The sequence below is a fragment of the Paraburkholderia sp. J11-2 genome (assembly GCF_905220185.1).
Lineage (GTDB): Bacteria > Pseudomonadota > Gammaproteobacteria > Burkholderiales > Burkholderiaceae > Paraburkholderia.
Map to the genome: position 1 here is coordinate 56280 of NZ_CAJMYY010000021.1, position 57419 is coordinate 113698.

48 protein-coding genes (2 of these 48 cut by a window edge) are annotated in these 57419 nt (G+C 66.6%); 22 read left to right on the forward strand and 26 right to left on the reverse strand.

The genetic code is table 11. The features are described 5' to 3' along the window. The 3 genes in view from U5A57_RS26970 to U5A57_RS26980 are tightly spaced (at most 59 nt apart) and all read left to right on the forward strand, a layout consistent with a single transcriptional unit that may run on beyond the window. On the forward strand, window positions 1–445 hold the 3' portion of the coding sequence (locus U5A57_RS26970) for a TetR/AcrR family transcriptional regulator (RefSeq protein ID WP_158757374.1). It extends 278 nt beyond the left edge of the window; the window shows 445 of its 723 coding nt (coding positions 279–723); its start codon lies off the left edge, out of view; its stop codon occupies window positions 443–445. Window positions 446–458: 13 nt separating this feature from the next. Then, window positions 459–1043, forward strand: coding sequence for a TIGR00730 family Rossman fold protein (locus tag U5A57_RS26975; RefSeq protein WP_321914684.1), 585 nt, complete (start codon window positions 459–461; stop codon window positions 1041–1043). Between the two features lie 59 nt (window positions 1044–1102). Then, window positions 1103–1849: an SDR family oxidoreductase gene (locus U5A57_RS26980; protein ID WP_321914685.1), complete on the forward strand. Its 747-nt coding sequence runs from the start codon at window positions 1103–1105 to the stop codon at window positions 1847–1849. A gap of 19 nt (window positions 1850–1868) precedes the next feature. Here the strand turns inward: U5A57_RS26980 and U5A57_RS26985 are convergent, their stop codons facing one another. The 16 genes from U5A57_RS26985 to U5A57_RS27060 form a co-directional block, all read right to left on the reverse strand. Next, window positions 1869–2456, reverse strand: coding sequence for a DUF924 family protein (locus U5A57_RS26985; RefSeq protein ID WP_321914686.1), 588 nt, complete (start codon window positions 2454–2456; stop codon window positions 1869–1871). Further along, window positions 2456–3190 (reverse strand): alanyl-tRNA editing protein, encoded by a 735-nt coding sequence (locus U5A57_RS26990; RefSeq protein WP_321914687.1) that lies wholly within the window; start codon window positions 3188–3190, stop codon window positions 2456–2458. Before U5A57_RS26990 ends, U5A57_RS26985 begins: the two co-directional genes overlap by 1 nt. Before the next feature lie 159 nt (window positions 3191–3349). Next, complete coding sequence (locus U5A57_RS26995; protein WP_158757369.1) at window positions 3350–3760, reverse strand: group II truncated hemoglobin; 411 nt, start codon at window positions 3758–3760, stop codon at window positions 3350–3352. A 97-nt stretch (window positions 3761–3857) separates the two neighbouring features. After that, window positions 3858–6386, reverse strand: coding sequence for an ABC transporter permease (locus U5A57_RS27000; protein ID WP_321914774.1), 2529 nt, complete (start codon window positions 6384–6386; stop codon window positions 3858–3860). Window positions 6387–6556: 170 nt separating this feature from the next. Beyond that, window positions 6557–7171: a DUF4126 domain-containing protein gene (locus tag U5A57_RS27005; RefSeq protein ID WP_042272294.1), complete on the reverse strand. Its 615-nt coding sequence runs from the start codon at window positions 7169–7171 to the stop codon at window positions 6557–6559. Window positions 7172–7383: 212 nt separating this feature from the next. Further along, entirely contained in the window at window positions 7384–7704 is a 321-nt protein-coding gene (sugE, locus tag U5A57_RS27010) for a quaternary ammonium compound efflux SMR transporter SugE (protein ID WP_254319094.1), read from the reverse strand. Window positions 7705–7803: 99 nt separating this feature from the next. Further along, entirely contained in the window at window positions 7804–8502 is a 699-nt protein-coding gene (gene kdpE, locus U5A57_RS27015; protein WP_321914688.1) for a two-component system response regulator KdpE, read from the reverse strand. Next, on the reverse strand, window positions 8495–11464 hold the full coding sequence (locus U5A57_RS27020) for a sensor histidine kinase KdpD (protein ID WP_321914689.1): 2970 nt from the start codon (window positions 11462–11464) through the stop codon (window positions 8495–8497). The genes kdpE and U5A57_RS27020 overlap by 8 nt, the downstream gene beginning before the upstream one ends. Window positions 11465–11597: 133 nt before the next feature. Next, on the reverse strand, window positions 11598–12176 hold the full coding sequence (gene kdpC / locus U5A57_RS27025; RefSeq protein ID WP_321914690.1) for a potassium-transporting ATPase subunit KdpC: 579 nt from the start codon (window positions 12174–12176) through the stop codon (window positions 11598–11600). Window positions 12177–12216: 40 nt separating this feature from the next. Then, on the reverse strand, window positions 12217–14301 hold the full coding sequence (gene kdpB / locus U5A57_RS27030; protein WP_321914691.1) for a potassium-transporting ATPase subunit KdpB: 2085 nt from the start codon (window positions 14299–14301) through the stop codon (window positions 12217–12219). A 32-nt stretch (window positions 14302–14333) separates the two neighbouring features. Further along, entirely contained in the window at window positions 14334–16139 is a 1806-nt protein-coding gene (kdpA, locus tag U5A57_RS27035; protein ID WP_321914692.1) for a potassium-transporting ATPase subunit KdpA, read from the reverse strand. Then, window positions 16136–16228, reverse strand: a complete 93-nt coding sequence (gene kdpF, locus U5A57_RS27040; protein ID WP_027819619.1) for a K(+)-transporting ATPase subunit F — start codon at window positions 16226–16228, stop codon at window positions 16136–16138. The genes kdpA and kdpF overlap by 4 nt, the downstream gene beginning before the upstream one ends. After that, the gene (locus U5A57_RS27045; RefSeq protein WP_069265305.1) at window positions 16225–16347 is read right to left on the reverse strand and encodes a potassium ABC transporter ATPase; all 123 of its coding nucleotides are present in this window, start codon (window positions 16345–16347) and stop codon (window positions 16225–16227) included. Before U5A57_RS27045 ends, kdpF begins: the two co-directional genes overlap by 4 nt. A gap of 263 nt (window positions 16348–16610) precedes the next feature. Further along, entirely contained in the window at window positions 16611–17585 is a 975-nt protein-coding gene (locus U5A57_RS27050) for a quinone oxidoreductase (RefSeq protein ID WP_321914693.1), read from the reverse strand. Window positions 17586–17675: 90 nt separating this feature from the next. Beyond that, window positions 17676–18065, reverse strand: a complete 390-nt coding sequence (locus U5A57_RS27055) for a methylglyoxal synthase (protein ID WP_321914694.1) — start codon at window positions 18063–18065, stop codon at window positions 17676–17678. 95 nt (window positions 18066–18160) lie between these two features. Then, entirely contained in the window at window positions 18161–18940 is a 780-nt protein-coding gene (locus U5A57_RS27060) for an SDR family oxidoreductase (protein WP_321914695.1), read from the reverse strand. Window positions 18941–19314: 374 nt separating this feature from the next. Here U5A57_RS27060 and upp point away from each other — a divergent pair, with 374 nt between their 5' ends. The 10 genes from upp (at window position 19315) to mnmH (ending at window position 28845) form a co-directional block, all read left to right on the forward strand. Then, window positions 19315–19965: a uracil phosphoribosyltransferase gene (upp, locus tag U5A57_RS27065; RefSeq protein ID WP_158757360.1), complete on the forward strand. Its 651-nt coding sequence runs from the start codon at window positions 19315–19317 to the stop codon at window positions 19963–19965. A 387-nt stretch (window positions 19966–20352) separates the two neighbouring features. Further along, entirely contained in the window at window positions 20353–21081 is a 729-nt protein-coding gene (locus U5A57_RS27070; RefSeq protein WP_112174299.1) for a YebC/PmpR family DNA-binding transcriptional regulator, read from the forward strand. A 135-nt stretch (window positions 21082–21216) separates the two neighbouring features. Beyond that, the gene (gene purD, locus U5A57_RS27075) at window positions 21217–22491 is read left to right on the forward strand and encodes a phosphoribosylamine--glycine ligase (protein ID WP_321914696.1); all 1275 of its coding nucleotides are present in this window, start codon (window positions 21217–21219) and stop codon (window positions 22489–22491) included. Between the two features lie 339 nt (window positions 22492–22830). Then, entirely contained in the window at window positions 22831–23766 is a 936-nt protein-coding gene (gene hemF / locus U5A57_RS27080; RefSeq protein ID WP_321914697.1) for an oxygen-dependent coproporphyrinogen oxidase, read from the forward strand. 4 nt (window positions 23767–23770) lie between these two features. Next, entirely contained in the window at window positions 23771–24487 is a 717-nt protein-coding gene (locus U5A57_RS27085; protein ID WP_321914698.1) for a nicotinate-nucleotide adenylyltransferase, read from the forward strand. Between the two features lie 2 nt (window positions 24488–24489). Next, entirely contained in the window at window positions 24490–24957 is a 468-nt protein-coding gene (rsfS, locus tag U5A57_RS27090; protein WP_321914699.1) for a ribosome silencing factor, read from the forward strand. Between the two features lie 36 nt (window positions 24958–24993). Next, entirely contained in the window at window positions 24994–25464 is a 471-nt protein-coding gene (gene rlmH / locus U5A57_RS27095; RefSeq protein ID WP_321914700.1) for a 23S rRNA (pseudouridine(1915)-N(3))-methyltransferase RlmH, read from the forward strand. Between the two features lie 145 nt (window positions 25465–25609). Beyond that, window positions 25610–26233, forward strand: coding sequence for a Maf family protein (locus tag U5A57_RS27100; RefSeq protein ID WP_321914701.1), 624 nt, complete (start codon window positions 25610–25612; stop codon window positions 26231–26233). Between the two features lie 8 nt (window positions 26234–26241). Further along, window positions 26242–27711 carry a ribonuclease G gene (gene rng / locus U5A57_RS27105; protein ID WP_321914703.1) on the forward strand — a complete coding sequence of 490 codons (1470 nt, stop codon included), beginning with the start codon at window positions 26242–26244 and terminating at the stop codon, window positions 27709–27711. A gap of 33 nt (window positions 27712–27744) precedes the next feature. After that, on the forward strand, window positions 27745–28845 hold the full coding sequence (mnmH, locus tag U5A57_RS27110) for a tRNA 2-selenouridine(34) synthase MnmH (RefSeq protein ID WP_321914704.1): 1101 nt from the start codon (window positions 27745–27747) through the stop codon (window positions 28843–28845). Between the two features lie 52 nt (window positions 28846–28897). Here the strand turns inward: mnmH and U5A57_RS27115 are convergent, their stop codons facing one another. Both U5A57_RS27115 and U5A57_RS27120 read right to left on the reverse strand, forming a co-directional pair. Then, window positions 28898–29215, reverse strand: a complete 318-nt coding sequence (locus tag U5A57_RS27115) for a DUF4148 domain-containing protein (RefSeq protein WP_321914705.1) — start codon at window positions 29213–29215, stop codon at window positions 28898–28900. 207 nt (window positions 29216–29422) lie between these two features. Continuing rightward, window positions 29423–30358 (reverse strand): glycosyltransferase family 2 protein, encoded by a 936-nt coding sequence (locus tag U5A57_RS27120; RefSeq protein WP_321914706.1) that lies wholly within the window; start codon window positions 30356–30358, stop codon window positions 29423–29425. A 187-nt stretch (window positions 30359–30545) separates the two neighbouring features. Between U5A57_RS27120 and U5A57_RS27125 the strand changes: the two genes are divergently transcribed. Beyond that, on the forward strand, window positions 30546–31706 hold the full coding sequence (locus U5A57_RS27125) for a glycosyltransferase family 9 protein (protein ID WP_321914707.1): 1161 nt from the start codon (window positions 30546–30548) through the stop codon (window positions 31704–31706). Between the two features lie 100 nt (window positions 31707–31806). Here the strand turns inward: U5A57_RS27125 and msbA are convergent, their stop codons facing one another. Then, entirely contained in the window at window positions 31807–33591 is a 1785-nt protein-coding gene (gene msbA / locus U5A57_RS27130) for a lipid A export permease/ATP-binding protein MsbA (RefSeq protein ID WP_321914708.1), read from the reverse strand. Window positions 33592–33872: 281 nt separating this feature from the next. On the opposite strand from msbA, the gene U5A57_RS27135 reads away from it, so the two are divergent. Together U5A57_RS27135 and U5A57_RS27140 are read left to right on the forward strand one after the other, a co-directional pair. Further along, a complete protein-coding gene (locus U5A57_RS27135; RefSeq protein ID WP_321914709.1) occupies window positions 33873–34688 on the forward strand; it encodes a glycosyltransferase family 2 protein in 816 nt (271 codons plus the stop codon). Next, the gene (locus U5A57_RS27140) at window positions 34685–35518 is read left to right on the forward strand and encodes a glycosyltransferase family 2 protein (RefSeq protein ID WP_321914710.1); all 834 of its coding nucleotides are present in this window, start codon (window positions 34685–34687) and stop codon (window positions 35516–35518) included. Before U5A57_RS27135 ends, U5A57_RS27140 begins: the two co-directional genes overlap by 4 nt. Window positions 35519–35591: 73 nt before the next feature. On the opposite strand, the gene dnaE is transcribed toward U5A57_RS27140, so the two are convergent. Next, a complete protein-coding gene (gene dnaE, locus U5A57_RS27145) occupies window positions 35592–39149 on the reverse strand; it encodes a DNA polymerase III subunit alpha (RefSeq protein ID WP_321914711.1) in 3558 nt (1185 codons plus the stop codon). Between the two features lie 307 nt (window positions 39150–39456). Here dnaE and U5A57_RS27150 point away from each other — a divergent pair, with 307 nt between their 5' ends. Both U5A57_RS27150 and gluQRS read left to right on the forward strand, forming a co-directional pair. Then, a complete protein-coding gene (locus tag U5A57_RS27150; protein ID WP_321914712.1) occupies window positions 39457–40338 on the forward strand; it encodes a sulfurtransferase in 882 nt (293 codons plus the stop codon). A gap of 9 nt (window positions 40339–40347) precedes the next feature. Then, window positions 40348–41271 (forward strand): tRNA glutamyl-Q(34) synthetase GluQRS, encoded by a 924-nt coding sequence (gene gluQRS / locus U5A57_RS27155; protein WP_321914713.1) that lies wholly within the window; start codon window positions 40348–40350, stop codon window positions 41269–41271. Between the two features lie 73 nt (window positions 41272–41344). Here the strand turns inward: gluQRS and U5A57_RS27160 are convergent, their stop codons facing one another. From U5A57_RS27160 to purT, 5 genes are all read right to left on the reverse strand, one after another. Next, window positions 41345–42832, reverse strand: a complete 1488-nt coding sequence (locus tag U5A57_RS27160) for a DEAD/DEAH box helicase (protein WP_321914714.1) — start codon at window positions 42830–42832, stop codon at window positions 41345–41347. Window positions 42833–43435: 603 nt separating this feature from the next. Beyond that, complete coding sequence (locus U5A57_RS27165) at window positions 43436–44872, reverse strand: aldehyde dehydrogenase family protein (protein WP_321914715.1); 1437 nt, start codon at window positions 44870–44872, stop codon at window positions 43436–43438. Window positions 44873–44908: 36 nt separating this feature from the next. Beyond that, window positions 44909–46555 carry an acetolactate synthase large subunit gene (locus tag U5A57_RS27170; RefSeq protein WP_321914716.1) on the reverse strand — a complete coding sequence of 549 codons (1647 nt, stop codon included), beginning with the start codon at window positions 46553–46555 and terminating at the stop codon, window positions 44909–44911. Between the two features lie 115 nt (window positions 46556–46670). Then, on the reverse strand, window positions 46671–47078 hold the full coding sequence (locus tag U5A57_RS27175) for an MliC family protein (protein WP_321914717.1): 408 nt from the start codon (window positions 47076–47078) through the stop codon (window positions 46671–46673). Window positions 47079–47213: 135 nt separating this feature from the next. Further along, complete coding sequence (gene purT, locus U5A57_RS27180; protein ID WP_069265349.1) at window positions 47214–48437, reverse strand: formate-dependent phosphoribosylglycinamide formyltransferase; 1224 nt, start codon at window positions 48435–48437, stop codon at window positions 47214–47216. Between the two features lie 190 nt (window positions 48438–48627). Between purT and U5A57_RS27185 the strand changes: the two genes are divergently transcribed. Together U5A57_RS27185 and U5A57_RS27190 are read left to right on the forward strand one after the other, a co-directional pair. After that, entirely contained in the window at window positions 48628–49299 is a 672-nt protein-coding gene (locus U5A57_RS27185) for an META domain-containing protein (RefSeq protein ID WP_415774321.1), read from the forward strand. Window positions 49300–49510: 211 nt separating this feature from the next. After that, window positions 49511–53974: a DNA translocase FtsK gene (locus tag U5A57_RS27190; RefSeq protein ID WP_321914718.1), complete on the forward strand. Its 4464-nt coding sequence runs from the start codon at window positions 49511–49513 to the stop codon at window positions 53972–53974. 49 nt (window positions 53975–54023) lie between these two features. Here U5A57_RS27190 and U5A57_RS27195 read toward each other — a convergent pair whose 3' ends face one another. Next, window positions 54024–55316: a lactonase family protein gene (locus U5A57_RS27195; protein WP_415774667.1), complete on the reverse strand. Its 1293-nt coding sequence runs from the start codon at window positions 55314–55316 to the stop codon at window positions 54024–54026. A gap of 233 nt (window positions 55317–55549) precedes the next feature. Between U5A57_RS27195 and U5A57_RS27200 the strand changes: the two genes are divergently transcribed. Beyond that, entirely contained in the window at window positions 55550–55699 is a 150-nt protein-coding gene (locus U5A57_RS27200; protein WP_158757331.1) for a DUF3096 domain-containing protein, read from the forward strand. A 185-nt stretch (window positions 55700–55884) separates the two neighbouring features. Further along, window positions 55885–57419: the 5' portion of a glycoside hydrolase family 15 protein gene (locus U5A57_RS27205; protein ID WP_321914721.1), read on the forward strand. Its footprint extends 328 nt past the window's final position; only the first 1535 of its 1863 coding nucleotides appear in the window; the start codon lies at window positions 55885–55887; the stop codon falls past the right edge of the window.

Genomic DNA, 57419 nt, shown 5'->3' on the forward strand with positions numbered 1-57419 from the left:
CTTCACGTGGCGCTACCGCTTTCTCTATCGCGACCTGAACGACCTGCTCGCGCGCAACCGCACGCTGGAGATGCATTTCAAGCAGATCATCAGCCACAAGGTGCACTTCGCGAAGCAGTTCTGCGAGCAGCTCGTGGAAGACGGCGACATGGTCGCCACGCCCGCCGAGATCGACGTGATCTCGACCAACATTGGTGTGATCGCCACCTACTGGCTGTCGTACCAGTTCGTGATGAACCCGCGCAAGTACAACGACCAGGAAGCGATTCGCGACGAGCTGCACCAGGTGAGCGTGCAGATCGTCTCGCTGATGGCGCCGTATCTGCGCGGCCGCGCGCGCGAGCTGTTCGACGATCTCGTCTCGGGCAAGCTCCCGAAGCGCGAGTTCTACGACTACCTGCCGCCGCGCGAAGGCGCGGGCGCCGCCAAGGACAACCGCGAATAAAGGCCAAAGCCGAATGAAAGCAGTCTGCGTGTATTGCGGCTCCTCACCCGGAGCCAACCCGATTTATACCGAAGCCGCCCAGGCCTTTGGCCGCGCGCTCGTCGCCGCGAACCTCGCGCTCGTCTATGGCGGCGGCAAGGTCGGACTGATGGGCGTGATCGCCGACACCGTGATGGCGGGCGGCGGCCGCGCCATTGGCGTGATTCCCGAGCTGCTGGTGGACAAGGAAGTGGGCCATGCGGGCCTCACCGAGCTGCACGTCGTGCCCGACATGCACCATCGCAAGAAAATGATGGCCGACCTCTCGGACGCGTTCGTCGCGATGCCGGGCGGCGCGGGCACGCTCGAAGAGCTGTTCGAGGTCTACACGTGGGCGCAGCTCGGCTATCACCGCAAGCCGGTGGGCGTGCTGAACATCGGAGGCTTTTACGATCCGCTGATGTCGCTGCTCGACCACACGGTGCGCGAAGGCTTCATGCGCCAGACCTACCGCGACATGCTGCAAACCGATAGCGACCCCGCGGCGCTGATCGCCAAGCTTCAGCGCTACCACGCGCCCGAGAAGGACAAGTGGGCGGACTTGCGCGAGAACGTTTGATCTAGCCGCACGCTTCTGTTCCCTCGACAAACCGCAGTCACTACGATGAGTCCGTCGCAATGAGCAAGGTTGTCCTGATCACTGGCGCAAGCCGCGGCATTGGCCGCGCGACGGCGCGTCTGCTTGGCGCGCACGGCTGGACCGTGGGCGTCAACTATCTGCACAACGAACCGGCCGCCGACGAAACCGCCGCCGAAGTGGGCCGCGCGGGCGGCCACGCGCGCGTGCTGCGCGGCGACGTGGCGAACGAGGCGGACGTCATCGCGATGTTCGACGCGCTCGAATCGGCCTACGGCCGTATCGATGCGCTCGTGAACAACGCAGGCATCGTGGCGCCGGGCAGCCAGGTCGCCGACATGAGCGCCGAGCGCCTGAAGCGCATGTTCGACGTGAACGTGTATGGCGCGTTTCTGTGCGCACGTGAAGCGGCGCGGCGCATGTCGAAGGATCGCGGCGGCGACGGCGGCGCGATCGTCAACGTTTCTTCTGCTGCCGCGCGGCTGGGCTCGCCCAATGAATATGTCGACTATGCGTCGTCGAAGGGCGCGGTCGACACGATGACAATTGGACTGGCCAAGGAACTCGGCCCGCAAGGCGTGCGCGTGAACGCCGTGCGCCCGGGCCTCATCGACACCGAGATCCACGCGAGCGGCGGTCGCCCGGATCGCGCCGCCGTGCTCGGCGCGCAAACGCCGCTCGGCCGGCCCGGAAGCGCCGACGAAGTCGCGCAAACGATCGTGTGGTTGCTGAGCGACGCTGCGTCCTACGTCACGGGCGCCCTGCTCGACGTGAGCGGCGGGCGCTGAAGCCGAGCGCCGGACTCAGCTAGAACGACGAACCGCGCTCGCGCAGGAACGCGGTCTCTTCGTCGGTGGACACGCGGCCCAGTTGCGCATTGCGATGGGGAAAGCGCCCAAAGCGCTCGAAGACGTTCGCGTGGCGCACTGCGTAATCGTAGTAGCCCTGCCCTTCAGGCTCTTTCGCCAGCTCGCCGAAAAGCCGCAGCGATTCGCGCTGCGCTTCGGCGCTTTCGGCATGCTCGAACGGCAGATAGGCGAACGAGCGGTGCTGCAGCGTGGGCAGGCGCAGATCCGCGCCGCTCTCCACCATCGCACGCGCAATGCCGAGCGCCTTGTCGTCCGCGGAGAACGCGTGCGGCGTGCCGCGATGGCAGTTGCGCGAAAACTGGTCGAGCACGATCACGAGCGCGAGCGCGCCTTCGGGTGTTTCGCACCATGCGTCGAGTTCGCCCGCGCAGGCGGCGTCGAGCAGCGCGCCGAAGCGTTCGCGCAGCTTCGCGTCGAACGCCGCATTCTTGCGGAACCACATCTTCCGCTCGCGGCCGAACGCCTCCGAACCCGGGGCGCCGAACCAGAAGTCGAGCACCTCGTGCGCTCGCGCGTCGAGATGCATTACGCCAGTTCCAGCACGAGACGCCGCGTACGCGCGCTCTTCTTTTCGAGCTTCGCCACACGCAGCGCGCCGATCTCCTGCGTGTTGCGCACGTGCGTGCCGCCGCAAGGCTGCAAATCGACGCTCTCGATGCGCAAGAGCCGCACACGGCCCAAGCCCATGGGCGGCTTCACGCTCATCGTGCGCACGAGTTCGGGGCGTTGCGCCATCTCTTCGTCGGTGATCCATTCGGTCGCCACCGCATGCGCGCCCGACACGAGTTCGGCAAGCCGCGCCTCCACCATGTCGCGCTCGATCGGCTCGACCGTGGCGAAATCGAGGCGCGCATAGTCGGTCGTGATGCTGCAGCCGTCCACGGGGTACGGCAGCACCGCGCACATCAGATGGCTCGCCGTATGCAGGCGCATGTGCCGGTGGCGGCGCGCCCAGTCGATCTCGGCGCGCACGCGCTCTCCGGCGGCGAGGCGCGCGAGCAGCGCTTCCTGGCCGGGCGCGGGAACGTGCAGCGCGTCGTCGGGCGTCGCGCCTTCGAACTTCGCCTTGCGGGTGTCGGCAATCTCGATGCGCGTGCCGTCGGCGAGCACCAGCGCGCCGGCGTCGCCGGCCTGGCCGCCGCCGAGCGGATAGAACACGGTCTGGTCGAGCCGCACGCCGTCCTCGCCAACGGCAAGCACGGTCGCTTCGCACTGCGTGAGATAGGCGTCTTCGCGAAAGAGCGCGCGGGTGGTCGTCATCGTGGGTGTCTCCTTGTTTTGCTGACGGCTGGCCGCGCAACGGCGGCCGCGAGCCAAAGGGGCATTATGGCCGCCTCGTGAAACACCCCGCTGGACGGCCGCGACGCGCCAGCGCCTGACTGTACCGGCCCACGGACCGGCACAATCGGGCGCGGCGAATCAACCCGGGTGATTGCGCATCCAGTCGGCGGTATCGAAGAACGAGTGCAGCAGGCGCTCGCGCAGCGGCTCCGGCAGGCCCACGTCTTCCATCGCCCACGCCATGCAGCGCAGCCACTGGTCGCGCTCGGACGAGGCGATCGCGAACGGCAAATGGCGCGCGCGCAAACGCGGATGACCGAAGCGCTCGATGTAATGGTCCGGGCCGCCAAGCCAGCCGCAGAGGAACCAGAACAGCTTGTCGCGCGAACCGTCGAGCGTTTGCGGGTGCATCGCGCGAATGCCCGCAAAGTCGGCCTCGAGGTCCATCAGGTCATAAAAACGGTCGACGAGCTCGCGCACGCGCGCCTCGCCGCCGACGAGTTCGAAGGCCGTGGGTTTCTGCGGCGCTTCGTCGGCTGGATCGGTCATACGGTTGAATCAGAACAAAAAGAGGGACGGCAACACATTGCCGGAAACCAACAATTCTCGCATAGCGGCGCGTGGCGGCGGGTTGTCGCCTCGCGCCTCAGGCGTCGCGCAGCGACTGCAGCGCCGGCCGCGCGAGCACGTGCCGCAGGCTGATCCACCCGCCCACGCCTGCGCACACCACGCCAGCGGCGATGCCGGCCGGGAAGAGCCACGGATCGAACGGGAGATAGAACAGAAACACGTGCGTGGCGAGCACCGAGCCGATCGCCTGCGCGCCGATCGCCGCCAAGAGCCCCGCGAGCGCCCCCACCGAGATGAATTCGGCCACTTGCACCGCGCGCACCTGCTGGTGCGATGCCCCGAGCGCGCGCAGCAGCGCCGACTCGCGCATGCGCTCGTCGCGCGTGCCCGCGAGCGCCGCGTAGAGCACCAGCACGCCGGCGGCGAGCGTAAAGAGAAAGAGGAACTGCACCGCGCCGATCACCTGCTCGAGCACGCGCTCGATCTGCGCGAGAATCGGCGCGATGTCGATCGCGGTGACGTTGGGATAGCGCGCGACGAGACCGTCCACGACCTCGCGCTGCCCAGGCGGCAGGTGAAAGCTCGTGATGTAGGTCGCCGGAAAATCGCGCAACAGCCCGGGCGGCATCAGCACGAAGAAGTTGACCTTGAACGAGCCCCAGTCGAGCTTGCGCACGCTCGTCACGGGCGCCGTGACTTCGAGGCCGGTCACATCGAACTTGAGCACGTCGCCGGGCTTCACGTTGATGAGCTTCGCGAGACCCTGCTCGATCGAAAGCTGCGGTGTGCCCGAATCGCCATACCAGGTGCCCGCCTCGATGCGGTTGTCGTCGGGCAGCTTCGTCGTGTACGAGAGATTGAACTCGCGATCCACCAGGCGGCGCGCATCCTCGCTCTTGTACGAGTCGGGATTCACCGGCTTGCCGTTGATCGAGATGAGACGCCCGCGCACCATCGGCTGGAGATCGCTGTCGTTGGCCCCGGCAATGCCATGCGCGCGCAGCCAGGCCGCCACGGCGTCGCGCTGGTCGGGCTGGATGTCGATGAGGAACTCGTTGGGTGCGTCCGGCGGCGTGGACTTGCGCCAGCCATCTACAAGGTCGTTGCGCGTCATCGCGATCAGCAACAGGCACATGAGGCCGATGGCGAGCGCCGTGATCTGCAGCGCGCTTGCGCCCGGCCGCCGTTCGAGCGACGCCAGCGCATAGCGCCAGCCCACACCCGCGCGCGCCTGGCCGGACAGTCGCCCGCTGCGCGCCACGCGCGCCGCACACCAAAGCGCCGCGCGCGCCACGCAGGCAAACACGAGCAGTCCGAGCGCGAAGCCGCCCGCAACGATGCCGCCCAGCTTCAACTCCCCCGCCGCGATCACGAGCAGCCCCGCAAAGAGCGCAATGCCGACGCCATACGCCGCCCACGCGGCGCGCCCTTCGTCGCCCCACTCGCGGCGCAGCACGCGCACCGGCGGCACGCGCGTGAGCGGCAAGAGCGGCGGCAGCGCGAAGCCGAGCAGCAACACGAGGCCCGCGGCGATGCCTTCGAGCACGGGCAGCGGCCCGGGCTGCGGCAGCACGACGTCGATGAGATTGCCGAGCCACGCCAGCAGCGCGAGGTGGCCCGCGTAGCCGAGCGCGACGCCTGCCGCACCGCCCGCGAGCCCGAGCCCCGCGAACTCCAGCACGAAGAGCGTGCGCAGCGTGCGTTGACTCGCGCCGAGGCAGCGCATCGCGGCGCACGCGTCGAGATGGCGGCGCGTGTAGCGATGCGCGGCCATCGCGATCGCCACGGCCGCGAGCAGCGCCGTGAGCAACGAAACGAGCGTGAGGAAGTGGCGCGCGCGGTCGAGCGTCTCGCGCACCTGCGGCTGGCCGTCCTGGAGCGATTCGAGCGCGACGCCGCGCATCTTGCCGCCATCCACACGCTCGCGCGACCAGGCCGCGAACTGCGCGACGGCCGGATCGGCGCCCGCCACGAGCAGCCGGTAGGTCACGCGGCTGCCATAGCCGATCAGCCCCGTCGACGCGACTTCGTCCGCGCGCATCATGAGGCGCGGCGAGAAGTTCACGAAGGAAAAGCCACGGTCGAGTTCTTTGGTGATGAGCGCGTTCACGGTGAAGGTGCGCGTGCCGACCTTCACCGTGTCGCCAATATGCAGCTTGAGCGCTTCGAGCAGTTCGTCGTCCACCCAGACGGTGCCGGGTGGCGGAATGCCCTGCGCCGCATGATCGGGCGCGCCCGGCGCCGCGGCGATGCGCAGCGCACCGCGCAGCGGATAGTCCGCCGACACGGCTTTGATGGCGGCAAGGCGCGTGGCCGTTGCGCCAGGAGCGGCGGAAGCGCCGGCCCCCGAACCCACCATGCTCGGAAAGATCGCCGTGGTCGCCGTGCGCAGCGAGAGCGACTGCGCCTCGCGCGCAAACATCGGATCGACGGGGTGATCGGCGCGCACGATGAAATCGGCGGCGATCATGCGCCGGGCGTCGCGTTCGAGACCGCGCTGCAGGCGGTCAGCGAGAAAGCCGACGCTTGCGAGCGCCGCCACGGCGAGCACGAGCGCGAGCAGCAGCATGGTCAGTTCGCCCGCGCGCCAATCGCGTGCCGTCATGCGCGCGGCAAGATGCACGAGATCGGACCAGCTTGGGGTCGTACGCACGGCCACCGGCCCACGACCGCCCTGGCCGCCGCCGGTTGCGCCCGGCGGATCAGCCTGCACAAAGCCCGGGCCGCCTTCGCTGCGCGGCGGCTTTGCGTTAGAAGAAGAAGGCGCGCCGCCGCTCAATCGTGACGACCCCGCAACGAAAGACGCGAAACCATGTGCGTCGCCATGCCGCGAAAACCGCCTTGCACGCCGCGCCACAGGCGTGGCAGCGCCCAGGCCGCGAGCACGAGAAAGGCCACGAGCATGACGAGGAACAGCAGCGGCACGAAGAACGCGAGCAGCACGCCCACGAAGGTCATGCCGTCCTCGGCGCTCGACGTGACGACGTTCGACACCGGTTCGGGAGAAAGATTGATGAGCGCGCGCGTGCCCGCCTTGGCGAGATGCGCCGTGCCTGCGAGCGTGCCGCCCGCCAGCGCGGCGACGGTCAAGAGTGCCGGATCGGCGTGGCCGAGCGCGCCGGCCGCCAGCACGGCCCCGGCCGGAATGCGGATGAAGGTATGCACCGCGTCCCAGAGCGAGTCGAACGCGGGGATCTTGTCGGCGAGGAATTCGAGCACCGTGAGCGCGGCGGCGATGCCGATCACCCATGGCGAAGCGAGCACGGCAAGCGTGTCGGGGAGGTGAATCAGGCCAAGACGTTGCAGTACGCCGGCCATCAGCACCGTAAGGTAGAGGCGCAGGCCGCTGCCCCAGGACAGGCCCGCTGCTAGCGAAAGTGGTTCCAGCATGGCTGCCTCCTCGCGCGGCGCGGCCGGGGCGCCGGCGCTCCACGCGCGAAACGGGAGAGCAGGCGCGCTGTGCGCACGCGCTCGCCGCTGATGCGGCGCGGAGTGTTATCGGGTTATGACCGTTCCATTATAGCCACGCTCGCTGCGGTGCCGCAGCGGTGTTGCGCGGCCGCGGCACTCGGTCGGAGCCGCGGTATGCATAGCGAATTGGATCAAGCCGCCGAAGAAAGCTTGAGACCGATGAGGCCAAGCACGATCAGCGCGGCGCTCGCCACACGCGCGGCGCTCACGGCCTCCCCCATCATGACGATGCCGAACACGAACGCGCCGACCGCGCCAATGCCCGTCCACACCGCATAGGCGGTGCCGAGCGGCAATTGACGCATGGCCATGGCGAGCAGCACGAAGCTGCCCAGCGCCGTGACCACGGTGAACACCGAGGGCCAGAGCCGCGTGAATCCTTCGGAAGATTTGAGACCGGCGGCCCACGCCACTTCGAGCAGGCCAGCGATGAGAAGAAGAAACCAGGACATGGGGACGCTCCATTCAAAAATGGGGCCGTCCCCGATGACCAAAAAAACTGCAAGGCCGTCCTTACAGAAGTGTAATTATAGCACCAGCGCGGTGCAGGCTCACTGCACGCCGACCAGCCGATACCCCACGCCTGTCTCCGTGACGATGTGCTCGGGCTGCGCGGGATCGCGCTCCAATTTCTGCCGCAGATGCGCCATATAGATCCGCAGGTAGTGGCTGCTCTCCACATGCGACGGCCCCCATACCTCGCGCAGCAGCTGCCGGTGCGTCAGCACGCGCCCGGCGTCGCGCACAAGCGTGGCGAGCAGGCGGTACTCGATAGGCGTGAGATGCACGGGCGCGCCTTCGCGCGTCACCTGGCGCAGCGCGAGGTCGACGTTCACCGCGCCGAAGCTCACCTGCGGCGCTTCGTTCGCCCCGCCGCGGTTGCGCCTGCGCAGTTGCGCCCGGATGCGCGCAAGCAACTCGGACACGCCGAACGGCTTGGTCAGGTAGTCGTCGGCGCCAGCGTCGAGTGCGGCCACCTTCTCGCTTTCCTGGGTGCGCGCCGAAAGCACGATGACGGGCAGATCGCTCCAGCCGCGCAGCTCGCGGATCACGTCGAGGCCGTCGGTGTCGGGCAGGCCCAGATCGACGATCACGAGGTCCGGCTTGCGCGTGGCGGCCTCGACGAGGCCCTGCTTGCCGGTCTCGGCGTCGTGCACCACGAAGCCCTCGCCCTCGAGCGTGGCGCGCACGAATCGGCGAATCTGTTTTTCGTCTTCGATCAGAACAACGGCGATGCTCGGGTCACTCATTTGCGGGTTTGGGATCGAAGGTTTTTTCGGGGGCGGCCATCCGTGGGGCGGCCATCCGTGGGACGGCCACCCGTGGGGCCGATTCGCCGCTGACGGGTTCAGTCGCGCTCGCGCGTTGCGCGTCGCCGGACGGCTCAAGCGGCTCCAGCGGATCGAGCGCTTCATGCATCTCCGACGTATCGTTCACATCGGCGGGCAGCGGCGGCGGCGACTCCACGGGCAGCGCAAACCAGAACGTCGCGCCTTCCACATGGCCGTCGGCCGCGACGCGATTAGCCGCGCCGATTGTACCCCCGTGCGCTTCGACGATCGCCCGGCAGATGGCGAGTCCGAGCCCGATTCCGGGCTTGGCCGACTCCTTCTCGCCACGCGTGAACTTCTCGAACACGCGCTCGCCCATGCCGGGCGGCAAACCCGGCCCGTTGTCCTCGATGGAAACGCGCACGAACGGCTGGCCGCCCTCCTCCACGCGGCGCGCCGCGATGGTGAGCGGCGTGTCGGCGGGCGTGTACTTGGCCGCGTTCTCCAGCAGGTTCGAAAAGAGCCGCTCCATCAGCACGGCGTCGAGCTGGAGCAGCGGCAAGCCCTCCTCCAGCTTCACCTGGACCGGGTGCCGCGCAAGCACGCGGCGGCAAGCGGCGAGCGCCGCGCCCACGGTTTCCTCGAGCAACGTCCATTGTCGATTGAGCTTGAGGCTGCCGGCCTGCAGGCGCGCCATGTCGAGCAGGTTCGTGACGATGCCCGTCATGCGCAGCGCCTCGTCGTGAATCGCCTCGATCAACTCGCCCGAGCGGGGGTCTTGCGCCTCCTCGGGCTCATGGGTTTGCGCGAGCATCGACGAGAAGCCGACGATCGCCGTGAGCGGCGTGCGCAGGTCGTGCGAAATGGCCGAGAGCAGCGAGTTGCGCAGGCGCTCCGACTCCATGTTGACGAGCGCGTCGCGCGCGATGTCCACGTAGTGCACACGCTCGAGCGCGAGCGCGATTTGCGCGGCGAACGCGTCGAGCATGCGTTGCTGCTCGGGCACCTGGAGCTCGCGCGTGTCGCGCGTCACGACCGCGAGCACGCCGCGCGTGCGCATTGGCGCCTTGAGCGGCAAGTAGCGCGCAGCCGTGGCCGGCAGCGTATCGGTGCCGTGGCCTGCTGGCTTTTGCTGGTCGTACACCCACTGGCCCACGTCGATGTCGAGGTTTTCGGCGTCGAGCATGATCTTCGGATCGGGCTCTTCGATCTTCTGCTGCACCTTGTCGGCGCTATCGGGCAACAGCAGCGCCACGCGCGCGCCGAACACCTCGCTCACGTGACGGCTGCCGATCGCCACAATCTGCTCCGTGGTGAGCGCCGCGGCCAGCTCGCGCGCCATCGCGTACATCGCACCCGTGCGCTGCTCGCGCCGCTGCGCGACGCTCGCCTCGCGGCGCAGGCTCGACGTGAGATGGCTGATGACGAGCGAAGTGAGCAGCATGCCGACGAAGGTCAGCAGATATTGCGTGTCCGTCACCGAAAACGACATGCGCGGCGGCACGAAGAAAAAGTCGTACGCCGCGACGCTCGCAAACGAGAGCATGACGCCCGGCCCGCGCCCGAGCTTCGTCGCCGCGAAGATCACGCCGAGCAGATACAGCATGACGAGATTCGCGAGGTCGATGCGGTCGATCAGTTGGCTCGCGATGAGCGTCACGCATGCACAGATCACGAGCGCGGCCGCGTACGCGCGCGGCGGCGAGCGCTCCGCCCCGCCCGCCGCGAGCGCCTCACGCCATGCGTTGGCGGCGCGTGTTGCGGCGCTGACCGCGCCTGCCTCGCTGCCCGGGCGCACCGCGTCGCCCGCACTCGCGCGCACGAGCGTGAGATCGACGTCGCCGGCTTTTTCGGCCAGGCGCTCGCCGAACGGGCGCTTCACCCAGCGCGAAAAGCCCGTGCGCAACGAGCCGCCCGCCACGAGCTTCGACACGTTGCGCAGCCGCGCGTAGCCGACGAGTGTCGTCGCGGCGTCCTCGCCCGCGAGCGTCGCCGTTTCGGCGCCGAGTTCGGAGGCGAGCTTGAGCGCGCCGAGCGTACGCTCACGCGTCGCATCGGGCAGGCGCTGGAGCTTCGGCGTCTCCACATATACGGCGATCCAGTCGGCCTTCAGGCTCGCGGCGAGCCGCGCGGCGGCGCGCACCAGCGCGTTCGCCTCGGGCCCCGGCCCCACGCAGACGAGAAGGCGCTCGCGCGCCTGCCAGACATGCTGGATCGAGCGGTCGGCGCGATACTCGCGCATCTGCGCGTCCACGCGGTCGGCCGTGCGGCGCAGCGCCAGCTCGCGCAGCGCGATCAGGTTGCCCTTGCGAAAGAAGTTGCGCACCGCGCGCTCGGCCTGCGCCGGCATGTAGACCTTGCCGTCGCGCATGCGGTCGAGCAGTTCTTCGGCGGGCAGGTCGACGAGTGTGACTTCATCGGCACGGTCGAACACTCGGTCGGGTACGGTCTCCCACACGCGAATGCCGGTGATCTGCCCCACCACGTCGTTGAGGCTTTCGAGGTGCTGCACATTGACGGTCGTGTAGACGTCGATGCCCGCGTCGAGCAGCTCGTACACGTCCTGCCAGCGCTTCATGTGACGCGCGCCGGCCACGTTCGAATGCGCGAGTTCGTCGACGAGCACGAGTTGCGGCTTGCGCTCGAGCGCGGCGTCGAGATCGAATTCTTCGAGCAGACGCCCGCGATAGGCAATGCGCTGACGCGGCATGACGTCGAGGCCGGCGGTGAGCGCGGCGGTCTCGCTGCGGCCATGCGTCTCGACGATGCCGACCACCACATCCACGCCCTCCTCGGCGCGGCGGCGCGCAGCCTGCAGCATCGCATAGGTCTTGCCGACGCCCGCCGACGCGCCGAAAAAAATCTTCAGCTTGCCGCGGCGGCGTTTTTCTTCGTCGCGCTGCAGGCGGTCGAGCAGTTCGTCGGGATCGGGGCGGTTCATGCGGAAGCCGGAATGGAATTCACGTGGATTGCACCTGGGGCACGAAAGATCGTCTCACCGTGGCGCGGAAATGGCAAACCGCACGCCCGACGCGCAAGGCGTCGAGCGTGCGTTGCGGCGTGGCAATCGTCGCTCAGCCAACATCTTTGCCGTCGAGCGCGAGGTTCAGCTCGAGCACGTTCACGCGCGCCTCGCCGAACAGGCCGAACTGACGGCCCTTCGTGTAGCGGTCCACGAGCGCCTGGACGTCGTTCGCGCTCAGGTGGCGCGCCTGCGCCACGCGCGCCACCTGGTACGCGGCGGCTGCCGGCGAGATCTCCGGGTCGAGGCCGCTGCCCGATGACGTCACGAGGTCGGCGGGTATGGGCTGCGAGACATCGGTGCCCGCTGCCTTCAAGGCGTCGATGCGGCCTTTGATCTCGTCGGCGAGCGCCGGGTTGGTCGGCCCGAGGTTCGAGGCGCCCGAACCCGTCGCGTTGTACGGCATGGGCGAGGTGGCCGAGAGGCGGCCCCAGAAGTACTGGGGCGCATCGAACTGCTGGCCGATGAGCGCGCTGCCCACCACCTTGCCGTCGACTTCGACGAGGCTGCCGTTGGCCTGGCGATGGAACGCGGCCTGGCCGAATGCGGTCATCACGGCCGGATACACGAGGCCGGTGATGACCGTCAGCACGGCGAAGATCACGATCAGAGGACGAAACTGCGATTTCATTTTGGCTTCCTATGTATCTATCCGTGTCTATCCAGACGGCTCAAACCCAGCCGAATGCGGCGAGCGCCATGTCGATCAGCTTGATGCACGGGAACGGCAGCAGGATGCCGCCGAGGCCGTAGACCAGCAGATTGCGGCGCAACAGCGTCGCCGCGCCGAGCGGCCGGTACTTCACGCCCTTGAGCGCGAGCGGAATCAGCATCACGATGATGAGCGCGTTGAAGATCACCGCCGAGAGGATCGCCGACGAAGGCGACGTGAGGTGCATGACATCGAGCACGCGCAGTTGCGGATACGTCGAAGCGAACGCCGCCGGGATGATCGCGAAGTACTTCGCGACGTCGTTGGCGATCGAGAACGTCGTGAGCGAGCCGCGCGTCATGAGCATCTGCTTGCCGATCTCGACGATCTCGATGAGCTTGGTCGGGTTCGAATCGAGGTCGACCATGTTGCCCGCTTCCTTCGCGGCCTGGGTGCCCGTGTTCATCGCCACGGCCACGTCGGCCTGCGCGAGCGCCGGGGCGTCGTTCGTGCCGTCGCCCGTCATCGCCACGAGCTTGCCCTGCGCCTGGTGCTCGCGGATCGTCGCGAGCTTGGTTTCGGGCGTGGCCTGCGCGAGGAAGTCGTCCACGCCGGCTTCGGCGGCGATCGCGGCGGCGGTCAGGCGGTTGTCGCCCGTCACCATCACGGTCTTGATGCCCATCTTGCGCAGCTCGGCGAAACGCTCCTTGATGCCGCCCTTCACCACGTCCTTCAGCTCGATCACGCCGAGCACGCGCGCGACGCCGTCATGCATTTCAGCCACGACGAGCGGCGTGCTGCCACGACGCGCCACGTCGTCCACGGCGTTGTCGACTTCGCCGGGGAAACGGCCGCCGTGGGTTTCGACGTAGTTCTTGACCGCGTCGGCGGCGCCCTTGCGGATTTCGCGGCCCGGCATGTCCACGCCGCTCATGCGCGTTTGTGCGCTGAAGGCGAGGAACACGGCGTGCAGCGCGTGCATGTCGCGCTGACGAATGTTGAAGCGCTGCTTCGCGAGCACGACGATGCTGCGGCCTTCCGGCGTTTCGTCGGCGAGCGACGACAGTTGCGCGGCGTCCGCGAGCGCTTCTTCGCTCACACCCGGCGCGGGAATGAACGTCGAAGCCTGACGGTTGCCGAGCGTGATCGTGCCGGTCTTGTCGAGCAGCAGCACGTCCACGTCGCCAGCGGCCTCCACCGCGCGGCCCGAAGTCGCGATCACGTTGGCCTGCATCATGCGGCTCATGCCGGCCACGCCGATGGCGGAAAGCAAGCCGCCAATGGTCGTCGGAATCAGACAGACGAGCAGCGCGACGAGCGCCGTGATCGTGACCACGTGGCCCATCTTCGCGGCTTCGACCGAGAACATCGAGAACGGCAGCAGCGTCGCGGTGGCGAGCAGCAGCACGATGGAGAGCGCGACGAGCAGGATCGTGAGCGCGATTTCGTTAGGCGTCTTCTGGCGCTTCGCGCCTTCGACCATCGCGATCATGCGGTCGAGGAAGGCCTCACCCGGATTCGCCGTGACGCGCACGACGATCCAGTCGGAGAGCACGCGCGTGCCGCCCGTCACCGACGAAAAGTCGCCGCCCGACTCGCGGATCACCGGGGCCGATTCGCCGGTAATGGCCGATTCGTCCACCGAGGCCACGCCTTCGATCACTTCGCCGTCCGCCGGAATCGTGTCGCCGGTCTCGACCAGCACCACGTCGCCGCGGCGCAGGTCGGAAGCGGTCATGATGCGGATCGGCGCCTTCGGATGCGGCTCGTTGAGCTTCTTGGCCATGACGTCTTTCTTGGCCTGGCGCAGCGACGCGGCCTGCGCCTTCGAACGCCCTTCGGCGAGCGCTTCCGCGAAGTTCGCGAACAGCACCGTGAACCACAGCCACAGCGCGACCGCGAGGATGAAACCCGCGGGCGCCTCGGCCTGGCCCACGAGCGCCGCAATCCAGAGGATCGTCGTGAGCACGCTGCCCACGTACACGCAGAACATCACCGGGTTGCGCAACTGCGTGCGCGGGTTGAGTTTTCGGAACGAGTCCACGATAGCCGGACGCACCAGCGCCGGATCGAACATGGACCGAGTTGCACTATGCTGATTCATTTTCGTTTCGCTCATGTTGCGAAGGCCCCCGTTCAATGCACGCCCATCATGATCAGATGCTCGACGCCGGGACCGAGCGCGAGCGCGGGCACATAGGTGAGCGCGCCGACCAGCAGCACCGTGCCGAGCAGCAGCACGACGAAGAGCGGGCCATGCGTGGGCAGCGTGCCGCCCGTCACCGCAATGCGCTTCTTGCTCGCCAGCGACCCCGCGATGGCGAGCACCGGGATGATCGTGCCGAAGCGGCCGAACCACATCGCAATGGCGAGCAGCCAGTTGTAAAACGGCGTGTTCACGGTCAAGCCGGCGAACGCGCTGCCGTTGTTGTTGGCTGCCGAGCTGAACGCATACAGGATCTCGGAGAAGCCATGCGCACCAGGATTGGCGATACCGGCCTTGCCCGCGTCCGAGAGCACGGCGATCGAGGTGCCGAGCAGCACGAGCAACGGTGTGAGCAGCACGACGATCGACACCATCTTCATCTCGAACGACTCGATCTTCTTGCCGACGTATTCCGGCGTGCGGCCGATCATGAGCCCCGCCACGAACACCGCGAGCAGCGCGAACACGAGCATGCCGTAGAGACCCGAACCGACACCGCCGAAGATCACCTCGCCGAGCTGGATGAAGAGCATCGGGACGAGGCCGCCGAGCGGCGTGAGCGAGTCGTGCGCCGCGTTCACGGCGCCGCACGAGGCCGCCGTGGTGGCGACGACGAAGATGCCCGTTTGCGCGATGCCAAAGCGCGTTTCCTTGCCTTCCATGTTGCCGCCCGCCTGCAGCGCGCTGGCGTGCTGGTCGACGTTGAGCGACGTGAACATCGGATTGCCCGCCTGCTCGGCGGACAACACGCCGCCCACGGCCACGGCGAACGCGACCGTCATCACCGCGAGCACGGCCACACCCTGCCTGCGGTCGCCGACCACGTTGCCGAACACGAGACACAGTGCGGCCGGAATGATCAGGATCGCCAACATTTCGATGAGGTTCGAGACCGGCGTGGGGTTCTCGTACGGATGCGCCGAGTTCGCATTGAAGAAGCCGCCGCCATTGGTGCCGAGCATCTTGATCGCGACCTGCGAGGCGACCGGGCCCATGGCGAGCGTTTGCGACGTGACCTTCGTGTCGACCGTTTCAGGATTGCCCTTCGCGTCCTTCACGGGGTTGCCCTGGGCGTCGAGCTTCGGCGCGGCGTAGGTCGTGGTTTGCAGCACCGGCACGTCCTGATACGCCTTGAAATTCTGGATCATGCCCTGGCTCATCAGGAGCGCGGCGATGATCGCCGCCATCGGCACGAGGATGTAGAGCGTCGTGCGCGTGAGGTCGACCCAGAAGTTGCCGATGGTCTGCACCGAGTGGCGGGCAAAGCCGCGAATCAGCGCGATCACGACCACGATGCCGGTAGCCGCCGAAAGGAAGTTCTGCACGGTGAGGCCGAGCATCTGCGTGAGATAGCTCACCGTTTGCTCGGGCGTGTAGTCCTGCCAGTTGGTGTTGGTGACGAAGCTCACCGCCGTGTTGAACGCGCCGTCCACCGTCATCGGGCCGAACTGCTGCGGGTTGCCAGGCAGCCAGCCCTGAATGCGCAGCAGCACATAAAGAAAGCCCACGCCGAGCACGTTGAACGAGATGGTGGCGAGTGCATAACGCTTCCAGTTCATCTCGGACTGCGGGTCGACGCCGGCTACGCGATAGAGCAGGTTTTCGAGTGGCGCGAACAGGCGCACGACGCGCGAGCGCCCGTCGAGCACGCGCGTCATGTAGCCCGAGACAGGCACCGCGAGCGCGAGGAGGATGACGATGAAAAGCCCCGCCTGGAGCAGAGTGTTGCCGTTCATTCGATATCCTCCGCGCGCAGCAGCGCATGGACGAGATAAACGAACAGCAACAGCGTTGCCGCCCCCGATAGCCAGAAGATCCAGGTCATGGGCGCACCCCCTTCGCACCTTGATCGCGGCGGTACTGCATCAGCTTCTCGCAGCCCGCGATCAACGCGTATGTGAGCGCGGCGAAAACCACCAGCCCCCCGATATACAGCACATCCATTGTCGTGTTCTCCATTCGCGGATGACGGATGGCTGAAAGTTACCCGCTACGGCATTAAATCCGGATCAAAGGTTTTGGCGCGCGTATAAAAAACGCGTAAACGCGGGGGGCGCGGAAAGAAAAAAGGCGCGCAACATGGGCGTTGCGCGCCTTTTGGGTCGTGGTGACGGCGTAAAGAAGCGAAAAGGAACGTAAATGGTCGAGTCAATACGCGGGCGCCGATGGCTCGCGCCAAGCGACGCAACAGTGCATCAATTTTTACGTCACGGGATCAGGACAGTCGACCCCGTAGTCTTGCGCGCTTCGAGATCGGCGTGTGCCTGGCCGACGTCCTTGAGCGCATAGCGCTGGTTGATCGACGTCTTGACCTTGCCCGAAGCGACCACGTCGAACAGTTCGGCGGACATCGCTTCGTAGTCGGCGCGCTTCGCGATATACGTGAAGAGCGTCGGGCGCGTGAAGAACAACGAGCCGCGCCCCGCAAACTCCGACGAATCGATCGGCGGCAGCGGGCCCGACGCATTGCCGAAGCTCACGAACAAGCCGAGCGGCGCGAGGCAATCGAGCGATTTCGTGTAGGTATCCTTGCCGATCGAGTCGTACACCACGGGCACGCCCGCGCCGTTCGTGATCTCGCGCACGCGTGCCGTGAAGTCTTCGCGCGTGTAGACAATCGGATGGTCGCAGCCGTGCGCCTTCGCGATCTCGGCCTTTTCGTCCGAGCCCACGGTGCCGATCACGGTCGCACCCAGCGCCTTCGCCCACTGGCACACGAGCAGACCCACGCCGCCCGCCGCCGCCTGGATGAGGATGGTGTCGCCGGCCTTCACGCGATACGTGCGGCGCAGCAGGTATTGCGCCGTGAGGCCCTGGAGCATGATCGAGGCCGCCGCTTCATCGCTGATCGCGTCGGGCAGCTTGATCACCTGGTCGGCGCGCAGCACGCGCTCCTGAGCGTAGGCGCCGGGCGGGCGCGCGACGTACGCCACGCGGTCGCCCACCTTCAGCGCGCTCACGCCTTGTCCCACCGCCGTCACCTCGCCGGCCGCCTCCATGCCGAGGCCGGCCGGCAGCGGCTGCGGATAAAGCCCGGTGCGGAAATACACGTCGATGTAATTGAGGCCGCACGCGCTCTGGCGCAAACGCACCTCGCCCTCGCCCGGCTCGCCCACGTCGACGTCCACCCACTTCATTACTTCGGGGCCGCCGGCTTTGTCGTATCGGATTGCCTTGGTCATCACGTCTCCTTGGTGTTGTCCTGGCTAGCTGTTTTCCACCTGCATGGCGCGTCGCGCCCGCGCGGGTCGGACCGCGAATCAGACCACAAATCAGGCCGCGTTTTTCTGGCGCAGCGTGAGCACGTCGAGGAGCATGCGCGCCGTCGAGATATTCGTCGCGCACGGCACGTCGTGCACGTCGCACGCGCGCACGAGCGCGTTGATGTCGGGTTCGTGCGGCTGCGGCGTCATCGGGTCGCGCAGGAAAATCACGATGTCGACGTTGCCTTCCGCAAGCCGCGCGCCGATCTGCAGGTCGCCGCCGTGCGGGCCCGACAGCATGCGCTCGACGTTGATGCCCGTCGCGGCCTCGATGCGCGAGCCGGTCGTGCCGGTCGCGATGATCTCGCAGTGGCGCAGCGTCTCGACGTACTCGCTCGCGAGTTTGACGATGTCGTCCTTCTTGTGGTCGTGCGCGATCAGTGCGACGCGGGTTGGCATGGCGTAGGTCTCCTTGACGTATGGGTTGCGTGCTTGATAGTCGTAATGCGTGTGGTGACGCGGCGCGAGGGCGCCGCGGCTGCCCGGAAGCTGACTCAGTAGGTGCCCGGATAAGCCCCGCCGTCGATCAGCCAGTTTTGCCCGGTGATATAGCCCGCGTGCACGCTGCACAGGAACGCGCAGGCGCGCCCGAATTCGTCGGACGTACCGAAACGTCCGGCCGGAATTGCCTTCATGCGGCGCGCACGCGCTTCTTCTTCCGAAATATGGCTCGCCTTCGCCTGCGCGACGATGGTGGCATGGATACGGTCGGTGTCGAATGCGCCGGGCAGCAAGTTGTTGATCGTGACGCCAGTGGCGGCGACCTGGCGCGCCACGCCCGCGACGAAGCCCGTCAGGCCCGAGCGCGCGCCGTTCGAGAGGCCGAGCACGTCGATCGGCGCCTTCACCGAGGAGCTCGTGATGTTGACGATGCGCCCGAAGCCGCGCGCGATCATGGCGTCGATAGTGGACTGGATCAGCGCGATCGGCGTGAGCATGTTCGCTTCGAGCGCCGCGATCCACGCCTCGTGCGTGTAGGTGCGGAAGTCGCCCGGCGGCGGGCCGCCCGCGTTGTTCACGAGAATGTCGGGCGACGGGCAGGCGGCGAGCGCGGCGGCGCGGCCCGCTTCCGTGGTGATGTCGCAAGCCACGGCCTTCACGTCCACGCCCGTGCTCTTGCGGATATGCGCGGCGGTTTCCTCCAGCGTCTGCGCGGTGCGCGCGACGATCGTCACGTTGACGCCTTCGGCGGCGAGCGCCTCGGCGCAGCCGCGCCCCAGTCCCTTGCTGGCCGCGCACACCAGTGCGTTGCGTCCTGCGATGCCCATGTCCATTGTTTTCGTGTCCTTTTTGCGTGGATGACCGTCCTGTGACAGGGCGGACACGGCCAGACCTTGCGCCGCCCCGCCCCGCGACCTTTTTGGGATTCTAGAAGAATCGGGCGCGGCGCGTGGAAGGCCGATGGCGGCGAAGCCCGTCAGCCGTGCGCGAAGTGGCGTCGCAACGCGCCATGCGCGCGCCGGTACGCGCGTGCTTACCGTATACTTGCGGCTGTAGCGCGGCCCGGCGCCTTCGCAAGCCACGAGCGCTTGCCGCGCGCGGCGGGCCGTGCTCGCCGCAACCGTACAGCCCGGGCGCGCAGCGCCGGGCTCGCGCGGCAGCGGCACGACCGATTCCCCGATTCCCTTGCAGCCTTGTGCGCCCCGCCATGAAACAGGACAGCCGTTTCCCGAATCTCTTCATCCTCGATCACCCGCTGATCCAGCACAAGCTCACGCATATGCGCGACAAGGACACGTCCACGCGCACGTTCCGCGAGTTGCTGCGCGAGATCACGCTGCTGATGGGCTATGAAATCACGCGCGACCTGCCCGTCGCGTCGCGCCGCGTGAAGACGCCGCTCGTCGAAGTCGACGCGCCCGTGATTGCGGGCAAGAAGCTCGCCATCGTGCCGGTGCTGCGTGCGGGCGTGGGCATGTCCGACGGCCTGCTCGAGCTGGTGCCCTCCGCGCGCGTCGGCCATATCGGCGTGTATCGCGCCGACGACCATCGCCCGGTCGAATACCTCGTGCGCCTGCCGGACCTCGAGGACCGCACCTTCATCCTGTGCGATCCGATGGTCGCGACCGGCTACTCGGCGGCGCACGCGATCGACGTGCTCAAGCGCCGCGGCGTGCCCGGCGAGCGCATCCTGTTCCTTGCACTGGTGGCCGCGCCCGAGGGCGTGGACGTGTTCCAGAAGGCGCACCCGGACGTAAAACTCTACGTGGCTTCGCTCGACTCGCATCTGAACGAGCACGCCTACATCATTCCGGGCCTCGGCGACGCAGGCGACCGGCTGTTCGGCACGAAGAACTAAGACCGGCACCACCGTTGCATCGGGGCGGCCGGCGGGACTGGCCGCCCTCACCCCCTCCCTGCCTTCTGCGGACATCCCGATCCCGCCCCCTATGTACCCTGCGCGGCCGGCGCAACCTGCCATCGCCTGACGCCCCGTCACGTAGGCAGGCGAAGCCGGACGGTCCCGGCGTGATAAAATTCAGATCCACCTGAACGGGCGCTGCGTCCCGTCCTGCCGGCACATCTTGCCGCACAGGCTTTACGCGAGAAGTGCGAGAGAGGCGAGAGGCGCGCGAAGCATCACGCGCGCCGCGCGAACGACGCACGAAGACCGCGCCCGGGAACATCGCAGCGACAACAGCACATTGCACACTGCACGCGCACGGCGCGTGAGACGGAGAAAGGTATGGCGGGTCATTCGAAATGGGCCAACATCAAGCACAAGAAGGCTGCTGCTGACGCGAAGCGCGGCAAGGTCTGGACGCGGCTCATCAAGGAAATCCAGGTCGCGGCGCGCATGGGCGGCGGCGACGCCGACACGAACCCGCGCCTGCGTCTGGCCGTCGACAAGGCGTACGACGCCAACATGCCCAAGGACAACATCAACCGCGCCATCCAGCGCGGCGTGGGCGGCGTCGACGGCGCGAACTACGAGGAAATCCGCTACGAAGGCTACGGCATCGGCGGCGCGGCCGTCATCGTCGACACGATGACCGACAACCGCACCCGCACGGTCGCGGAAGTGCGCCACGCGTTCTCGAAGTTCGGCGGCAACATGGGCACGGACGGCTCCGTTGCGTTCATGTTCGATCACGTCGGCCAGTTCGTGTTCGCGCCGGGCACGCCCGAGGACGAACTCATGAACGCCGCGCTCGAAGCCGGCGCCGACGACGTCGTGACGAACGAAGACGGATCGATCGAAGTGGTCTGCCCGCCGTTCGACTTCACGAAGGTCAAGACCGCGCTCGAAGCCGCGGGCTTCAAGGCGGAAATGGCCGAAGTCACCATGAAGCCGCAAAACGAGGTCGAATTCACGGGCGACGACGCCGTGAAGATGCAAAAGCTGCTCGACGCCCTCGAAAACCTGGACGATGTCCAGGACGTGTACACCAACGCGTCGATCGCCGAGGAATAAGGCGTCGGCCCGGGAGGCCGCGCATGGGCGCCGCTTAGGCTCTGCTCACGCCCCGCCTCCTGCAAGCGATTTTCACGGCCGGCGCACTGTGCGCCGGCCGCAACTGTTTCTGGTCTTGGTCTTTCGGGGATTCTCATGAAGTTACTCGTCGTCGGTTCTGGCGGCCGCGAACATGCGCTGGCGTGGAAGCTCGCGCAGGCGCCGCGCGTGCAGCTCGTCTACGTCGCACCCGGTAACGGCGGCACCGCGCAGGACGAGCGGCTCGCCAACGTCGACATCACGGACATCCACGAGCTCGCCGATTTTGCCGAGCGCGAAGGCGTCGCCCTCACCGTGGTCGGTCCGGAAGCGCCGCTCGCCGCGGGCATCGTCAACGTGTTCCGCCAGCGCGGCCTGAAGGTGTTCGGCCCGTCGAAGGAAGCCGCGCAGCTCGAAAGCTCGAAGGACTTCGCCAAGGCGTTCATGAAGCGCCACAACATCCCGACCGCCGCGTACGAGACGTTCTCCGACGCGACAGCCGCGCACGCCTACGTCGAGAAAAACGGCGCGCCCATCGTCATCAAGGCCGACGGCCTCGCTGCCGGCAAGGGCGTGGTCGTGGCGATGTCGCTGGAAGAAGCGCATCAGGCCATCGACATGATGCTCGCCGACAACAAGCTCGGCGACGCCGGCGCGCGCGTGGTGATCGAAGAGTTCCTGGCAGGCGAAGAAGCGAGCTTCATCGTCATGGTGGACGGCAAGCACGTGCTCGCGCTCGCCTCGAGCCAGGACCACAAGCGCCTGCAGGACGGCGACCAGGGCCCGAACACGGGCGGCATGGGCGCCTACTCGCCCGCGCCCATCGTCACGCCGCAGCTGCACGCGCGCGTGATGCGCGAAATCATCCTGCCGACCGTGGCGGGCATGGAGAAGGAAGGCATCCGCTACACGGGCTTCCTCTACGCCGGCCTCATGATCGACGCGCAGGGCAACCCGAAGACGCTCGAGTTCAACTGCCGCATGGGCGACCCCGAAACGCAGCCGATCATGGCGCGCCTGAAGGGCGACTTCTCGAAGGTCGTGGAGCACGCCATTGCCGGCACGCTCAACCAGGTCGAGCTCGAATGGGACCGCCGCACGGCGCTGGGCGTCGTGCTCGCCGCGCACAACTATCCGGACACGCCGCGCAAGGGCGACCGCATCAGCGACATCCCGGCCGAGACCGCCGATTCGGTCACGTTCCACGCGGGCACGCAGATGGTGGACGGCAAGCTCGTGACCTCGGGCGGCCGCGTGCTGTGCGTGGTCGGTCTCGCCGATTCGGTGCGCAGCGCGCAGAACGTGGCATACGAGACCGTGAACCGCATCTCGTTCGACGGCATGCAGTATCGCAACGACATCGGCTATCGCGCCGCGGGGCGCAAGCAGTAAGCACAGCGCTTGCCTGGGGCCGCGAGCATGAATGCGGCCCCAAATGAAACGAATGGCCGTATGCAGCCGCCTGGCTGCGCGCCGCAGTCACCGCGCCACGGTTTTTTCGTCTACCCGCTTACGCTCGCCCTAAAGTTGTCCAACGCGAGCAAACCAGCGCAGCAGCCTGAGCGTGCTTAGCACGCAGCCCACGCGGGCGCCGTTGGCGCCGGACGTCGCGCCAATCGGCGCTACACTGCCGCTGTCAGGCCGCCCAGGGCGGTTTATCCGAAAAACCGACGAATAGCCCAACGAATAACCCGATTCCAGCGTCCGCACGCTGCCGTCCCCATTTGATCGATGACCGATTCCCCTAACAGCGCCTCCCCCGACAGTGCCGCCGTCCGCGCCTGGCTGGCCAGCCTGCAGACGCAGATCGCCGACACGCTCGGCGCCTTCGACGGCACGCCGTTCGCCACGGACAACTGGCAGCGCGGGCCCGGCGAAAAGCTGCGTGGCGGCGGTTGCACGCGCATCATCGAAGGCGGCCAGTTCTTCGAGCGTGGGGGTATCGGCTTTTCCGACGTTTCCGGCGACGCCCTGCCGCCGTCGGCCACGGCAGCGCGACCCGAACTCAACGGCCGCGGCTTCGAGGCGATGGGTGTTTCGCTCGTGCTGCATCCGCGCAATCCGTATTGCCCGACGGTGCACATGAACGTGCGCATGCTGCTCGCCACCAAGGCAGGCGAGGCGCCGGTGTTCTGGTTCGGCGGCGGCATGGATCTCACGCCCTACTACGGCTTCGAGGAAGACGCGCAGCACTTCCACCGCGTGTGCCGCGACGCGCTCGCGCCCTATGGCGCGGACCTCTACCCGCGCTTCAAGCGCTGGTGCGACGACTACTTCTTCCTGAAGCACCGCAACGAAGCGCGCGGCGTGGGCGGCATTTTCTTCGACGACTACGCCACGGGCGGCTTCGACGAGGCGTTCGCAATGCTGCGCAGCGTCGGCGATGGCTTCCTGAAGGCGTATCTGCCAATCATCGAAAAACGGCGCGCCACGCCCTACGGCGAAGCCGAGCGCGAATTCCAGGCGTACCGGCGCGGGCGCTACGTCGAATTCAATCTGGTCTGGGACCGCGGCACGCATTTCGGCCTGCAAAGCGGCGGCCGCACGGAGTCGATCCTGATGTCGATGCCGCCGGGCGCCACCTGGCGCTACGACTGGCAGCCGCTGCCCGGCACGCCGGAAGCGCGCCTCTACAGCGACTTCCTGCCCGTGCGCGACTGGGTCTGACGCCGTGACGCAAGCTTTCACCGTCCCGCCCAACGCACTCGAGAGGCGCGTCGGGCTGCTCGGCGGCACCTTCGATCCGATCCACGAGGGCCACCTCGCGCTCGCGCGCCATTTTGCGCGCGTGCTGGGCCTGAACGAGCTGATCCTGCTGCCGGCCGGCCAGCCGTGGCAAAAGCCGGGCGTGACCGCGGCGCAGCATCGGCTCGCCATGACGCGCGCCGCAGCCGCGTCGCTCGCGTTGCCGGGCGTCACGGTGACGGTGGACGCCGACGAAATCGAGCACAACGGTCCGACCTACACGGTCGAAACGCTGCGCCGCTGGCGCGCAAAAAGCGAAAGCAACGGCGCCGCCGCGCTCACGCTGCTAATGGGCGCCGATCAACTGCTGCACCTTGATTCCTGGCACGAATGGCGCGAGCTTTTCGCGCTTGCGCATCTGGGCGTGGCGAGCCGTCCGGGCTTCGACTTCGCGGCGCTGCCGCCCGAGGTCGCGCGCGAGGCCGCCGCGCGCCGCGCGGGCGCCGCCGCGCTTGCGGCAACGCCGCATGGCCACTTGCTGGTCGACGACACGCTCGCGCTCGACGTTTCGGCGACCGAAATCCGGCGCGACCTGCCGGCCTGCGTGGCGAGCGGGCAACGTCGCGGCACCGCCGCCGACAAGCTTCCCGCAGCCGTGTGGGACTATATCCTTCAACATCATCTCTATCTGCAACACGAGTAACTATGGACATCCGCAAACTTCAACGCGCCATCGTCGACGGTCTCGAAGACGTCAAGGCACAAGACATTCGCGTCTTCAACACGAGCCATCTGACTGAGCTGTTCGACCGCGTGGTCGTCGCGAGCGGCACCTCGAACCGCCAGACCAAGGCGCTCGCCAACAGCGTGCGCGAGAAGGTCAAGGAAGCCGGCGGCGACATCGTGAGCACCGAAGGCGAGGACATCGGCGAATGGGTGCTCGTGGATTGCGGCGACGCGGTCGTCCACATCCTCCAGCCCGCGCTGCGCCAGTACTACAACCTCGAGGAAATCTGGGGCGACAAGCCGGTGCGCGTGAAGCTCGCGACCAACACGGGCTTCGTGGGCGCACGCGCAAGCGAGCCGATGGACGACGAGGACGAAGACGAGGAAGCCGCGCCGGCCGTGAAGAAGCCCGCGCGCAAGACTGCAGCGCGTAAGACCGCGAAGTAAGCGCAGCGCGCTTACGAACGATAATCGTCACGCACGATGAAACTGCATATCGTCGCCGTCGGCCACAAGATGCCGGACTGGATCGCCGAGGGCTTCGAGGAATATACGAAGCGCATGCCGCCGGAGCTGCGCATCGAGCTGCGCGAGGTGAAGCCCGAGCAGCGTTCGTCGGGCCGCTCCGCCGAGAGCGTCATGGCAGCCGAGCGCGTGCGCATCGAAGCTGCGCTGCCCAAGAATGCGCGCATCGTCGCGCTCGACGAACGCGGCAAGGACTGGACCACGATGCAGCTCGCGAAGGCGCTGCCGCTCTGGCAGCAGGACGGCCGCGACGTGGCGTTCCTGATCGGCGGCGCGGACGGGCTCGATCCCGAGCTCAAGTCGCGCGCCGACACGCTCCTGCGCCTCTCGTCCCTCACACTGCCGCATGCGATGGTGCGCGTGCTGCTCGCCGAGCAGCTTTACCGCGCGTGGACCATCACGCAGAATCACCCCTATCATCGCGTGTGATGCAGGTGTAAAGCGCGCCCGCGCCGCTTTTGGTCGTGCGCCTGCGGCCCGCTTTTGGCCCGCCAATGGCCCATTGAGCCCCGCTCAAGCCCCGGAAAGCAGGCGCGCACGTCAACCCGAAGTCCGTAACGACAAAGACGCTCCGATGCCCACCAACGCGCCCTATCCGTTCGTCTATCTCGCCTCGCAAAGCCCGCGCCGCCAGGAACTGCTGCAGCAGCTCGGCGTGCGCTTCGAGTTGCTGCTGCCGCGTCCCGACGAAGACGCCGAAGCGCTCGAAACCGCGCTGCCCGGCGAACAAGCCGCCGTCTATGTCGAGCGCGTGTGCGCCGCGAAGGCAGACGCCGCCCGCGCGCGCCTCGTCGCGGGCGCGCACAAGCATGCGCCGATTCTCACCGCCGACACCACGGTCTCCATCGACGGCCATATTCTCGGCAAGCCGCACGACGCCGCCGATGCCTATGCGATGCTCGAACGCCTGGCCGGCCGCGAGCACGAAGTGCTCACGGCGGTGGCCGTGGTGAACGCCGAAGGCGTGTGCCTGCCGGTCGCGGTCTCGCGTTCGCATGTGCGCTTCGCGGCTGCGCTGCCCGCTGCGATCGCGCGTTACGTGGCGAGCGGCGAGCCGTTCGGCAAGGCCGGCGCGTACGGCATCCAGGGCCGCGCCGCGGAATTCGTCGAGCGAATCGACGGGTCCTATTCGGGTATCATGGGTTTGCCACTATTCGAAACGGCCGCCCTCCTGCGCGCCGCGGGCATCGACTTCTAGAACAAATCATGAACGAAGAAATCCTGATCAACGTCACGCCCCAGGAGACGCGCGTCGCATTGGTCCAGCAAGGCGCAGTACAGGAGCTTCACGTCGAGCGCACGCTGTCGCGCGGGCGCGTCGGCAACGTCTATCTCGGCAAGGTCGTGCGCGTGCTGCCGGGCATGCAGTCCGCGTTCATCGACATCGGTCTCGAGCGTGCCGCCTTCCTTCATGTGGCCGACATCTGGCATCCGCGCATTGCCGGCGAAGCGCATGCGCCCATCCATCATCAGCCGATCGAAAAGACCGTGTTCGAAGGGCAAACGCTGATGGTGCAGGTCGTGAAGGATCCGATCGGCACGAAGGGCGCGCGGCTTTCCACGCAGGTGAGCATTGCGGGCCGCACGCTGGTCTATTTGCCGCAGGAGCCGCACATCGGCATCTCGCAGAAGATCGAGAGCGAGGCCGAGCGCGAAGCGGTGCGCGCGCGCCTCACGGCCGTGCTGCCCGCCGATGAAAAAGGCGGCTATATCGTGCGCACGATCGCCGAAGACGCCACGAGCGAAGAACTCGCAGCAGACGTCGCGTATCTGCGCAAGACGTGGGCGACGATACTCGCGCAGGCGCAGCGCTTGCCCGCCACGAGCCTGCTCTATCAGGACCTGAATCTCTCGCAGCGCGTGCTGCGCGACTTCGTGAACGACGAGACCTCGCGCATTCAGGTCGATTCGCGCGAAACGTTCCAGAGGCTCACGGAGTTCGCCACCGAATTCACGCCCGCCGTGCTGCCGAAGCTGCATCACTACTCGGGCGAGCGGCCGCTCTTCGACCTCTACAACATCGAGGCCGAAATCCAGCGCGCGCTCTCGCGCCGCGTGGACCTCAAGTCGGGCGGTTACCTCGTGATCGACCAGACCGAGGCGATGACGACCATCGACGTGAATACGGGCGGCTATGTGGGCGCGCGCAACTTCGACGACACGATCTTCAAGACGAATCTCGAAGCGGCGCATACGATCGCGCGGCAATTGCGTCTGCGCAATCTGGGCGGCGTCATCATCATCGACTTCATCGACATGGAAAATGTCGAACATCGCGACCAGGTGCTCGGCGAACTGAAGAAGGCGCTCTCGCGCGACCGCACGCGCGTGACCGTAAACGGCTTCTCGCAACTGGGGCTCGTGGAGATGACACGCAAGCGCACGCGCGAATCGCTTGCGCATGTGCTGTGCGAGCCGTGCCCGACTTGTCTCGGCAAGGGGCAAGTGAAGACCGCGCGCACGGTTTGCTACGACGTGCTGCGCGAGATTCTGCGCGAGTCGCGGCAGTTCAACCCGCGCGAGTTTCGCGTGGTCGCTTCACAGCAGGTCATCGACCTCTTTCTCGAGGAAGAGTCGCAGCATCTCGCGATGTTGATCGACTTCATCGGCAAGCCGGTTTCGCTGCAGGTGGAGTCGAATTTGAGTCAGGAACAGTACGACATCGTGCTCATGTAGCGCGACGTTGCAGGCATCACCGGAGCACCGCAGTTGAACCACCAGCGCGTCACCATCGAACAGATTGGCGAATTCGACGAGATCGTCGACGTACGGACGCCGCTCGAATTTGCCGAGGACCACGTTCCCGGCGCGATCAACGCGCCCGTGCTCAGCAACGAGGAGCGCGTGATCGTCGGGACGATGTACAAGGAGTCGCCGTTCGAGGCAACGCGCGTGGGCGCCGCCATGGTGGCGCGCAACATCGCCATGCATCTCGATACGCTGTTCGCCGACCGTCCACGCAACTGGCGTCCGCTCATCTACTGCTGGCGCGGCGGCAAGCGTTCCGGATCGATGACAGCGTGGTTCAACATGATCGGCTGGCGCGCGCGTCAGCTCGAGGGGGGCTACAAGGCGTACCGGCACACGGTCGTGGAGGCGCTCGGCACGTTGCCCGGAGCGTTTCGCTATATCGTGCTGGCCGGTCCGACCGGCAGCGGCAAGACGCGCCTGTTAATGGCGCTGGGACAAGCCAACGCGCAGATGCTCGATCTCGAAGCGCTTGCCGCGCATCGCGGTTCGCTGCTGGGCGCGCTGCCCACGCGAGCGCAGCCCTCGCAGAAGTCGTTCGACACGGCACTCGTCCAGACGCTGCGCGCCTTCGACGCCACGCGCCCCGTGTTCGTCGAGGCGGAGAGCCGGCGCATCGGCGCCATCACGCTGCCGCCCGCGCTCGTGGACCGTTTGCACGCCGCGCCCTGTGTCGTACTCGATGTGGCGCGCGAGGAGCGGATCGACTTGCTGCTCGAGGAGTACGGACACCTGTTCGACGAGCGCGCGTATTTCCAGGAGCAACTGAACAAGCTCACGCCGCTGCATGGGCGCGAGCGCATCGAATCGTGGTGCAAGCTGCTCGACGAAAATCGCAGGGCCGAGCTTTACGAGGCGCTGGTCGGTCAGCACTACGATCCCGCCTACACGCGCAGCACGCGGCGCCACTTCGCGAGGCTCGAGAAATCGCTGCACTTCGCATTCCAGCCGATGAAGGGCGACACGCTCGCTCAAGCCCGCACGCTGCTCGCACAACTCGAGGAAACGTCATACGCGGCAGAACCCGCGGGCAGCGAAGCCGAAGCGCCTCGCGCCGTTTGACGTATCCCCTTCCCTTCGCGCGCTTCACAATAAACGCGCGCGCCGCGATGGTTTAGCGCGAGTACATCGCGTTCCAGTCTTCAGGCGAAACCGTGGCGCGGCCGCCCGTTTGCGAGGCGTTCGCCACGCCGCCGTAGCTGCTGTTTGCACCATTCAATGCGGCGACCTTCGCCTGGGCGGACTGAATCGCTTCGGGATAATGGGCGTTGTCGCCATCGCCGACGCGATAACCCACTTGCTGAAGCTGCACGAGTTCGGCGCGCACCTGGGCGCGGGTGATGGTCGAGTGCGACTGCGCGAACGAAGCGGTGGGAAGAGCGGCAGCGGCAACAACGGCGGCAACAGCAACGGCTTGAATCAGGGACTTCATGGAAACGACCTCCAGTTGGATCAGGCGGTCGACGTGCGACGGTATGTGCATGCGACCGATGTACGCATCGTATGCTTGTGACTCCCTAGGGTTAACCCTTGGAAATCTAAGGCACTGTTCCAAATCGAGGCAAAGTCGGCGCGATTCATCGCCGAAGGGCTCAGCCGGCGCCTCGGCGCCAGCCGGCTCCCTTGGGACAACGCAGCGTCAACGCGATGACTTGCGCGGCGTGGCGCTGTCAGGCAACGAAGCGGTGTGCTGAAGCTGCGCGGGCAAATCGGGCTCCCACGCTTCGAGGTCTTGTGTCGGATAAAGGCCGAACGCGTACATGACCCGCTTCAGACGGCTCTTGAAGTTGGGCCGCGGCACGTTAGGAAGCGTGCCCGGCGCGGCGTCGGCCGTGCGGGCCATGTAGTTGTACTTGAAATCGCGCTGCGTCACGCCCCACTTCATGAGGAACTCGCGGCCGCCGCGATTGCGGCGAATGCGTCCTGTCGTGCGGCAGCCGAAATGGTAGACACGGCTCGCGCCAACCGAGCGGAACGTGCGGCAGCCGACCAGCCAGAGCTTCATCAGAAAGTCGTCGTCGCTGCTCATGCCGGGCCCGAACTCGATGCTGTAGCCACCCACCCGCAGCCAGAGTTCGCGGCTCACGAGCGTCGGCTGCAGTGCGATGCCGTTGCGGTCGGCGGTGTTCATCTTCGCGGCGAACTCGAGTAGTCCCGCCTCGTTGAAGTCGGCAGGACCGGTGCCGAAATGAGCGACCGTCACGAGGTTGTTGCCCGTGTCGGTCGGCTCGATGATCTGCGAGGCGAGATAGGCGGGCGCCGCGCCGATTTCGCGCAATGCATCGACGAAGGCCGAATCCCAACCGGGCGTACAGAACATGTCGTCGTTCATGAACAGGATCCACTCGCTCGAGGCGAGGCGCGCCACATCGTTCACGGCGAGGCATACGCCCACGTTGCCCTTGCTCCACGTATGGCGGATGCCCTGTTCGCGAACCCAGTCGAGCGTACCGTCGCTGCCGTCGTTCACGTGCACGAGAATCTCGTGCTCGTACGCGGAGTGGCGCCGGATGCTGTCGACGCACAGTTTGAGGTACGGCAGGTTATTCCAGGTCGGGATCAGAATGCTGAACATGAAGATTAGCCCTATAAAGGGTCTGAGCGAAGCATGACGAGAAACGCGATATTGTACGCACGCCCGGACGTGCCGTAGAAGTTCATACCTCACGATGCCGCGCAGGACGCCGCCCCTGATTATTTGCGCAGCATGCGAGCAAATATCATGGAATAATAAGCGGTTACTTCAAATAACAACTAAACCCGTGTTTCAGCAGACCAACTCAAACACTTCGTGGGTTTCGCCGGCAAGCTGGTTCGATCACGCCGTATCCCGGTCCTGCACGATTCCCTATCAGGGCGTGCCTTACGAGCCGGAAGCGTTTCTTCGCAGCACCAGTCGCCTCAAGATCGCGAAGAAATACCTGCATAAGCAGTTTCTTCTGAAGGCGCACGGCCAGACGCGCCTCGAACAGGCGCATCTGGACGCTTCGCAGCGAATCCTGTGGGTCTATGCCAAACGCAACTTCGGCGACGCGACGATGGACATGGCCGGCCGCGCGCTGCTCAAGGGCCTGGGTGTGCGCATCGATCTGCTCGCGCTGCCGTCGCTTGTACCGCTGTTCAGCGAAGACGACGTATTCGGCAAGGTCTACGGCGACCCCAGTGAGGTCGATGCGAGCCGCTACGACGCGATTCTGCTCTCCGAGTACAACCTGCCCTCAATCCGCATCAAGACCCAGCACTTCGCGAAGCTGCCCTACGCGGGCCTGTTCCGTTACTTCAACGGGCCCGACCGCAACCAAACCGGCTTCAGCTTCGCGAGCGTGAACGACGTGTTCTCGCTCGGCCACGACGCCGGCACGCTCGCCGCGCTCAGCAAGCCTTATCTCTCGAGCAAGCCCGCAACGCGCGAATCCGTGCGCGCGCTCTTGCCCGCGCGTCCGTTCATCGCGCTCGCGGCGGGTGGCGTGGACCCCGATCGCACCTACAACCGCTGGTCCGAAGTCATCGAATTGTTGAGCAAGTACGACAACGCGAGTGCCGCGAAGGAAATCGTCGTGCTCGGTTCGGACAACGGCACGGAAATCGCACAGCAGTTGTGCGCGAGCGCGCCCGCGAACGTGCGCATCCGCTCGCTGACCGGCAAGCTCGCGTTCCTTCAGGCACGCGAGATCGTTGCGCACGCCGAGCTGTTCCTGGGCGCGGACGGCGGCCTGATGCACGTCGCCCACACCACGCAAACGCCGAGCGTTTCGCTGTTCAGGCATCAAGAGCCGCCCTCCCTGCGCTTGACCGAAGCCTGCCGATCCATCGGCCTGCAGGGCAGTGGCAACGTCGACACCATCCCGCCCGCGCAGGTCGTGGGCGCAGTGTTGCGCCAACTCGCCGCGCTCGTCCCCGCAACGGCGCCCGCCGCCGCCTGATCGCCCCAAACAGGGCTCCTCAAGCTCACGCCGCGCGCCAGCGCGGTTTCATGACGGCGGCGCGCCCAAACTCGCGCGCCGCCGTCATGGTCCATGCGGGTCAGGCCGCGCTCTGCTGATACTGGATCTTGTGCAGGTGCGCGTACATGCCGCCCTTCGTGAGCAGTTCCTGGTGCGTGCCCGATTCGACGATATGGCCGCCATCCATCACGAGGATGCGGTTCGCACGCTCGATCGTCGAGAGACGGTGCGCGATCACGAGCGTCGTGCGGCCGCGCATCAGCGTTTCCAGCGCCGCCTGCACGTGGCGCTCCGATTCCGAATCGAGCGCCGAGGTCGCCTCGTCGAGAATCAGGATCGGCGCGTCCTTGTAGATCGCACGGGCAATCGCCAGGCGCTGGCGCTGGCCGCCCGAGAACTTCATGCCGTTGTCGCCGACCAGCGTGTCCATGCCTTCGGGCAGGGCCGAGATCGTCTCCCACAGGTTGGCGGCGCGCAGCGCGCGTTCCACGCGCTCGCGGTCGGCCGTCTGGCCATAGGCGACGTTGTTCGCGACCGTATCGTTGAACAGCACCACGTCCTGGCTCACCATCGCGATCTGGTTGCGCAGCGCATGCACGTCGTAGTCGGCGATCGATACGCCGTCGACCATCACCTGCCCGCCGCTCGGATCGAAAAAGCGCGGCAGCAGGTTCACGAGCGTGGTCTTGCCGCTGCCCGACGGGCCCGCGAGCGCCACCATTTCGCCGGGATTGATGCGAAACGACACATGGTCGAGCGTCACGCGATGGCTCGCGCCATAGGCGAACGACACGTCGCGGAACTCCACCTCGCCGCGCGCGCGTTCGAGCGGCAAGCCGCCGCCGGCGGCCTCGGGCGGCTCGTCGATGAGCCCGAAGATCAGCTCGGCCGCGGTCATGCCGCGCTGCAGCGGCTGGTTCACGTCGATCAGGTGCTTGAGGGGCGAGATCACGAGCAGCATCGACGTGACGAACGCCACGAAACCGCCAACCGTCGTCTGGTCGTTCGAGGCCTGCACGACCGCAATGGTGATGACGATCGCCAGCGCGATCGAAGCGAGGAATTGCGTAAGCGGCTGCGCGAGCCCGCCCGAGACCGTCATGCGCATCTGGTAGCCGCGCAGGCGCTTGCTCATCTCGCCAAAGCGGTCCTTTTCGTATTGCTCGCCGTTATGAACCTTGACGACCTTGTAGCCGCCCACCGTCTCCTCGACGATATAGGACAAGTCGTTCGTGAGCATCTGATGCTCGCGGTTCAGCCGGCGCAGACGCCGGTTGATCTTGCTGACGAGCCAGCCGATGGCCGGCAGCAGCACCGCGACGATCAACGTGAGCCGCCAGTTCAGATAGAACAGGTAGCCGAGCAGGAAGATGACTGTGAGCGAGTCGCGCACGATCGTGACGAGCACGCTGAGCAGCACGCCGAGAATCTGGTTGACCTCGAACACGATCGCGTTGATGACCGTGCTCGCAGTTTCGCGCTGGAAGAAGCCGACGCTCGCATGAATCATGCGCTCGAACATCTTGAGCCGCAGCGCGAGCAGCACGCGGTTCGACACGTACTGCAGCAAGTAACCGGACGCGTATTGCGCGAGGCCGCGTACGAGCGCCAGCCCGATCACCGCGGTGGGCACCAGCCATTTCGCTTTCGGGTCGCCGCGCGTGCCGAAGCCGTGATCGAGCAGCGGCTTGAGCAGCGCGGGAATGCCGGCTTCGGTGGCGGCCACCACGGCCATCGCGATCACGCCTGCGAGGAGCACCCACATTAGCGGCTTCACATACGGCCACAGCCGCCGGCCAATCACGATCGGCGACGACTTGGTGTCGGAGCCGATCGGCTTGCTCAAGGTTGATCTCTCGCTCAAAATTTCCTCGAAAAAAATGCGGGTAATCTGCCCGCCCCCCGGCAAACAGGTACGCCATTGTAAACGTTCGGCCCAGGGGGCGAGGTATCCGCACCGGCCGGTGCCTGCGCCGGAGCGCTTTCGTAGCGGCCGGCGTTTTTGTATATACTCACCGATTCGGCTTCGGGGCACGAACGCGCGCAGCAACACGCTGGCTCGCGGAGTGTTCTCCGAACGCAAGGCGGCGCTAGCCGGCCCGCTCACCCTCTTCACCTTCTTCCAGCCATCGCGAGCCAGCGCCGATGAACGACAGCGCCAAACCCGATGCGATCAGTGTCATCGTCATCGTCAAAAACGAAGCACACGATATTCGCGACTGCCTCGCTTCCGTGCACGGCTGGGTGGACGAAATCGTCGTGCTCGACTCGGGCAGCACGGACGGCACCCAGGCCATTTGCCGCGAGTTCGGCGCAACGGTCGTCGAGACTGACTGGCCCGGTTTCGGGCCACAGAAACAGCGCGCGCTCGACGCCGCCCGCGGCCCCTGGATTCTCTCGCTCGACGCCGACGAACGCGTGTCCCCGGCGTTGCGCGACGAGATTCTCGCGAGCGTCAAGGCGAACGGGGCGGACCTGTTCCGTGTGCCGCGCCAGTCGAATTACTGCGGCACGTGGATCCGCCATTCCGGCTGGTCGCCCGACTATGTGACGCGGCTCTTTCGCCGCGACGTAGCGCGCTTCTCGAACGATCTCGTGCACGAGCGCGTGATCGCCGCGCCCGAGGCGCGCGTCGGCACGCTCGCCCAGGCGCTGATTCACTACAGCTTTCGCGACTTCTCCGAGGTGCTCGGCAAGATCGACAGCTATTCGACTTACGGCGCGACCCAGGGCGCGGCGCGCGGCAAACGCGGCGGCCTGCGCAAGGCGCTGCTGCACGGCTTCTGGTCTTTCGTGCGCAGCTGGATCATCCAGCGCGGCTTTCTCGACGGCAAGATGGGCTTCGTGCTGGCGATCTCCAACGCCGAAGGCACCTACTACCGCTACCTGAAGCTCATGCTCCTCGAAACGCAGCAGTCCACCGCGGCACAATCCCGCGACGCCGCAGCGGAGCGCCGATGAACGCGCGCCGCGACATGCTGGTTTCGGTGATTGTCAGCACCTATAACCGGCCCGATGCGCTCGAGCGGGTCCTCGCGAGCCTGAGCGCGCAATCCGACACGCACTACGAAATCATCGTCGCCGACGACGGCTCGGCCAACGCGACCCGCGAAACCGTGGAGCGCTGCGCAGCGGCGAGCCCGGTGCGCATGGAGCATGTGTGGCACCCGGACGACGGCTTTCGCCTTGCCGAGATCCGCAACAAGGGCATCGTGCAGGCCCGTGGCGACTACCTGATCTTCCTCGACGGCGACTGCGTGGCGCAACACGATTTCGTTGCGCGCCACCGGCAGCTTGCAAGCGAGCGAGCCATCATCACCGGCAGCCGCATCCTGCTCGACGAAACGCTCACGCAAGCGGTGATCGGCCAGATGCTGCCGTTGGCGGACCAGGGCTTTGGCTTCTGGGTGCGGCAACGCCTTGGTGGCCACGTCAACAAGATGGCGCCCCTCTTCGTCAAGCTGCCGGACCGCAAGTGGCGCGTGATCGAGCAGTTCAAGTGGCGCGGCATCAAGGGCTGCAACATGAGCGCCTGGCGCAGCGATATCGAGCGCGTGAACGGATTCGACACCAGCTTCACCGGCTGGGGGCACGAGGACGCCGATTTCGTGGCACGCCTCGCCAACGGCGGCGTGCACCGCAAGCTCGGCGCCTACGCCACGGAAATCTTCCACCTGTGGCACCGCGAGCAACCGCGTGGCCAGGCCAACTCCAATGAGCAGCGGGTCAAGGCGCGTATTGCAGATGGCACCGTGCGTGCCGAACGGGGTCTGGCCGAACTCGCGACTTGATCACGCGATTGCCCGACCGACGGCGCGGCATGGCAGCGTGAAAACTCCCGCGCCGCCTGCCGCCCATTCCCCGTCAATAAACGATCTCGATCTCGCTGCCCGCAAACTCGCCGCGCAGCGCGGCGAGCAGGTCGTCGGAGGGCTTGACGCGCCAGGCGTCGCCCAAGCGCACTTCGCCTTCGGCCCGATCGTTGCGGTAGGCAATCTGCACCGCGAGTCCATTCGGAATGACTGCTTGCGGGCGATCGCCGCGATCGCGCCCGAAGCCGCCGCGCCCACGCGCTTGCGCGGCCGGCGCCGGCAGCGAGTCGTCGGGCTTCGCGCGATACGCTTCGAGCACCGTGCGCAGCGCGAGCGCATTGGCGTTGCCGTTCATCTGCAGCTTCACGGCCTGCGCGTAGCGGCTGCGCGCGCGCTCGAGATCCATCACCGTATCGACGGTAAAGCGAATGCCGCCCGTGAACGCGTCATTGCGCGCCCCGCCCTGCACGACTAGCAGCTCGTCTTCCTTGAAGAGCGCCTTGTGCGCTTCGAACTGCTCGTTGAACACCGTCACTTCGCACTGGCCGGTGCCGTCGTCGAGCAACGCGATCAGCATCTTGCCGCGTTGGGTCATTTGCGTGCGCAACGAAGCGATCACGCCCGCGATGAGCTTGTCGCGCCCTTCCTTCAGCTCGCCGATCTTCTGGCGCACGAAGCGGCGCACTTCGTCCTTGTAGGCGTCGAAGAGGTGCCCCGAGAGGTAGAAGCCGAGCGCGGCCTTCTCTTCCTGAAGCTTGCGCTTCTCGCCCCACGCGGGTTCGTCGACCAGTTCATGCGCGGCGAGCGGCGCGTCGCCCATATCGAACAGGCCCGCCTGCATGGCGTTGGCGCTCGCCTGGTCGGCGGCTTCCATCGCCATCGGCACGGAGGCCAGCAACTGTGCGCGGTTTGCGTGAATCGTGTCGAATGCGCCGGCGCGGATCATCGCTTCGATCGTGCGGCGATTCACGAGACGACGGTCGATGCGCTCGCAGAAGTCGAACAGGTCCTTGAAGGGACCGCCCTCCTCGCGCGCGCGCAAGATTTCTTCGATGGCGTTCTGGCCGCTGCCCTTGATCGCGCCCAGACCGTAGCGGATCGTGCGCGAGCGCTTGCCTTCTGCGACGTTCGAGTCGGCCACCGGCTCGAAGCGATACGCCGAAGCGTTCACGTCCGGCGGCAGCACGGCCATCTTGTTGGTCAGGCAGTCCTCGAAGAGGATCTTCACCTTGTCGGTGTCGTCCATGGCGAGCGACATATTCGCCGCCATGAATTCCGCCGGATGGTGCGCCTTGAGCCACGCCGTGTGATAGGCGAGCAGCGCGTAGGCGGCCGCGTGCGACTTGTTGAAGCCGTAGCCCGCGAACTTCTCCATCAAGTCGAAGGTTTCGTCGGCCTTCTCGCGCGTGAGGCCGTTTTTCGCCGCGCCTTCCGCGAAAATTTCGCGGTGCTTGGCCATTTCCTCGGGCTTCTTCTTACCCATCGCGCGGCGCAGCAAGTCGGCGCCGCCGAGCGAATAGCCGCCGATGATCTGCGCCATCTGCATCACCTGCTCCTGATAGACCATGATGCCGTAGGTCTCTTTCAGAACAGGTTCGACGCGCGGATCGGGATACTCCACCACTTCGCGGCCGTGCTTACGCGCGCAGAAGCTCGGGATCAGGTCCATCGGGCCCGGACGATACAACGCCACGAGCGCGATGATGTCCTCGAAGCGGTCGGGCTGCGCGTCCTTCAGCATGCCCTGCATGCCGCGGCTTTCCAGCTGGAACACGGCGACCGTGTTGGCCTTCTTGAGGATCTGGAACGACGGCGCGTCGTCGAGCGGCACCTCGGCGAGCGACCAGTCTTTCTTCGACGGGTCGAGCATGCGGATATAGCGCTCGGCCCAGTCGAGAATCGTGAGCGTGGTCAGGCCCAGAAAGTCGAACTTCACGAGGCCGACGGCTTCCACGTCGTCCTTGTCGTACTGGCTCACGACGCCGCTTTCGTCGCCCTGCGTATAGAGCGGGCAAAAATCCGTCAGCTTGCCGGGCGCGATCAGCACGCCGCCCGCGTGCATGCCCACGTTACGCGTGAGACCTTCCACGAGCTGCGCGAGGTCGAGCAGCTGGTGCACTTCGTCTTCGTTGTCGTAGCGCTCCTGCAGGAGCGGCTCTTCCTTCATCGCGTCGGCAATCGTGACGTGCTTGCCGGGCTTGAACGGAATGAGCTTGGCCACGCCGTCGGTGAAGTTGTAGCCGAGATCGAGCACGCGGCCGATGTCGCGCACCGCCGCCTTCGCGGCCATCGTGCCGAAGGTCGCGATCTGCGAAACCGCATCGGCGCCGTACTTCTCCTTCACGTACTGAATGACGCGGTCGCGCCCATGCTGGCAGAAGTCGATGTCGAAGTCGGGCATCGAAACGCGTTCCGGATTCAGGAAGCGCTCGAACAGCAGGTTGTAGCGCAGCGGATCGAGGTCGGTAATGCCGAGCGCGTAGGCGACGAGCGAACCCGCGCCCGAGCCCCGGCCCGGTCCCACCGGCACGCCGTTGTTCTTGGCCCAGTTGATGAAGTCCGCAACGATCAGGAAGTAGCCCGGGAAACCCATCTTGATGATGGTCCCGCACTCGAATTCGAGACGCTCGTTGTAGCGCGCGCGCTCCTGCTCGCGTTCGGCTTCGTTCGGATACAGCTGCACGAGGCGCTTTTCGAGGCCTTCTTTCGAAAGCTGCACGAGATAGTCGTCGAGCGACAGGCCGTCGGGCGTCGGGAAGAGCGGCAGCTTCGGCTTGCCGAGTTCGAGCGTGAGGTTGCAGCGCTTGGCGATTTCGATGGTGTTCGCAATGGCCGACGGAATGTCCGCGAACAGCGCGGCCATTTCTTCCTGCGTGCGAAAACGCTGATCGGTCGTGAAGCGCTTCTGGCGGCGCGGATTCGCGAGGATGTCGCCTTCCGAGATGCACACGCGCGCTTCGTGCGCGGTGTATTCCTCGTCGGTCATGAACTGCATGGGGTGCGTGGCGACCACCGGCAGCTTCAGTTGCGACGCGAGCGCCACGGCCTGCTCGACATATTGCTCGCCGCCGGGCTGGCCGCAGCGCTGCAGTTCGATGTAATACGCGTTCGGAAACAGCTTCGCCCAGCGCTGCGCATGGCGCTTCGCACTTTCGGCATTGCCCGCCGCGAGCGCGAGACCCACGTCGCCCTGTTGCGCGCCCGAGATCGCGAGCAGGCCCTCGGCCAGACCTTCTTCGAGCCACGCGACGTCGACTTCCGCGCGGCCGCGGTACTGGTTCGTGAGCCACGCCTTGGAAAGCAGTTCGCACAGATTCAGATAGCCGCGCTTGTCCTTCACCAGCAGCAGAAGGCGCGACGGCTTGTCGCGGTCGTCGGGATTCGTGATCCAGACGTCGCAGCCGGCAATGGGTTTGACCCCTTTGCCGCGCGCTTCGCTGTAGAAACGGACGAGGCCGAATGCGTTGCCTAAGTCGGTGAGCGCGAGCGCGCCCTGGCCGTCTTTGGCCGCCGCCTTGACGAGGTCGTCGAGGCGCACGATGCCGTCGGCAATCGAGAATTCGGAATGGACGCGGAGATGGACGAAGCGGGGATCTGACATGGGCGTCATTGTACCTTCAGGGGCACGCGATTATCGGCGCTCGCTCGCATGCGCGCGCGACAGTGGCCGGGGCGGCCCAACCGATCTGGACAAGTGCTTGCGCGAGCGCAGGCCGCCGCACGGTGTGTCGTCTACGCCGCAGGCGGCGCGAGGCGCGATTGAGGGATAATAGCGGATTGCGCCCGGCGCGCGCCCTGCCCCAATTCCCGTTTTCGGGGACCCGCAGCGAACAGGCAGTACGCGACGCAGCAAGCGACGCACCACGCGCGCCCGGCTCCAGTTTCACGCGCTTTGATAGCGCCTTTCCCGTTGCACCATGCGTATCCTCAATCTATCCGCCTACCAGTTCGCCACGCTCGAGAAGACCGCCGAGTGGCGTCCGCTCGTGCTCGAGCGCTGCAAATCGCTCGATTTGCGGGGCACGATCCTGCTCGCGCCAGAAGGCATCAACCTGTTCGTCGCCGGCGATGAAGGCAACGTGCGCGCCTTCATGGACTACATCAACCACGACCCGCTCTTCGAAGGCAAGTTCGCAACGCTGCGGTTCAAGGAAAGCTTCTCCGAATCGCGGCCCTTCAACCGTATGCTCGTGCGCCTGAAGCGCGAGATCATCACGATGAAGAAGCCCGCGATCCGCCCCGAAGAAGGCCGCGCGCCTTCCGTGGCGCCGGTCGTGCTCAAGCAATGGCTCGACCGCGGCTTCGACGACGAAGGCCGCCCCGTTGTCATGCTCGACACGCGCAACGCGTTCGAAATCGATGTCGGCACGTTCGATAACGCGCTCGACTACCGCATCGACAAGTTCAGCGAATTCCCGGGCGTGATCGAAGCGAACCGCGCCGACCTCGAAGGCAAGACGGTCGTGTCGTTCTGCACGGGCGGCATTCGCTGCGAAAAGGCCGCGATCCACATGAAGGAAGTGGGCATCGAAAGCGTCTACCAGCTCGAAGGCGGCATTCTCAAGTACTTCGAGGAAGTGGGCGGCGCGCACTACAACGGCGACTGCTTCGTGTTCGACCAGCGCACCGCGCTCAATCCGCTGCTCGAACCGACGGACACCGTGCAGTGCTTCGCGTGCCGCGCCGTCGTCACGCCGCAAGAGCAGGCTTCGCCGCTCTACGTGGCAGGCAAGAGCTGCCCGGCGTGCCATCCGGAGCGCGCGGGTGCGACGGATGCGGCGGCCCAGGCTGCCGCTTAAGCCGCGCGCGTGAGCGCATCGCCGCAAGGGTATCGCGGGCGCTTCGCGCCCTCGCCCACTGGCCCGCTGCACTTCGGCTCGCTCGTTTCGGCGCTCGCGAGCTGGCTCGACGCGCGAGCGCATGGCGGCGCGTGGCTCGTGCGCGTGGAAGACATCGACGGCCCGCGCACCGTGCCGGGCGCAGCCGAAGACATTCTCACGACGCTTGCGGCCTTCGGCTTTCACGCCGACGAGCCGCCGCAATGGCAGAGCCGCCGCACCGGCCTGTACCGCGCGGCGCTCGACCGGCTAATCACCTCGGGCCACGTGTACGCGTGCGGCTGCACGCGCAAGGAAATCGCCGATTCGCAAGTGCGTGCGCACCAGCGCAACACCACGCTGATCTATCCGGGCACCTGCCGCGCGGGCCTGCACGGCAAGCCAGCGCGCGCGTGGCGGCTGCGTGTGCCCGACGACGCGCCTTCCAGTACACAAAACCCCGCGCTGATCCGCTTCGACGACCGCTGGCAAGGCCCGCAGCAGCAAGACCTCGCAACCGAAGTCGGCGATTTCGTGCTCCTGCGCGCCGACGGCCAATGGGCCTACCAGCTCGCCGTGGTTGTGGACGACGCCGAACAACGCATCACGCACGTGGTGCGCGGCGCGGACCTGCTCGACTCAACAGCGCGGCAAATCTGGCTCCAGCAGTGTCTTGGCGTGCCAACGCCCGCCTACCTGCACGTGCCTGTTGTGACGAACGCGGAAGGGGACAAGCTCTCGAAGCAGACCGGGGCACAAGCGCTCGATGCGTCACGCCCGCTGGGAGCGTTGCTGGCCGCGGCACGCCATCTGGGCCTCGAATTGCACGACCCTTCGCCCGCAACGCTCGAAGCGTTCCAGCGAGACGCGATCGAAGCGTGGAAGCGGCGGCTCGCGCAATTGCCGGCCACCTAAACAAAAACGGCATGTCGTTGAAGGCGACATGCCGTTTTATCGTTGTGTCGCGCGCCGCTTCGCGCGCTCAAACTCAGTTCGACGAAGACGACGTCGGCTTGTTGCGCCACGACGAGCCGAGACCACCCAGCAGCGCTGCGAGCGGCTGCTTCGACTGCTGTTTTTGCGGTGCGGCGTTCGCGGGCTTGTCTTCAGCCTTGCTGCGCGCGTTAGCCGAAGGCTCGTAAGGCTTCAGGAAAAAATCGTCGATCGGCTGCGAACGATGATGATGCGGGCGGTCGAACGACGCCGCACGGCGGTGCACACCGCGCTCGCCGCGTTCGCCGCGCCCTTCGCGGCCTTCATGACCGTCGCGCTCCCGGCGGCGGCTGCCGCCTTCGTGATGCGGCACCGGCACGTCGACCACGAGGCGCTCCACGGTCAGCGGACGCTTGATGAGCTTCTCGATATCGGCGAGTTGCTTCTTCTCGTTCGGGCTGCACAGCGAAAGCGCGTCACCCGAGGCGCCTGCGCGGCCCGTGCGGCCAATGCGGTGCACATAGTCTTCGGCGTTGAAAGGCAGGTCGAAGTTGATGACGGCGGGCAGCTCCGCGATGTCGAGGCCGCGCGCGGCCACGTCGGTCGCCACGAGCGCTTCGATTTCGCCGCGCTTGAAGGCGTCGAGCGCCTGCATGCGCTCGTTCTGCGAGCGGTCGCCGTGAATCGCCGCCGCGACGATGCCCTGCTTTTCGATCTGGCGGGCCAGGCGGCTCGCGCCGATCTTGCTGTTGCAGAACACGATCACCTGTTTGAGACCGCGGTCGCGGATCAGCTGAACGACCGCGCCAGTCTTGTCGCCCTCGGCAACTTCGTACACGACCTGGGTGACATTGGTCGCCGTGGAGTTGCTGCGCGCCACCTCGATGGTCTGCGGCGTGCGCAGATAGGTCGCGGCAAGCTTCTTGATCTCGCCCGAGAACGTGGCCGAGAACAGCAGCGTCTGGCGCTCCTTCGGCAGCAGGTTCAGGATGCGCTGCAGGTCGGGCAGGAAGCCCATGTCGAGCATGCGGTCGGCTTCGTCGAGCACGAGCATCTGCACCTGGCCGAGGCTCGTGGTCTTTTGCTGCACGTGGTCGAGCAGGCGGCCAGGTGTCGCGATCAGGATTTCCACGCCGCGGCGCAGCTCGTCGGACTGCGGATTCATGTCGACGCCGCCGAACACCACCGCGCTGCGCAGCGGCGTGTGCTGCGCGTAGGTGCGCACGTTGTTCGCGACCTGATCGGCCAGTTCGCGCGTAGGCGTGAGAATCAGCGCGCGCACCGGATGGCGTGCGGGCGAAGCGCTCGTACTCGCCATCGGCAGGAGGCGCTGCAGGATCGGCAGCGAGAAACTCGCGGTCTTGCCCGTGCCGGTTTGCGCGGCGCCCATCACGTCGCGGCCCGTGAGCACCACGGGAATCGCCTGCGCCTGGATCGGCGTGGGCGTCGTGTAGCCTTGCTCCTTGATGGCCCGGAGGATTTCGGGGGCCAGACCAAACTGGTCAAAGTTCGCAGTGCTGGGCGTGACGGCTGTGTCGGACATGGTGGCTTCGCTATAAAGGCGCTATTCGCGCAAGGCGCGGGAGCGCCTCAAAAGGTCACTGCTGGGCATTGCAGGTCGATGCAAAGGCGCCGGACAACACGTCAGGCGCCCTGCGGCGACGGGCGGAACGCACGCCCGCGAGGGCCTCCCGGCAAACGGATGGCCCGGGATGGCCCGTGGACGACGAGAGAATCTGCCGGGGACGGGGCGCTGGCTCCATCGCCGCGCTCGCTCGGGTTCAACCCGGCCAGACTCACTCGATTCCAGATGGTTCCGGCGCCGCCCTCGTCTATCGACTGGCGCGCGCACCGGATTGGTCAAAACGGCCCGACCGGCATTTCAGGCCGATCCAGCAAGCCTCGGGGCGGCTTGTCGCCCGCTTGTTACTCGCGTGTCGCTCGCTTGTTACTCGCGTGTCACCCGCGCCCTGCCGGCGTTCTGCCCGCCCGTTGCGGCAGACGCAAAGGGCCGAAAGGCCGGTATTGTAGCACCTTGGCATAAATCCCTATGGCAGCAGGCCATGCGTTCTGCAACACGGCGCACGGGAGAACCCCGTGCGCCGTGCGACGATGCATCGCGCCCTTTTTTCTCCGGGCCCGCTGCTCACCACGTCTCGCGCATCACCATCAGCCGCAGCTCAGTCATGTCCTCGATCGCGTAGCGCACGCCCTCGCGCCCGAGGCCGGAGTCCTTCACGCCGCCGTACGGCATGTTATCGACGCGAAATGACGGAATATCGTTGATCACCACGCCGCCCACGTCGAGGCCGTCCCACGCGCGGTGCGCGTTGGCGAGCGAGTCGGTGAACACGCCGGCCTGCAGGCCGAAATCGCTGTCGTTGACGATCTCCAAAGCCTTGCCGAAGTCGTCGAAGCGCTCCAGGATCGCCACCGGCCCGAACGCCTCCTTGCGGTAGAGGTCGGTGTCGCGGCCCACGTTCTCGAGCAACGTGGCCTCGAACATCGCGCCGTCCACCTTGCCGCCCGCGATGATCTTCGCGCCCGCGAGCACCGCGCTCTCCATCCAGCCTGCGAGGCGCTTCGACTCGGATTCGGAGATCATCGGCCCGACAAAGGTGTTCTCGTCCTTCGGGTCGCCCATCTTGAGCGTCTTGACCTTGGCGATGAGCTTTTCGCGCAGCGCGTCGTAAAGCGACGCGTGCACGAGAATGCGCTGCACGCCAATGCAGCTCTGTCCCGACTGATAGTACGCGCCGAACGCGAGGCGCTCGACCACATAGTCCAGCTTGCCGCCCTGATCGGCGTCGACGATGGCCGCCGCGTTGCCGCCCAACTCCAGCACCACCTTCTTCTTGCCGGCCTTCCTCTTGAGGTCCCAGCCCACCGCGGGCGAGCCCGTGAACGAGAGCAGCTTGAAGCGCTCGTCGGTCGTGAAGAGGTCGGCGCCGTCGCGGTGCGCGGGCAGGATCGAGAAGGCGCCCTTGGGCAAATCCGTCTCCGCCAGCACCTCGCCGATGATCAGCGCGCCCACCGGCGTGCGGCTCGCGGGCTTCAGCACGAACGGCACGCCGGCGGCGAGCGCCGGTGCGACCTTGTGCGCAGCCAGATTGAGCGGGAAATTGAACGGCGAAATGAACGAGCACGGTCCGATCGGCACGCGTTTCACGTAGCCGTGATAGCCCTTCGCGCGCGCCGAAATCTCGAGATTCACGATCTCGCCGTTGATACGCACGCTCTCTTCGGCGGCCACGCGAAACGTGTCGATCAGGCGTGTCGCCTCGCCGCGCGAGTCGTTGATCGGCTTGCCCGCCTCGATGCACAGCGCCATCGCCAGCTCGTCGAAGCGCTCGCGAAAGCGCGCCACGCAATGATCGATCACGGCCTGGCGCTTGTACGGCGGGAACGCGCGCATGGCGGGCATGGCGGCTTCGGCGGCGGCGATGGCCTGGTCGATCGCTTTCGCGTCGGCGAGCGCGACGCGCGTGGCGACTTCGCCGCTGTATTTGTCGGTGACTTCGAGGTCGGTGTTGGCGGCGACGGCCTCGTTGGCCAGGTAGTACGGATAAGTCGGTTTGAGCATGACGGGGTTCTCCGTAATGACAACGTCAAAGCTGCGTCAAAGCTGCGCGCTCAGGCGCTTGATGTCGCGATTGAGCACGCGCTCGTTGTCCGAGTAATCGATGGGCACGTCGATCAGGTGCACGCCGGGTTGGGCGAGACACTGCTCGACGAGCGGCTTGAACTCGTCCGCCGAACCCACGCGGTGGCCATGCGCGCCGTAGCTTTGCGCATAGTCGACAAAATCGGGGTTCTGCAGCGTCATCCCGTAGTCAGGGAAATTCATGTTTTCCTGCTTCCAGCGGATCATGCCGAACGCGTCGTCGCGCAGCAGCAGCACGACCAGATCGAGCTTCAGGCGCACCGCCGTTTCCAGCTCCTGCGAATTCATCATGAAACCGCCGTCGCCGCACACGGCCACGACCTTGCGCTGCGGATGCACGATCTTGGTGGCGATGGCCGAGGGCAGCCCCGCGCCCATCGAGGCGAGCGCGTTGTCGAGCAGGATCGAATTGGGCTCACGCGCGCGGTAGTAGCGCGCGAACCAGATCTTGTACATGCCGTTGTCGAGGCACAGGATGCCGTCGTCGGGCATCGCGTCGTACACGTCGTGCACGAGCCGCACCGGATACATGGGAAAGCGCTCGTCGTGCTGCCCTTTGGCAAGATGCGCCTCGAAATGGCGCTTGATCTCCTCGAAGCGGGCGAAGTCCCACGCGTGCTCGCGCGGCTTGAGACTTTCCTTGAGTTGCCACACGGCGTTGGCGATGTCGCCCACCACCTCGATCTGCGGGAAATACACGGGGTCGACTTCCGCACCGAGAAAATTCACGTGGATGACGGTTTTCTCTTCCGCGCTGCGCATGAAAAACGGCGGCTTCTCGATCACGTCGTGGCCGACGTTGATGATGCAGTCGGCGTGCTCGATCGCGCGGTGCACGAAGTCGCCGTCCGAGAGCGTGGCGTTGCCGAGCCAGAGCGGGTGCGATTCGTCGATCACGCCCTTGCCCATCTGCGTGGTGAAGAACGGGATGCCGGTTTCGTCGACGAACTCGCGCAGCACGTTGCGCGTGGTCTTGCGGTTTCCGCCCGCGCCGATCATGAGGAGCGGATGGCGCGCCTTGCAGATCGCCCCGACCGCATGGGCAACCGCTTTTTCCTCGGCCACGGGCCGGCGGCTGAAGCTCTTGGGAATGGGCTTGCCGTCGCCCTCTTCGTCGGCTACGTCTTCGGGCAGTTCGAGATGCACGGCGCCGGGCCGCTCCTGCTCGGCCTGGCGAAACGCCTCGCGCACGAGCGCCGGAATATTGCCGATGGAGACGATCTGCCGCGCGTACTTGGTGAGCGGCTCCATCATGCGCACCACGTCGACGATCTGGAAGTGGCCCTGCTTGCTCGACTTGATGGGCTTCTGGCCCGTGACCATCAGCATGGGCATGCCGCCCAGCTGCGCGTACGCGGCGGCGGTCACGAAGTTGGTGGCGCCGGGCCCGAGCGTGGCGAGGCACACGCCGGTGCGGCCCGTGAGCCGTCCGTAAGTGGCGGCCATGAAGCCCGCGGCCTGCTCGTGGCGCGTGACGATCAGACGAATCTTCGAGCGCCGCAGCGATTCGAGCAGATCGAGGTTTTCTTCCCCGGGAATACCAAACACATATTCGACGCCTTCGGCTTCGAGCGCCTTCACGAACAGATCCGATGCTTTCATCGACCACCTCGTTGGCAAGAGCGTGGCCGGCGGCGCGGGCGGCAGCCGGCCTTCGCGAACAGGCCGACAGGTTACTCCCGCAAGGCGGAATGTGTCGTGAAGCGTGCGTGCGGCGTTAGCGCATGATCGTCGCGCAGCCGGAGAGCACCGGCTTCGGGCTCGCGTCGGACGTGACGTCGTAGAGATCCGCGCCGGGACCCTTGGTCCACCAGGTGTAGCGCTCGGCGACGTACTTCACGCCCGAGGCGGCGATCACGCCGACGAAGAGGAGCTTGCGGCCTTCCACGGGCACGAGCGCGAAGCTCTGGCCGTTGGCCGCGTTGAGATAGGTGACCTTGAAGCTCTTGCCGTTCGCGCAGGTGTAGCTGAACGTGTGGCGCGACTGGACCTGGATATCGCGCACTTCGAGCGGGGCCGCGTGCGCCACGTCGAGGTGCAGCGCGGCCGCGAGACCACAGGCTGTCAGCGCGAGCGCGCCGCCGATCCGAATTGCGCGGATTGCGCCGCTTCGAGCATCGATCATCGTGTTCTCCGTGTGTTGCGTTGCCCGTGCGCGTGACGCCATTTTGCATTCACGCGTGAAGGATTGGCTCACACGATAACCGGCACGCGCGCCGGCCGCCTTGTGCGCGGCCAATGCAGCGCGCTCGCCGCACACTCACTGCGCGGCGTCGCCCGGCACCGGACGCACCGCCGCGGCCGCTTCGCGGGCGCGCGAGCGGGCCTCGTCGGTGTCGGCGCCCGTAGCGAGCGCAACACCCATGCGGCGCTTCACGAAGCTCTCGGGCTTGCCGAAAAGGCGCAGGTCCGCGCCCGGCACGGCAAGCGCCTGCGCGACGCCCTCGAACGCGATGCCGCGCGCGTCCATGCCGCCGTAGATCACCGCCGATGCGCCCGGACCGCGCGCCGTCGTATCGACAGGCAGACCGAGGATCGCGCGCGCGTGCAGCTCGAACTCGGAAAAGCGCTGCGAGGCGAGCGTGACGAGCCCCGTGTCGTGCGGACGCGGGCTCACTTCCGAGAACCACACCTCGTCACCGCGCACGAACAGCTCCACGCCGAAGAGGCCTCGGCCGCCCAGCGCCTCAGTCACCTTGTGTGAGATCTCGCGCGAGCGCTCGAGCGCCTTCGCGCTCATCGGCTGCGGCTGCCACGATTCGACGTAATCGCCGTCCACCTGGAGGTGGCCGATCGGATCGCAGAAATACGTTTGCACCTGGCCGCTCGCCGGGTCGATGGCGCGCACGGTGAGCTGCGTGATTTCATAGTCGAAGTTGATGAAGCCCTCGACGATCACGCGCCCGCGATTCACACGGCCGCCTGCCAGCGCATAGTCCCAGGCGCGCTCGACGTCGGCGTCGCTGCGCACGACCGACTGCCCCTTGCCCGACGACGACATTACCGGCTTCACCACACACGGGTAGCCCACCTTGGCGACGCCGGCCTTCAGCTCGTCGAGCGAATCGGCAAACGCGTAGGGCGAGGTGGCGAGGCCGAGTTCCTCGGCGGCGAGGCGCCGGATGCCCTCGCGGTTCATCGTGAGCTGCGCGGCGCGCGCGGTCGGGATCACCTCGGCGACGCCCTCGGCTTCGACGGCGGCGAGCGCGTCGGTGGCGATCGCTTCGATTTCGGGCACGACGAGATGCGGGCGCTCGGCGTCGATGAGCGCACGCAGCGCCTTGGGATCGGCCATGTCGATCACGTGCGCGCGATGCGCAACTTGATGGCCAGGCGCATTTTCATAGCGATCGACGGCGATCACCTCAACGCCAAGACGCTGCAGCGCGATGATCACTTCCTTGCCAAGCTCGCCCGCGCCGAGCAGCATGACACGGGTGGCGGAAGCGGAAAGCGGCGTGCCGATGCGGGGGCGGGTTTGCATGATGTCTCCAGAATGGCGGTATGGCGCAAATGCGTAAGAGCGCCGATGTTAACACGCGGCATTGCCGCGGCGAGGCGCTCTGGACCGCCGGCGGCCACCCGCTTCACGCGCTGTGCGCGCACGTTTGCGCTCGCATGCTGCAGCGCGGTGCGTTACGCTTACGCCTTCGCCGATTACGAGGAACGATGCGATGCCTATCCGCCAGACGCACAGCCAGACGCCGAGCCAGAGTCCGCGCGTGAATATGCGCCAGCGCCTGCGCCCGGCCCACGGCGTATTCGCGCGCAAGCTGGCCTCGCGCACGGCGATGCTCGCTGCGGCCCTGCTCGTGTGCGCGTGCAAGCTGCCGGTGCACACGGACGCCTCCGCGCCGCTGCCCGATCCGTTCAACCCCGCTACGACCCAGTTGCTCGACAACACGCACTGGCAGCTCACGGAGTGGAAGCGCGCCGACGGCACGCTGCGCGCCGTGCCGGGCCCGAACGCCGACGCCAGCAATACCGACAACCCCGTTGCCCGCCCCATCACGCTCGACCTCTCGACCGAGAGCGGCCAGCGCCGCGCAAGCGGTTTTTCGGGCTGCAACCGTTATTTCGGCGCCTATGCGCTGAAAAACGGCCTGCTCTCGTTCAGCCAGCTCGGCGGCACGCGCATGGCGTGCATCGGCGCGGGCGGCGATATCGAGGGCCCCTACCTGGAAGCGCTCTCGCATATCGCGCGCTCGGGCGTGCAGATGCGCCCTCCGCGATCGCTCTTTCTCGTGCTCGAAAACGGCGACCGCCTGACGTTCGCCGAGCAAAGCGCCGAGGCCAAGCCCGGCGTTGCGCCGGGCGCCGCCTCCGACGCCAAACCGGCGCAGTGAACGCTGCCCGCATGAACCGCCGCGCCCTTGCCCGGCGCGGCTCTTTTTTTGTTGCGCGCGAACCAAAACAGCGTGCGCAGGGTCTTTGGCGTGTCGGGCGCGCAACGCCCGCCGGGCCGAGCGCAACACAGTCCTCAAGTGGATGGCGGCGCGCAGGGGCCGAGCGGTTACACTCCACACGTCGCACACCTTCTCTACGTACATCTTTGGCATGCACACGGTAGTTCCTGGCTGGTTCGGCGTTTCGGCCGTCTGGTTCATCCCTCTGATCTGGCGTCTCGTCAAGTCCGTGCTGCCCGGCGGCGCGGGCCTGCGCGGTCCGGGCACGATCCGGCTCTGGCTCGGCTTCCTTGGTGTGCTCGTCGCGAGCTGCGCGCTCGAGGCGACGCTCATCGACATCGCCGGTTTCGACGCGCTCGGCCACGCACTATTGGGCGGGCTCGGCAAGCTCATCGGCCACGCGGCCGCGCCGCTCGCCATGACGGCGCTCCTCCTCGTGAGCTTGCCGTGGCTGCTCGACTTCCATTGGCGCGAATTCCTCGCCTGGGCCGACATCTCGCTCGGGCTCGGCCTGAACATCCGCGCCGCGCGCGAGACCGACGAGAGCCCGCGCCGCGAACGCCGCAGTCGCCGCGCCGCCGCCGAAGAGGGACTTCCCGCCCATAGCGCCGCCACCGTCAACCTGCCGATGCCCGGCGACGGCGCACGGCGCAAGCGGCCGACGATCTGGCGCCCGCCTGCACGTGAAGCGCGCGATGCACGCGATGCACGCGACGGTCGCGATCTCTCGCGCAATGCCGGCGCGATGGCCGCGGGACTTGGCGCAGCGTCGACCGCGGCCGCCGCGCAGGACGCTTTTGCGGATAGCGCGCCGTGGCGCGCCGAACCAGGCTTCCGGGCTCCGGCCGATTCTTCCGCGGCATGGGCACGCACCGAGCCGACCGCGGCCGCCGACTGGCTGCGCGGCACGCGTGCTCCGGCGGCTCCGGTGCAAACTGCGCCGAGAGCACCGATGGAGCCGCCACGCATGCCATTGCAGCAAGGCGCGCCGCTTGGCGACGCGCGCCGCCAGCCAACGCGTGGCGCGGGCACTGCCTCGGATATGGCGAGCGTGCATGGCGCACCGGGCATCCCCGCGCAACCCAATGCGCCGTGGCGCGCTGAGCCGGGCCTTGCGCGGCCGGCCATGGCCGCCGCGACCGTGGGCGCACGCACGGCGTCGGCGTCGGCAGCGGTGCACGGTGCGCCGCTCGCGGCCGGTACCGCTGCGGCAGCAGCCGCCGTGCGCAGTGCCGCGTTCGGCTCGACGCCGGCGCCGCTCGATCCGCTGACTTCGCCGTTCGCGCAGCCAGTCACGCCGCGCCGCTCGGCGCCGCCGCCCGCGGCAGGCAGCACGGCAGCGCGCGCCGCGGCCGCAGCGCCGCCCCGCGTCGCGAAGCCGCCGCGTCCGTACGTCTGGCAAGGCCAGCCGGCGCGCGTGAACCCTCGCCCGCCCATGGCTGCGCCACGCGCGCCGTTCACCTCGCAACTGGCCGACACGCCGCCCGCTACGCCCACGTACTCGCGCCCCGCGTCCACCAGCGCGCCGCAAGCGGAAGCGCCGCTGTCGATGAGCGTGCTCGAAACGTTGCGTTCGATCGAAGAAAACGCCGCACGCTGGACGTCCCTCGCCGGCGCGAGCCTTGCACGCCGCACCCTCGACGAAGCGGGCACACTCGCGGGCGAAGAGGAAGCGCACGCGCAATTCCCGAGCGCCCCGCCAGACATGTCGAAGACGGCGCTGCCGGTGACGCCTTCGGGCGTATCGATGGAAGCGACGTTCGCACCAGTCACGCAGCAGGACGATGACGCCATCTCGCCGAACCGGGGCGTGCAATCGCTGGACGAGGTGCACGCCGCGCTGCAGCCGCACAACACGTCGACACCCTGGACGCCCGCTGCAAAGGCTGCCCCCTACCCTTCCGAGATTCAGCGCGCCGCGGCATACGAGCCGAAGACGGTCAGCGCCGACGACACGGCAATGCCAACTTCGTGGCAACCGGTGCACACCCATGTGGACGAAGCCGCGCATGACGCATTGAGCGCAGCGACCGGCGTCGAGCCTGTGCAAGCCGCGGCGGCAGAGGCCGCAACGCCGTCCTCCTGGCCCACGCTGGATCACGGCATGCCATGGATCCTGCTCGACGACGAACCGTCGGCCGCCGCGCCCACGGAAACCCACGCCGCCGAGCCGTTCTACACGTTCACGCCGTTGCCGGTGCACGAACAGGCGCCCGCGCCTGAGGTGGCAGTTGCTCCCGTTGCGGTGCCAGCACCCGCAGTCGCACACACACCGGTTGCAGCAAGCGTACAAGCGTCGCAGCCCGCTCCCGCCGAGTCGCAGGATGCAAACGACGCATCGGACGCGGCGAACATCGTGCACTTGCCCCGTTTCGTTCGCGAGACACAACCGGAGGTGGCCGCGGCGCCTGCGCATCACGCAGCGCCCGTTGACGAGCAACCGCTGGACGCAAGCACCCGCACCGAAGTTGTCGATACGGCGTCGGCGGCGACCCTCGACGAATCTGCGTACGGCACATACGGCCGCACGTTCGAAACATCCGCGCGCGCAACGCCTGCACCTGTCGCGCCCACCGTCGCGCATGCAGCTCCCGCGACGCCGTTCGACGCAACGCCTTCGCTGGCGGCAGAGCACAAGGCGAGCGAGTCTTTCGCCCCTGTTGCGCGCGTCGTCGATGAGCACCCCGCGGTTTTCGATGAAGCGCATGAGCTTGCGAACGCCGCGGCGGCGCAAGCATTGCCGGCAGTTGAAGCGCCGGCAACTCCGGCACCGGGTTTCGACGCGACGCCCCTGCCCGCTGTGCAGCAAACGCCGGCACCCGTAGCAACGCCGCCGTGGGTCGCCGAACCGCAGCCGGAATACCGTCCTGCACCTGCCGAAGCCACGTTCACGCCTGGCCCTTCGCATCCCGCAGTACCGGTTGCCACACCGATCGCGGCGCCCTACCCCGCCGTCGCGACCGAACCGGGCGCCGCAAGCCCCGCCTTCGAGCCCGAGCCCGAAGTCATCGAAGCCCCCGAAGTCATCGAAGCCCCCGAAGCCGTCGAAGCGCCCGAACCGGCAGTCCAGCGCCCCGCCGTACGCGGCCACGCGCCCACGGCGTTCGCGTTCGAGCCGCTGAGCGCCTCGGCGGTCGAACTGCCGGGGCTCGAACTGCTCGAGCGCGCGTCGTCCGAGATCGAGCCGGTCTCCGAGCAGAAGCTCGCCGAAACGAGCCAGCTGATCGAGCAGCGCCTCCAGGAGTTCAAGGTCCCTGTGACGGTGGTCGGCGCGTCGGCGGGCCCCGTGATCACGCGCTTCGAAGTGGAACCCGCGCTCGGCGTGCGCGGAAGCCAGATCGTCGGCCTCATGAAGGACCTCTCGCGCGGCCTTGGCCTCACGTCGATCCGCGTGGTCGAAACGATCCCCGGCAAGACCTGCATGGGCCTCGAATTGCCGAATGCGCGCCGCCAGATGATCCGCCTCTCCGAGATCCTCGAATCGGCGCCGTACCACCGCTCGCAATCGAAGCTCACGATCGCGATGGGCAAGGACATCGTCGGCCATCCGATCGTCACTGATCTCGCCAAGGCGCCGCACATGCTCGTCGCGGGCACGACCGGTTCCGGCAAGTCGGTGGCGATCAACGCGATGATCCTCTCGCTGCTCTACAAGGCGACGCCCGAGGACGTGCGGCTCATCATGATCGACCCGAAGATGCTCGAGCTTTCCGTGTACGAAGGCATTCCGCATCTGCTCGCGCCGGTCGTGACCGACATGAAGCTCGCCGCCAACGCGCTCAACTGGTGCGTGGGCGAAATGGAGAAGCGCTACCGGCTGATGTCGGCGGTGGGCGTGCGCAATCTCGCGGGCTTCAACCAGAAGATCCGCGACGCCGAAGCGCACGAAAAGAAGATCGGCAACCCGTTCTCGCTCACGCCGGAAGCGCCCGAGCCGCTCTCGCCGCTGCCGATGATCGTGGTCGTGATCGACGAGCTCGCCGACCTCATGATGGTCGCGGGCAAGAAGATCGAAGAGTTGATCGCGCGTCTCGCGCAGAAGGCGCGCGCCGCCGGCATCCACCTGATCCTCGCGACCCAGCGTCCTTCGGTGGACGTGATCACCGGGCTCATCAAGGCGAATATTCCGACCCGCGTGGCGTTCCAGGTGTCGTCGAAGATCGACTCGCGCACGATCCTCGACCAGATGGGCGCGGAGTCGCTGCTCGGCCAGGGCGACATGCTGTTCCTGCCGCCGGGCACGGGCTACCCGCAGCGCGTGCACGGTGCGTTCGTCGCCGACGAGGAAGTGCACGCCGTGGTGGAGTATCTGAAGCAGTTTGGCGAGCCCGAGTACGTCGAAGGCATTCTCGACGGCCCGGCTTCCGAAGGTGCGCCGCAGGATCTCTTCGGCGACTCGCCCGACGCCGAGGCCGACCCGCTCTACGACGAGGCCGTGGCCTTCGTCGTGCGCACGCGGCGCGCGTCGATCTCGTCGGTGCAGCGGCAGTTGCGCATCGGCTACAACCGCGCTGCGCGTCTGGTCGAGCAAATGGAGACGGCGGGCCTCGTCTCGCCGATGGGCATCAACGGCAGCCGCGAAGTGCTCGTGCCCGGCGGCGGCCAGGGCGAATAAAAAAAGGCGCGAAACTCGCCTTTTTTCTTCAACTCAACACACGCGCGCGTTACCGCGCGACGAACTTGAAATCGACCGGCGAGCCGATCTCGACGCGCTTCGGGTTCGGCTCCAGCAAACCGGTCTGCTGATCGCGGCGGAACACGTAGACGGTATCGCTGTTCTGGTTGCCGACGATGAGCCACTGCCCGGTCGGATCGATCGCGAACTCGCGCGGCGACTTGCCAAGGCTCGACTGGCGCCCCACGCGTTTTAACTTCCCGCTGGCGCCATCGACGGCGAAGATCGAGATGTCGTTGGCGTCGCCGCGATTCGAGACGTAGAGGAACTTGCCGTCCGGCGAAAGATGCAGCGCCGCCGCGCCCTGCGTGCCCTTGAAGCCCGGCTCCGCCAGCTTCTCGACCTGCTCGAGCTTCATATGCCCGTCGTGGTACGCAAACACCGTCACGGTGGCGGTCAGCTCGCTCGTGAGATATGCGTGACGGCCGTCATTGCCGAAGATCAGGTGACGCGGACCGCTGCCCGACTTCACGTCGGTATAGCGCCACTCGGTCGGGCTCACGAGCCCGCGGCTGCCGTCTGGCGTGTAAAGGTAGGTCCACAGCTTGTCGGTGCCGAGATCCTGGGTGAAGAGATAGTGGCCGTCCGGCGAAAACACCGTCGAGTGCACGTGCGCGTTGTCCTGACGCCCCTTCACGGGACCACCGCCCTCGTGATGCACGGTCAGCACGGACTCGCCAAGCTTGCCGTCCTGCTGCACGGGCAGGACGGCGAAGCTGCCGCCGGGGTCGGCCGCGACCGAATAGTTCGCCACGAAGAGATAGCGCCCATCCGGCGAAAGGCTCAGGTAGCACGGATCGTTGCCCTGCGCCGACACCTTGTTGAGAAACGTGAGCTGCCCGCTCGCGGCGTCGAAGCCGAATGCGCTCACGTCGCCGCGCAGGCTGGCGGGACCGTTGTCGCCGGGCAGTTCGTTCACGGCGTAGACAAAGCGGTTGTCCTTGCTCACCACGAGAAACGAGGGATTCACCGTCTTCGCTACGCTGACCGGCTGCATGTCGCCAGTTTGCGTATTGAAGTGGTAGACGTAGAGGCCCTCGCTCTTGCCGCCCGTATACGTGCCGACGATCAGGTTGTAGACGCCGCCTGCGGACGCGGTCGTGGATGCGGATTGCGCGAACGCATGCGTCGCGGCGACGGAAGCCATGATGACAACACCTTTGATGAGCTGGCTGAGGAGACGTGCGCGGAGATGCGCGCGGAGATGCGCGGGTCCGCGCGCACGGGCAGTGGAACGGGAGGGCGCGGGCACGGCGTTTGCGGCGGCACGGCGAAGGAACATGTCGACCTCCTTTTTCTTGTCGATGCAGTAAAGCGGATCGGCCCTCGTCGCGACGCTGACCGTACCCGTCTCGCTTTCGTCTGATACATGAGACACCGGCCCAGTATAAGAGAGGTCGCAAACGCCCGCCCCGCCGGCGCGCAGCAACGAGTCGCGCGGAAAAGGCGCGAAAAATCGCAGCGAAAAAGGGATCAACGCTCAGGATCGAAACCCGCCGCAATCAGGGAGCCGTCATGAACATTCACGTCGCCATCGGGCCGCTCGTCGCGCTCATCGCAGGCATTCTGATTCTTGCCGTGCCGCGCCTGCTCAACTATATCGTCGCGCTGTATCTGATCATCATCGGGATCATCGGGCTATTCGGCGTAAACGGCCATCTGTGACGCGCCTCGTCACGCTCGCCAACGTTTGTTGACGCCGGCGAGATGAGTATTTGCACGTGCTGCCGCGCAAAACGCATTGCGCAGGCGGCCCCGCTGCCACTACTCTTGTGCGTGCATGCCGCGCGCACTGTCCTGCACGCGGCGAGCGGCTTTCGTTTTCGAGCAACGCTGTCAATCTGCTTACTATGCCCGCACCCATTGAAGACTATGCATTGATCGGCGACGGCCACACGGCCGCGCTCGTTTCCCGCGCCGGCTCCATCGACTGGCTCTGCTGGCCGCGCTTCGACTCCGGCGCCTGCTTCGCCGCCCTGCTCGGCACCGAGGAGAACGGCCGCTGGCTCATCGCGCCCGCCCAGCCCGCTGATGGCGCGAAAGTCGAGATCAAGACCACGCGCCGCTATCGCGGCGACACGCTGATCCTCGAAACCGATTTCGAAACGCCCGAGGGCGCGGTCACGCTCATCGACTTCATGCCGCCCGGCAACGGCTGGTCCGAACTCGTGCGTATCGTCGTGGGGCGGCGCGGCACCGTGCGCATGGAAAGCCAGCTCGTGCTGCGCTTCGACTATGGCTTTTCGGTGCCGTGGGTCAGCCGTCTCACCTACGAAAGCGGCATCAAGGCGACAGTGGGCCCGGACACGGTCGTGCTGCGCACGCCGGTCGACCTCGAGGGCGAAAACATGCACACTGTCGCGCAGTTCGAGGTGAAAGAAGGCGAACGCGTGCCGTTCTCGCTTTCCTACGCCGCCTCGCACCTGCGTCTGCCGCCGCCGCGCGATCCGTTCACGGCGCTTGCGCGCACGGAGAACTTCTGGACCGAATGGGCCTCGCGCAGCACGGTGGAAGGCCGCTGGGCCGAACCGATCCGCCGCTCGCTCATCACGCTCAAGGCATTGGCCTATGAGCCCACCGGCGGCATCGTCGCCGCGCCCACCACGTCGCTGCCCGAACAACTGGGCGGCACGCGCAACTGGGACTACCGCTACTGCTGGCTGCGCGACGCGACGATCACGCTGCTCGCGATGATGCGCGGCGGCTACTACGACGAGGCGCGCGCATGGCGTGCGTGGCTGGGCCGCGTGATGGCGGGCTCGCCCTCGCAGCTGCAGATCATGTACGGGCTCGCCGGCGAGCGCCGCCTGCCCGAATTCGAACTCGACTGGCTGCCCGGCTACGAAGGCGCGAAACCCGTGCGCGTGGGCAACAACGCAGTCGGCCAGCTGCAGCTCGACGTGTACGGCGAAGTGATGAACGCACTGCACCTCGCGCGCGTGGGCGGCTTGCAGGCCGACGACACCGCGTGGTCGATCCAGTGCGCGATGCTCGAACACCTCGAAACGATCTGGACCGCGCCCGACGAAGGCATCTGGGAAACGCGCGGCGGCCGCCAGCACTTCACGTTCTCGAAGGTCATGGCGTGGGTCGCGTTCGACCGCGCGATCAAATCGGCGGAAAAATTCGACCTGCCCGGCCCGCTCGATCACTGGCGCGAACTGCGCTCGACGATACACGCGACCATTTGCGAGCACAGCTTCAACAAGGATCTGAACTCCTTCACGCAGATCTACGGCGGCACCGACCTCGACGCGAGCCTGCTGCTCATGCCGCTGGTCGGCTTCCTGCCTGCGGCAGATCCTCGCATTGCGGGCACGGTCGCGGCGATCGAGCGCGATCTGATGTGTGAAGGTTTTGTGATGCGCTACCGCACCACCGAATT

Excerpts from the sequence above, each read along its gene's own strand:
- kdpC (WP_321914690.1), bottom strand. The coding sequence starts at position 12,176 with ATGAAATCGCAGTTTCGTCCTCTGATCGTGATCTTCGCCGTGCTGACG.
- U5A57_RS26985 (WP_321914686.1), bottom strand. The coding sequence starts at position 2,456 with ATGCATCTCGACGCGCGAGCGCACGAGGTGCTCGACTTCTGGTTCGGC.
- U5A57_RS27120 (WP_321914706.1), bottom strand. The coding sequence starts at position 30,358 with ATGTTCAGCATTCTGATCCCGACCTGGAATAACCTGCCGTACCTCAAA.
- U5A57_RS27020 (WP_321914689.1), bottom strand. The coding sequence starts at position 11,464 with ATGAACCGCCCCGATCCCGACGAACTGCTCGACCGCCTGCAGCGCGAC.
- U5A57_RS27140 (WP_321914710.1), top strand. The coding sequence starts at position 34,685 with ATGAACGCGCGCCGCGACATGCTGGTTTCGGTGATTGTCAGCACCTAT.
- sugE (WP_254319094.1), bottom strand. The coding sequence starts at position 7,704 with ATGTCCTGGTTTCTTCTTCTCATCGCTGGCCTGCTCGAAGTGGCGTGG.
- U5A57_RS27135 (WP_321914709.1), top strand. The coding sequence starts at position 33,873 with ATGAACGACAGCGCCAAACCCGATGCGATCAGTGTCATCGTCATCGTC.
- kdpE (WP_321914688.1), bottom strand. The coding sequence starts at position 8,502 with ATGAGTGACCCGAGCATCGCCGTTGTTCTGATCGAAGACGAAAAACAG.
- U5A57_RS27195 (WP_415774667.1), bottom strand. The coding sequence starts at position 55,316 with ATGTTCCTTCGCCGTGCCGCCGCAAACGCCGTGCCCGCGCCCTCCCGT.
- U5A57_RS27050 (WP_321914693.1), bottom strand. The coding sequence starts at position 17,585 with ATGACCAAGGCAATCCGATACGACAAAGCCGGCGGCCCCGAAGTAATG.
- kdpF (WP_027819619.1), bottom strand. The coding sequence starts at position 16,228 with ATGACCTGGATCTTCTGGCTATCGGGGGCGGCAACGCTGTTGCTGTTC.
- U5A57_RS26995 (WP_158757369.1), bottom strand. The coding sequence starts at position 3,760 with ATGACCGATCCAGCCGACGAAGCGCCGCAGAAACCCACGGCCTTCGAA.
- U5A57_RS27185 (WP_415774321.1), top strand. The coding sequence starts at position 48,628 with ATGCCTATCCGCCAGACGCACAGCCAGACGCCGAGCCAGAGTCCGCGC.
- U5A57_RS27115 (WP_321914705.1), bottom strand. The coding sequence starts at position 29,215 with ATGAAGTCCCTGATTCAAGCCGTTGCTGTTGCCGCCGTTGTTGCCGCT.
- rsfS (WP_321914699.1), top strand. The coding sequence starts at position 24,490 with ATGGACATCCGCAAACTTCAACGCGCCATCGTCGACGGTCTCGAAGAC.
- U5A57_RS26980 (WP_321914685.1), top strand. The coding sequence starts at position 1,103 with ATGAGCAAGGTTGTCCTGATCACTGGCGCAAGCCGCGGCATTGGCCGC.
- U5A57_RS27070 (WP_112174299.1), top strand. The coding sequence starts at position 20,353 with ATGGCGGGTCATTCGAAATGGGCCAACATCAAGCACAAGAAGGCTGCT.
- U5A57_RS27045 (WP_069265305.1), bottom strand. The coding sequence starts at position 16,347 with ATGGATGTGCTGTATATCGGGGGGCTGGTGGTTTTCGCCGCGCTCACA.
- U5A57_RS27005 (WP_042272294.1), bottom strand. The coding sequence starts at position 7,171 with ATGCTGGAACCACTTTCGCTAGCAGCGGGCCTGTCCTGGGGCAGCGGC.
- upp (WP_158757360.1), top strand. The coding sequence starts at position 19,315 with ATGAAACAGGACAGCCGTTTCCCGAATCTCTTCATCCTCGATCACCCG.
- dnaE (WP_321914711.1), bottom strand. The coding sequence starts at position 39,149 with ATGACGCCCATGTCAGATCCCCGCTTCGTCCATCTCCGCGTCCATTCC.
- U5A57_RS27000 (WP_321914774.1), bottom strand. The coding sequence starts at position 6,386 with ATGACGGCACGCGATTGGCGCGCGGGCGAACTGACCATGCTGCTGCTC.
- rlmH (WP_321914700.1), top strand. The coding sequence starts at position 24,994 with ATGAAACTGCATATCGTCGCCGTCGGCCACAAGATGCCGGACTGGATC.
- kdpB (WP_321914691.1), bottom strand. The coding sequence starts at position 14,301 with ATGAATCAGCATAGTGCAACTCGGTCCATGTTCGATCCGGCGCTGGTG.
- U5A57_RS27150 (WP_321914712.1), top strand. The coding sequence starts at position 39,457 with ATGCGTATCCTCAATCTATCCGCCTACCAGTTCGCCACGCTCGAGAAG.
- U5A57_RS27200 (WP_158757331.1), top strand. The coding sequence starts at position 55,550 with ATGAACATTCACGTCGCCATCGGGCCGCTCGTCGCGCTCATCGCAGGC.
- purT (WP_069265349.1), bottom strand. The coding sequence starts at position 48,437 with ATGCAAACCCGCCCCCGCATCGGCACGCCGCTTTCCGCTTCCGCCACC.
- hemF (WP_321914697.1), top strand. The coding sequence starts at position 22,831 with ATGACCGATTCCCCTAACAGCGCCTCCCCCGACAGTGCCGCCGTCCGC.
- U5A57_RS27165 (WP_321914715.1), bottom strand. The coding sequence starts at position 44,872 with ATGCTCAAACCGACTTATCCGTACTACCTGGCCAACGAGGCCGTCGCC.
- U5A57_RS27170 (WP_321914716.1), bottom strand. The coding sequence starts at position 46,555 with ATGAAAGCATCGGATCTGTTCGTGAAGGCGCTCGAAGCCGAAGGCGTC.
- U5A57_RS27160 (WP_321914714.1), bottom strand. The coding sequence starts at position 42,832 with ATGTCCGACACAGCCGTCACGCCCAGCACTGCGAACTTTGACCAGTTT.
- U5A57_RS26975 (WP_321914684.1), top strand. The coding sequence starts at position 459 with ATGAAAGCAGTCTGCGTGTATTGCGGCTCCTCACCCGGAGCCAACCCG.
- U5A57_RS27175 (WP_321914717.1), bottom strand. The coding sequence starts at position 47,078 with ATGATCGATGCTCGAAGCGGCGCAATCCGCGCAATTCGGATCGGCGGC.
- U5A57_RS27190 (WP_321914718.1), top strand. The coding sequence starts at position 49,511 with ATGCACACGGTAGTTCCTGGCTGGTTCGGCGTTTCGGCCGTCTGGTTC.
- U5A57_RS27060 (WP_321914695.1), bottom strand. The coding sequence starts at position 18,940 with ATGGACATGGGCATCGCAGGACGCAACGCACTGGTGTGCGCGGCCAGC.
- rng (WP_321914703.1), top strand. The coding sequence starts at position 26,242 with ATGAACGAAGAAATCCTGATCAACGTCACGCCCCAGGAGACGCGCGTC.
- kdpA (WP_321914692.1), bottom strand. The coding sequence starts at position 16,139 with ATGAACGGCAACACTCTGCTCCAGGCGGGGCTTTTCATCGTCATCCTC.
- U5A57_RS27055 (WP_321914694.1), bottom strand. The coding sequence starts at position 18,065 with ATGCCAACCCGCGTCGCACTGATCGCGCACGACCACAAGAAGGACGAC.
- U5A57_RS27100 (WP_321914701.1), top strand. The coding sequence starts at position 25,610 with ATGCCCACCAACGCGCCCTATCCGTTCGTCTATCTCGCCTCGCAAAGC.
- purD (WP_321914696.1), top strand. The coding sequence starts at position 21,217 with ATGAAGTTACTCGTCGTCGGTTCTGGCGGCCGCGAACATGCGCTGGCG.
- U5A57_RS26990 (WP_321914687.1), bottom strand. The coding sequence starts at position 3,190 with ATGACGACCACCCGCGCGCTCTTTCGCGAAGACGCCTATCTCACGCAG.